Annotated in this window: 54 protein-coding genes (2 of these 54 only partly in view); 37 read left to right on the top strand and 17 right to left on the bottom strand. The window is 61.9% G+C overall.

The features are described 5' to 3' along the window. The 3 genes from ABVQ20_RS19695 to ABVQ20_RS19685 form a co-directional block, all read left to right on the top strand. Positions 1-612: the 3' portion of a LacI family DNA-binding transcriptional regulator gene (locus ABVQ20_RS19695; RefSeq protein ID WP_354461167.1), read on the top strand. It extends 423 nt beyond the left edge of the window; 612 of the gene's 1,035 nt are visible here — the last part of the coding sequence; its start codon lies off the left edge, out of view; the stop codon is at positions 610-612. Between the two features lie 101 nt (positions 613-713). Next, complete coding sequence (locus ABVQ20_RS19690; RefSeq protein WP_354461166.1) at positions 714-2,117, top strand: APC family permease; 1,404 nt, start codon at positions 714-716, stop codon at positions 2,115-2,117. A 30-nt stretch (positions 2,118-2,147) separates the two neighbouring features. Then, positions 2,148-2,933 carry an N-acyl homoserine lactonase family protein gene (locus ABVQ20_RS19685; RefSeq protein WP_354461165.1) on the top strand — a complete coding sequence of 262 codons (786 nt, stop codon included), beginning with the start codon at positions 2,148-2,150 and terminating at the stop codon, positions 2,931-2,933. A 102-nt stretch (positions 2,934-3,035) separates the two neighbouring features. Here the strand turns inward: ABVQ20_RS19685 and ABVQ20_RS40505 are convergent, their stop codons facing one another. Beyond that, positions 3,036-3,494, bottom strand: coding sequence for a hypothetical protein (locus tag ABVQ20_RS40505; protein WP_435528391.1), 459 nt, complete (start codon positions 3,492-3,494; stop codon positions 3,036-3,038). Between the two features lie 429 nt (positions 3,495-3,923). Beyond that, positions 3,924-4,511, bottom strand: coding sequence for an amino acid synthesis family protein (locus tag ABVQ20_RS19670; protein ID WP_354462221.1), 588 nt, complete (start codon positions 4,509-4,511; stop codon positions 3,924-3,926). 181 nt (positions 4,512-4,692) lie between these two features. Between ABVQ20_RS19670 and ABVQ20_RS19665 the strand changes: the two genes are divergently transcribed. The 9 genes from ABVQ20_RS19665 (at position 4,693) to ABVQ20_RS19625 (ending at position 14,282) form a co-directional block, all read left to right on the top strand. Next, positions 4,693-6,492, top strand: a complete 1,800-nt coding sequence (locus tag ABVQ20_RS19665) for a helix-turn-helix domain-containing protein (RefSeq protein WP_354461162.1) — start codon at positions 4,693-4,695, stop codon at positions 6,490-6,492. A 199-nt stretch (positions 6,493-6,691) separates the two neighbouring features. After that, the gene (locus tag ABVQ20_RS19660) at positions 6,692-7,684 is read left to right on the top strand and encodes a flavin reductase (RefSeq protein WP_354461161.1); all 993 of its coding nucleotides are present in this window, start codon (positions 6,692-6,694) and stop codon (positions 7,682-7,684) included. Continuing rightward, positions 7,681-9,192 (top strand): aldehyde dehydrogenase, encoded by a 1,512-nt coding sequence (locus ABVQ20_RS19655; RefSeq protein WP_354461160.1) that lies wholly within the window; start codon positions 7,681-7,683, stop codon positions 9,190-9,192. Before ABVQ20_RS19660 ends, ABVQ20_RS19655 begins: the two co-directional genes overlap by 4 nt. 37 nt (positions 9,193-9,229) lie before the next feature. Then, positions 9,230-10,303, top strand: coding sequence for an LLM class flavin-dependent oxidoreductase (locus tag ABVQ20_RS19650; protein ID WP_354461159.1), 1,074 nt, complete (start codon positions 9,230-9,232; stop codon positions 10,301-10,303). Positions 10,304-10,308: 5 nt separating this feature from the next. Next, positions 10,309-11,133: an alpha/beta fold hydrolase gene (locus ABVQ20_RS19645; RefSeq protein WP_354461158.1), complete on the top strand. Its 825-nt coding sequence runs from the start codon at positions 10,309-10,311 to the stop codon at positions 11,131-11,133. Next, positions 11,126-11,512: a carboxymuconolactone decarboxylase family protein gene (locus ABVQ20_RS19640; protein WP_354461157.1), complete on the top strand. Its 387-nt coding sequence runs from the start codon at positions 11,126-11,128 to the stop codon at positions 11,510-11,512. The genes ABVQ20_RS19645 and ABVQ20_RS19640 overlap by 8 nt, the downstream gene beginning before the upstream one ends. A gap of 161 nt (positions 11,513-11,673) precedes the next feature. Beyond that, positions 11,674-12,507 (top strand): transporter substrate-binding domain-containing protein, encoded by an 834-nt coding sequence (locus tag ABVQ20_RS19635; RefSeq protein ID WP_354461156.1) that lies wholly within the window; start codon positions 11,674-11,676, stop codon positions 12,505-12,507. A 60-nt stretch (positions 12,508-12,567) separates the two neighbouring features. Further along, positions 12,568-13,542: an amino acid ABC transporter permease gene (locus ABVQ20_RS19630; RefSeq protein WP_354461155.1), complete on the top strand. Its 975-nt coding sequence runs from the start codon at positions 12,568-12,570 to the stop codon at positions 13,540-13,542. Continuing rightward, positions 13,539-14,282: an amino acid ABC transporter ATP-binding protein gene (locus ABVQ20_RS19625; RefSeq protein ID WP_354461154.1), complete on the top strand. Its 744-nt coding sequence runs from the start codon at positions 13,539-13,541 to the stop codon at positions 14,280-14,282. Before ABVQ20_RS19630 ends, ABVQ20_RS19625 begins: the two co-directional genes overlap by 4 nt. Positions 14,283-14,724: 442 nt before the next feature. Here ABVQ20_RS19625 and tnpC read toward each other — a convergent pair whose 3' ends face one another. The 3 genes from tnpC to tnpA all read right to left on the bottom strand — a co-directional run bounded on the left by tnpC (position 14,725) and on the right by tnpA (position 17,358). Beyond that, positions 14,725-16,269 (bottom strand): IS66 family transposase, encoded by a 1,545-nt coding sequence (gene tnpC / locus ABVQ20_RS19620; RefSeq protein WP_435528390.1) that lies wholly within the window; start codon positions 16,267-16,269, stop codon positions 14,725-14,727. 76 nt (positions 16,270-16,345) lie between these two features. Next, positions 16,346-16,699, bottom strand: coding sequence for an IS66 family insertion sequence element accessory protein TnpB (tnpB, locus tag ABVQ20_RS19615; protein ID WP_354461153.1), 354 nt, complete (start codon positions 16,697-16,699; stop codon positions 16,346-16,348). Continuing rightward, the gene (tnpA, locus tag ABVQ20_RS19610; protein WP_354461152.1) at positions 16,696-17,358 is read right to left on the bottom strand and encodes an IS66-like element accessory protein TnpA; all 663 of its coding nucleotides are present in this window, start codon (positions 17,356-17,358) and stop codon (positions 16,696-16,698) included. The genes tnpB and tnpA overlap by 4 nt, the downstream gene beginning before the upstream one ends. Before the next feature lie 1,302 nt (positions 17,359-18,660). Here tnpA and ABVQ20_RS19605 point away from each other — a divergent pair. Both ABVQ20_RS19605 and ABVQ20_RS19600 read left to right on the top strand, forming a co-directional pair. Beyond that, positions 18,661-19,116: a hypothetical protein gene (locus ABVQ20_RS19605; RefSeq protein ID WP_354461151.1), complete on the top strand. Its 456-nt coding sequence runs from the start codon at positions 18,661-18,663 to the stop codon at positions 19,114-19,116. Between the two features lie 264 nt (positions 19,117-19,380). Then, a complete protein-coding gene (locus ABVQ20_RS19600) occupies positions 19,381-19,647 on the top strand; it encodes a Y4oE-related protein (RefSeq protein ID WP_354461150.1) in 267 nt (88 codons plus the stop codon). A gap of 23 nt (positions 19,648-19,670) precedes the next feature. Here ABVQ20_RS19600 and ABVQ20_RS19595 read toward each other — a convergent pair whose 3' ends face one another. Beyond that, positions 19,671-20,114: a Ros/MucR family transcriptional regulator gene (locus ABVQ20_RS19595; protein ID WP_354461149.1), complete on the bottom strand. Its 444-nt coding sequence runs from the start codon at positions 20,112-20,114 to the stop codon at positions 19,671-19,673. Positions 20,115-20,549: 435 nt separating this feature from the next. Between ABVQ20_RS19595 and ABVQ20_RS19590 the strand changes: the two genes are divergently transcribed. From ABVQ20_RS19590 to ABVQ20_RS19580, 3 genes are all read left to right on the top strand, one after another. Further along, the gene (locus ABVQ20_RS19590; protein WP_354461148.1) at positions 20,550-21,203 is read left to right on the top strand and encodes a hypothetical protein; all 654 of its coding nucleotides are present in this window, start codon (positions 20,550-20,552) and stop codon (positions 21,201-21,203) included. A 670-nt stretch (positions 21,204-21,873) separates the two neighbouring features. Beyond that, a complete protein-coding gene (locus ABVQ20_RS19585; RefSeq protein WP_354461147.1) occupies positions 21,874-23,643 on the top strand; it encodes an adenylate/guanylate cyclase domain-containing protein in 1,770 nt (589 codons plus the stop codon). Positions 23,644-23,761: 118 nt separating this feature from the next. Continuing rightward, positions 23,762-27,988 carry a cytochrome P450 gene (locus tag ABVQ20_RS19580; protein ID WP_354461146.1) on the top strand — a complete coding sequence of 1,409 codons (4,227 nt, stop codon included), beginning with the start codon at positions 23,762-23,764 and terminating at the stop codon, positions 27,986-27,988. A 30-nt stretch (positions 27,989-28,018) separates the two neighbouring features. On the opposite strand, the gene ABVQ20_RS19575 is transcribed toward ABVQ20_RS19580, so the two are convergent. From ABVQ20_RS19575 to ABVQ20_RS19555, 5 genes are all read right to left on the bottom strand, one after another. Continuing rightward, on the bottom strand, positions 28,019-28,699 hold the full coding sequence (locus tag ABVQ20_RS19575) for a Crp/Fnr family transcriptional regulator (protein ID WP_354461145.1): 681 nt from the start codon (positions 28,697-28,699) through the stop codon (positions 28,019-28,021). Positions 28,700-29,387: 688 nt separating this feature from the next. Beyond that, the gene (locus ABVQ20_RS19570) at positions 29,388-30,230 is read right to left on the bottom strand and encodes a transporter substrate-binding domain-containing protein (RefSeq protein ID WP_354461144.1); all 843 of its coding nucleotides are present in this window, start codon (positions 30,228-30,230) and stop codon (positions 29,388-29,390) included. Between the two features lie 158 nt (positions 30,231-30,388). Next, positions 30,389-31,294: a polysaccharide deacetylase family protein gene (locus ABVQ20_RS19565; protein WP_435528389.1), complete on the bottom strand. Its 906-nt coding sequence runs from the start codon at positions 31,292-31,294 to the stop codon at positions 30,389-30,391. After that, positions 31,291-32,064 carry an SDR family NAD(P)-dependent oxidoreductase gene (locus ABVQ20_RS19560; RefSeq protein WP_354461143.1) on the bottom strand — a complete coding sequence of 258 codons (774 nt, stop codon included), beginning with the start codon at positions 32,062-32,064 and terminating at the stop codon, positions 31,291-31,293. Before ABVQ20_RS19560 ends, ABVQ20_RS19565 begins: the two co-directional genes overlap by 4 nt. A gap of 1 nt (position 32,065) precedes the next feature. After that, entirely contained in the window at positions 32,066-32,854 is a 789-nt protein-coding gene (locus ABVQ20_RS19555) for an IclR family transcriptional regulator (protein ID WP_354461142.1), read from the bottom strand. Positions 32,855-32,936: 82 nt separating this feature from the next. Between ABVQ20_RS19555 and ABVQ20_RS19550 the strand changes: the two genes are divergently transcribed. From ABVQ20_RS19550 to ABVQ20_RS19530, 5 genes are read left to right on the top strand one after another with little or no spacing between them, the layout of a single operon-like run. Further along, positions 32,937-33,686, top strand: coding sequence for an SDR family NAD(P)-dependent oxidoreductase (locus ABVQ20_RS19550; RefSeq protein WP_354461141.1), 750 nt, complete (start codon positions 32,937-32,939; stop codon positions 33,684-33,686). 41 nt (positions 33,687-33,727) lie between these two features. Further along, positions 33,728-34,444: an ABC transporter permease gene (locus tag ABVQ20_RS19545; protein ID WP_354461140.1), complete on the top strand. Its 717-nt coding sequence runs from the start codon at positions 33,728-33,730 to the stop codon at positions 34,442-34,444. Beyond that, positions 34,444-35,169, top strand: a complete 726-nt coding sequence (locus ABVQ20_RS19540) for an ABC transporter permease (protein WP_354461139.1) — start codon at positions 34,444-34,446, stop codon at positions 35,167-35,169. The genes ABVQ20_RS19545 and ABVQ20_RS19540 overlap by 1 nt, the downstream gene beginning before the upstream one ends. Beyond that, positions 35,162-35,938, top strand: a complete 777-nt coding sequence (locus ABVQ20_RS19535; RefSeq protein WP_354461138.1) for an ABC transporter ATP-binding protein — start codon at positions 35,162-35,164, stop codon at positions 35,936-35,938. The genes ABVQ20_RS19540 and ABVQ20_RS19535 overlap by 8 nt, the downstream gene beginning before the upstream one ends. A 59-nt stretch (positions 35,939-35,997) precedes the next feature. Next, entirely contained in the window at positions 35,998-37,161 is a 1,164-nt protein-coding gene (locus tag ABVQ20_RS19530; RefSeq protein WP_354461137.1) for a M20 family metallopeptidase, read from the top strand. 68 nt (positions 37,162-37,229) lie between these two features. Here the strand turns inward: ABVQ20_RS19530 and ABVQ20_RS19525 are convergent, their stop codons facing one another. After that, entirely contained in the window at positions 37,230-37,667 is a 438-nt protein-coding gene (locus tag ABVQ20_RS19525) for an Lrp/AsnC family transcriptional regulator (protein ID WP_354461136.1), read from the bottom strand. 131 nt (positions 37,668-37,798) lie between these two features. Between ABVQ20_RS19525 and rocF the strand changes: the two genes are divergently transcribed. Together rocF and ocd are read left to right on the top strand one after the other, a co-directional pair. Beyond that, a complete protein-coding gene (gene rocF / locus ABVQ20_RS19520; RefSeq protein WP_354461135.1) occupies positions 37,799-38,719 on the top strand; it encodes an arginase in 921 nt (306 codons plus the stop codon). 3 nt (positions 38,720-38,722) lie between these two features. Then, positions 38,723-39,769 (top strand): ornithine cyclodeaminase, encoded by a 1,047-nt coding sequence (gene ocd / locus ABVQ20_RS19515; protein ID WP_354461134.1) that lies wholly within the window; start codon positions 38,723-38,725, stop codon positions 39,767-39,769. 97 nt (positions 39,770-39,866) lie between these two features. On the opposite strand, the gene ABVQ20_RS19510 is transcribed toward ocd, so the two are convergent. Further along, positions 39,867-40,196 carry an L-rhamnose mutarotase gene (locus ABVQ20_RS19510; RefSeq protein ID WP_354461133.1) on the bottom strand — a complete coding sequence of 110 codons (330 nt, stop codon included), beginning with the start codon at positions 40,194-40,196 and terminating at the stop codon, positions 39,867-39,869. 154 nt (positions 40,197-40,350) lie between these two features. Here ABVQ20_RS19510 and ABVQ20_RS19505 point away from each other — a divergent pair, with 154 nt between their 5' ends. Then, positions 40,351-41,862, top strand: a complete 1,512-nt coding sequence (locus ABVQ20_RS19505; RefSeq protein ID WP_354461132.1) for a UxaA family hydrolase — start codon at positions 40,351-40,353, stop codon at positions 41,860-41,862. 16 nt (positions 41,863-41,878) lie between these two features. Here the strand turns inward: ABVQ20_RS19505 and ABVQ20_RS19500 are convergent, their stop codons facing one another. Beyond that, positions 41,879-42,637 (bottom strand): GntR family transcriptional regulator, encoded by a 759-nt coding sequence (locus ABVQ20_RS19500; protein ID WP_354461131.1) that lies wholly within the window; start codon positions 42,635-42,637, stop codon positions 41,879-41,881. Between the two features lie 255 nt (positions 42,638-42,892). On the opposite strand from ABVQ20_RS19500, the gene ABVQ20_RS19495 reads away from it, so the two are divergent. The 8 genes from ABVQ20_RS19495 to ABVQ20_RS19460 all read left to right on the top strand — a co-directional run bounded on the left by ABVQ20_RS19495 (position 42,893) and on the right by ABVQ20_RS19460 (position 50,406). Beyond that, a complete protein-coding gene (locus ABVQ20_RS19495) occupies positions 42,893-43,642 on the top strand; it encodes an SDR family NAD(P)-dependent oxidoreductase (protein ID WP_354461130.1) in 750 nt (249 codons plus the stop codon). Between the two features lie 16 nt (positions 43,643-43,658). Beyond that, positions 43,659-44,504: a fumarylacetoacetate hydrolase family protein gene (locus tag ABVQ20_RS19490; RefSeq protein WP_354461129.1), complete on the top strand. Its 846-nt coding sequence runs from the start codon at positions 43,659-43,661 to the stop codon at positions 44,502-44,504. 20 nt (positions 44,505-44,524) lie between these two features. Continuing rightward, complete coding sequence (locus ABVQ20_RS19485; protein ID WP_354461128.1) at positions 44,525-45,373, top strand: amidohydrolase family protein; 849 nt, start codon at positions 44,525-44,527, stop codon at positions 45,371-45,373. Between the two features lie 151 nt (positions 45,374-45,524). Further along, positions 45,525-46,997, top strand: coding sequence for a sugar ABC transporter ATP-binding protein (locus tag ABVQ20_RS19480; protein WP_354461127.1), 1,473 nt, complete (start codon positions 45,525-45,527; stop codon positions 46,995-46,997). Next, positions 46,994-47,989, top strand: coding sequence for an ABC transporter permease (locus tag ABVQ20_RS19475; protein ID WP_354461126.1), 996 nt, complete (start codon positions 46,994-46,996; stop codon positions 47,987-47,989). Before ABVQ20_RS19480 ends, ABVQ20_RS19475 begins: the two co-directional genes overlap by 4 nt. Then, positions 47,989-48,951, top strand: a complete 963-nt coding sequence (locus tag ABVQ20_RS19470; RefSeq protein ID WP_354461125.1) for an ABC transporter permease — start codon at positions 47,989-47,991, stop codon at positions 48,949-48,951. The genes ABVQ20_RS19475 and ABVQ20_RS19470 overlap by 1 nt, the downstream gene beginning before the upstream one ends. Positions 48,952-48,978: 27 nt before the next feature. Further along, positions 48,979-49,914, top strand: a complete 936-nt coding sequence (locus ABVQ20_RS19465; protein WP_354461124.1) for a sugar ABC transporter substrate-binding protein — start codon at positions 48,979-48,981, stop codon at positions 49,912-49,914. A 207-nt stretch (positions 49,915-50,121) separates the two neighbouring features. After that, complete coding sequence (locus ABVQ20_RS19460) at positions 50,122-50,406, top strand: hypothetical protein (RefSeq protein WP_354461123.1); 285 nt, start codon at positions 50,122-50,124, stop codon at positions 50,404-50,406. 244 nt (positions 50,407-50,650) lie between these two features. Here the strand turns inward: ABVQ20_RS19460 and ABVQ20_RS19455 are convergent, their stop codons facing one another. Beyond that, complete coding sequence (locus ABVQ20_RS19455) at positions 50,651-50,782, bottom strand: hypothetical protein (RefSeq protein WP_354461122.1); 132 nt, start codon at positions 50,780-50,782, stop codon at positions 50,651-50,653. Here ABVQ20_RS19455 and ABVQ20_RS19450 point away from each other — a divergent pair. Beyond that, positions 50,781-50,921, top strand: coding sequence for a hypothetical protein (locus ABVQ20_RS19450; RefSeq protein WP_354461121.1), 141 nt, complete (start codon positions 50,781-50,783; stop codon positions 50,919-50,921). The genes ABVQ20_RS19455 and ABVQ20_RS19450 overlap by 2 nt on opposite strands. Positions 50,922-50,959: 38 nt before the next feature. Here ABVQ20_RS19450 and ABVQ20_RS19445 read toward each other — a convergent pair whose 3' ends face one another. Then, the gene (locus ABVQ20_RS19445) at positions 50,960-51,991 is read right to left on the bottom strand and encodes a hydroxyacid dehydrogenase (RefSeq protein ID WP_354461120.1); all 1,032 of its coding nucleotides are present in this window, start codon (positions 51,989-51,991) and stop codon (positions 50,960-50,962) included. Positions 51,992-52,067: 76 nt separating this feature from the next. Continuing rightward, the gene (locus tag ABVQ20_RS19440) at positions 52,068-53,027 is read right to left on the bottom strand and encodes a glycosyltransferase family 2 protein (protein WP_354461119.1); all 960 of its coding nucleotides are present in this window, start codon (positions 53,025-53,027) and stop codon (positions 52,068-52,070) included. Positions 53,028-53,487: 460 nt separating this feature from the next. Between ABVQ20_RS19440 and ABVQ20_RS19435 the strand changes: the two genes are divergently transcribed. From ABVQ20_RS19435 to ABVQ20_RS19425, 3 genes are all read left to right on the top strand, one after another. Further along, positions 53,488-54,549 (top strand): LacI family DNA-binding transcriptional regulator, encoded by a 1,062-nt coding sequence (locus ABVQ20_RS19435; protein ID WP_354461118.1) that lies wholly within the window; start codon positions 53,488-53,490, stop codon positions 54,547-54,549. Between the two features lie 78 nt (positions 54,550-54,627). Then, positions 54,628-55,617: a sugar ABC transporter substrate-binding protein gene (locus ABVQ20_RS19430; protein WP_354461117.1), complete on the top strand. Its 990-nt coding sequence runs from the start codon at positions 54,628-54,630 to the stop codon at positions 55,615-55,617. Between the two features lie 153 nt (positions 55,618-55,770). Then, positions 55,771-56,398, top strand: the 5' portion of a protein-coding gene (locus ABVQ20_RS19425; RefSeq protein WP_354461116.1) for an ABC transporter permease. It continues 344 nt past the right edge of the window; 628 of the gene's 972 nt are visible here — the first part of the coding sequence; it begins with the start codon at positions 55,771-55,773; its stop codon lies beyond the right edge, outside the window.

The following is a 56,398-nucleotide window of genomic DNA, read 5'->3' as shown; positions in this document are numbered from 1 at the left end:
GCGGCAGAAATGTGCGAATCGATGAACGTGCCAGTTGTGCTCCTGAGCCGACATTCCCAACGGTCTGAATCTTTTGTGGTCAGGTGCGACAACCAGCTCGGTGCCACCCAGGCAGCACAACTCATGATCAGTGGTGGTTGTAAGCGCCTCGCGTACATTGGGGGCAGGCCGAATTCATCTACGAACACGGATCGCAGGGTCGGCTTCGTTTCGGCGGTGGAAAAGGCCGGCCTGGCACCGGTTACCGTCATCGAAGAAATATTCGACTATCGGTGGGGTATGGACGCGACCGCCGCGTTGTTCGCCGACGTCCCGGATATCGATGGCGTGTTCTGTGGCGACGACGTTATTGCGTTTGGCGCGCTCGACTGTCTGCGCTTCAAGCTGGGCAAGCGTGTTCCACAGGACGTTTCGGTGGTTGGATTTGACGATGTACCGAGTGCAGCCTGGTCTGCCTACGATTTGACGACGATACGTCAGCCCCTCGAGCTCATGGTTGAGAAAACGTTGGAGTTCATCACTTCAACCGATCCAAGGGCACCCAGAGTCCATACCATCCCCGGCGAGCTGATCCGTAGAAGTACTGTCCGAGAACCCCTATTGAAGGCTTAAAATCCTCCAAACTTGCAAGTTGACTAATTGATTCGCGGGTATATGAATACGTAGTCACATGAATGCGAAACAAGCTTTGGTTGACGAAAAGGAGGGGTCCTATGAGCAATCCAGATTATGCTGAAAACGCGGTTTCACGCCCGGTCGGGTTTTGGGAAGCCGTCGCGCAGTCGGCAGCATTGGTAAGTCCGGCTGTCGGTGTGACAGCGGGTAATATTTACGTTGCGCAGTACGCCGGTTTTGCGTCGCCGCTGGCGTTTGTGAGCGCGTTCATCATTTGCGTGGCGATCGCGATCGTGATCCGCGGGTATGCATCCCGAATAACTACCGCCGGATCCTTTTACATCTACCTCACCCAGACGTTCGGTCCCGTCGCAGGCTTCATCAGTGGCGCGATGCAGTTGGGTGCATATCTTATCCTTCTGATTTTTCAGCCACTGTTCTTTGCCATTTTCATGACTGGAACGTTTCCGGCCCTGGGAGGGCATTGGGGACTGTGGGCATGCGCCATCTGCGCGTTTAGTGTCGCACTAACAGTCTCCGGCGTGAAACCTTCACTTCGGGCTGGACTCGTTCTGCTGGCAATTGAAGTCACCGCCTTCATGGTGTTGGCCGTGGCAATCCTTGTGAAGTCAGGAGCAAATGGATTGAGCATCGCGCCTTTCCTCCCTTCCTCGAGCGTGCAGGGTCTCTCCGGATTGTTGCTTGGCAACGTCTTCACCATCTTCGCATTTGTCGGCTTTGAATCAGCCACGACGCTGAGCGGCGAAGTTCGAAATCCTGCGAGAACCATCCCTTTCGCAGTGATGGCCACCACCATCGCACTAGGGGCCTTCTTCGTCCTGGTTACCTATTGCGAAGTCATCGGCTTTGGGATGACAGATGCAGGCCTGAAGGAGCTCACCACGAACCCGAGCCCGTTCGCTGAATTGGCGCTACGGTTTGGCGGCCCGTGGCTGCAGGTGCTTATCGTGTCGGCAACCGGCTTCAGCCTGCTGGCCTTGAATCTGGTGACCTTCAGCGCGGCGTCACGGTTGATTTCGGCGCTTGGACGGGACGGGTATGCACCCCGGTGGCTCGCTCAGCTCAACAAGGCCGAAGCTCCTGGCAATGCTGCGGTGTCGCTTGGGGTGGCGGCGGCCATCATCTGCTTCCTGCTGGGAGCAGCCTACTCCCCCGAAAATGTTGCAGGCTGGACGTCGTTTTTGGCCACGCTGTTTTTCATCATCTGCTACGCGATGCTGATTTTCGGCTTGCCGATCTTTATTAGGCGCCGCTACCCCCGCGATTTCCGCATAGTCGAACATGGTGTCGTCCCCGCAGTCGCGATGGCCGGCGTGTTGCTGGTTGCCTACGGCAACGTCTATCCGTTTCCTCCGGCGCCTCTCGGCTATTTTGTATATGTGGCAATTTTGGCCGTCGTCCTGGCTTGGGCGTTTGCGAGGACAATTCAGGCGCGCAATCCAGACCGCCTTGGCAAGATCGCCAAGACACTCGCCGATTGATCTTCCGATACCGAGAACGCGGAGCCACACATGTTCAAGAAGCTACATGCCTTCCACTGCGGGTTTGAACGATTCCCCAACGCGATTTTCGATCCGTTTTCTTCCAACCCAGCCGGAACGAGGGAAACTCCCTATTTCTTCTATCTCGTCGAGCACAGCAGCGGCTTGGTGCTTTTTGATACAGGGGCCAACCCTGGGTTAATCGAAGACATCAAGGCCTATCTCGGGCCAGAAGCGGAAAACTGGGGTATCGACGTCCGCCCCGCCGATGACGCTCGAGCGCTTCTCAGGACAGTTGGGGTTCAGCCAGAGGACGTCCATCATGTTGTGTTGTCGCACCTGCATTACGATCATGCTGGTGCGATGACGTCCTTTCCCAATGCTCGGTACTGGATTCAGTCGGCAGAATGGGAGTTCGCCAGAAACCCGCCTGTTTACCAGGAGAGCATCTACATTCAAAGTGAGTTCGACGTGCCTGTCGAACGCATTCGGTTCGTGAACGGCCACGAAGACATGTTTGGAGACGGTTCGATCCATCTGGTTCTTACGCCAGGGCACACAAAGGGACATCAATCGATGCTGGTGAAAGGCGCCAGTCGATCGTACCTGTTGGTGGCAGATGCCGCCTATGAGCCCGATCTCGAAGACATTACTCGTCTACCTGCCGCAGCTCTAACATGGTCTCCAGATGCGATGATTGAGAGCCGGCTGTCTCTGCGGCGAATTAGGGATGAAAATGGTGCGCTAGTCATCTGCACGCATGACACGGCATTCCGCACTAGTGTGAAGCTTGCGCCTGGTGCCTACTATGACTGATGCCCCAAGGCCTGTAATGCATTTCGTCTACCGATCATGCGCGCAGTAGATCACGACAGGTGGCTCCTTCTGGGTGAGAAGTCCGCGCAACAAACGGCATCGTCATTCCGACTTGGCCAGACCGACGAGCCAGTTGAACGTGACCTCTGCATGCGCAACCATTTCCTGGCGGGCGAGTTCGCCATTGCGACTTGTGATGGCCGCGACGATCGGTTCATGACTCTTGCCCAGAAGCTTCTCAATGGTTTTTAGCAGCCGTTTTGACAAAATGAGCCTGTTCATTTCCATCTGGATTTCCCTCTCTTTGTATGAGGCGCGTTGACCTCGAAGCCTCGGCGATCCGTCGATGAAAGCGCGCATCAGCCATGCGCAAGTTCGGCAGGCTGTGCACACAGTTGTCGAAATCCAGCGCCAATTGAGCGATCTGCCTGAAGTCGTCTTCGGCGCCGCGCTCGGCGGCCAGATAACTGCCTCGCCAGAAATCGCTCTCCTCCAGTCTGTAAGGTCACGAATCTCGTTGCGCGTCAGCCGAGTGCTTTTGGCGGCCTCCACCAGAAGCACGCCGACATCCTCGGCAACAAAATTGCCACCGTTGCACCCTCGCACCGTCCGGATGAAGCCGCCCTCGCGAAGGGCCGACAGGGCTGCACAGTTGCACCGAGGTCAAACTTACAGCGCCTCCAATCGGGGCATGCCTCTTTTCCTCTGCGGCAAAAGAGATAGGGACCCTTACGCTGCTAACAAGTGTGCATTCCCGAACGCTACAAAGCTGCCCTGTTAAGTCGTCAGCGTCCAATTCTGACACGTGGTCAGATTCTCATTGGGATCATGTCCACGTTGAGCGAGCCAAAAACAAGGATCACCCCGCAGCCGATCAGTTCAGGGTCCCCGAACATATAGCCCGCGATCTCGTGCCGGCCTCTTGAGATCGAACTCGACTTAACTTCTTGGAGCCTGGCAGAACAATCTGAGCTCTGCCCGAACAACCACTTATTGTGTGGACCCATTCTCTGCTTCGATCTCCGCGATGTCCTGAAAGCGATCGGCGATTCGGGCGTGCACCCGCCCGCCATTGGCCCCGCCGATGGCAACCATCACTTCGTCGGGAGCGGGAGCGTCCGCGATTTGGAAGTTCGCAGTCAGGAAGTGCGAGCGCCTGCCGTTTTCGCTCTTGTGCATCATAGGCAGCGACAGTAATGCGCCAGGCGCGTTGCGCGTGTTGCAGAACTCAAGATAGGTCGTGCCGCCAACCGCATCGCGAAACAGATTGCCGAAGCGCAGCGTGTGGATCAGCGCCGAGGCATGCTCGATCTCGCCGTTCACGCCTACCGATGCGGCCTTACCGTAGGATTCAATCTCGGTCGACGGCATCAGGGCGATCAACCGCCTCGTGAGCTCGGCGCCGACCTTGGGGGCGATGTCCAGGATATCGGGCCGAAGGTTCTCGACGAAGCCTCGACCTGCCCATGGGTTCTTCAACACCGCCGCAACAACGATTGTGGTGACTGGCTTGCCGGCCACCTTTCCGCCTTCGACAAGAACCTCCTCAATGAAGGTGCAGATTTTCCTGATTTCCATTCGTTCCAACGGCCTTTCCTGCGCAGAATTCGGCGATCAGGCTAGGGGAGGGGTTGGTCACGCGTCTTCCTCTGCTTCGGAGGAAAATCCGGATGTCTCGCGCTCGGAAGACGTGTAGCTTCGGAAGGTCCCGAATTGCTTATATTCGGCTCTCAACGTCCTGGCAGGAACAAATCGGAACGTGAACCAACCGTCGCAAATCCTCTCCTTGCGGGATGCAGCCAGCCTGATCAACTCGGGAGGCGACCTTGGCACGGTGCTGCGCGATCTTGTGTTGGCCGCCTGCCGGCACGCCAAATGGACGATGGGCTCGATCATGAGCATCGACGCGTCACACGGCCATGCCTACGTCATCGTCCGGCATGACCCGACCTTGATCCAGCGTCCATTGCCCGATCGTTGGGAACTCGCCACCAGCCCGTCGATCATCGCCCTGAAACGGAACGAGCCGGTCTACATCCGCGACGCCCGGGTTTCAGAGGAGTTCTCCGGCTATCGCAAGGAGGCGTTCGAACGCGATTACCGCAGCGTCCTGGTCATGCCGATGAATTGCGTCGACGAGGCGGGACGGCCGATGGTGCTCAGCGTCGTCTCCCGCGAGATCATGGACGTTACGGCAGACGATATCGCTTTCATCGGCATGATCGTCCATCTCGGTGAGATCGCGGTCGAGAAACAGCACAAGCTGCGCGACGAAAAGCGCGCGGCGGAACGGCTGCAGAAAGCCTTGCAGGCGCATACGTCGCTTCTGCAGCAGGCCCTGGCGGAAAGCTCGGTGCCTTCGCTTGCCGAAAAGATCAGCGCGCTGGTTCCCAACCCTGTGGTGGTTGTCGATTTCACCGCCAACCTGATCGTCGCCAGCCGCACGCCAAGCGAAAAGCATTTCGACGACGCGGCCTGGCAGCTTGCTGCAAACACGACCTTGCACCGGCAGATCATGAAGGTCGCGCGATCGGCTGTGGATCGACCGCAAAACGAGGCTCACACGTTCTTCCTAGACGACGGTACGCGCCGGCTTCGCGTCAGCGCGAAGATCGAACCTTTGAGCGTGGACGCGGAAGCCGTTGGCGCCTTGGTCGTCTTCGCCATGCAAGAACCGTTCAGCCAGTTGGACCTGCTCTTGCTGGACAGCGCCAAATTCGCGCTCAGCGTCCAGATGATGCGCAGCTTCATCCGCTTCCGGTTCGAAACGCGCACGCTGACGGACCTGTTCATGGAGGTCGTCGAGAACCGCTGGCATGATGCCACCGATGTGATGCAGCGAGCTCAGCGGCTTGGTATCGGGCTGGCGTCACCACGCCAGATGATCGTCGTCGACCTGCCTGAAGCAGCGCAGGGCAGCGCCGGACGTTCTGTCGATCCGCATCACGCCGTGATCCGGCTGCTGCAGCAGAATTCGGTCGCGGCCGGCATCATCGTTGTCGACAACGGCCTCGTCTGTCTGATCCCGCCCGAACTGGGCGACGACAAGGAGCGTATCGCCAAACTGCTGCGCAAGATCGCCGAGGAACTGGGACGCTATTTCGGCCAGGAGCCGTTCGTCGTTCTTTCGGGTCTCTGTACGAAGCTTTCAGACTATCCGGCGGCGTGGGATCGCTGCCGGCGGATGATCCGCATTGGCCGCTCGTTTGGCCGCACCGGCGTGTTTGCCAGCCAGGATTTCGGTCCGTTGCCGATGCTGGTCGCGGCCGCCGATGTCGAGGATGTGCGCGGCTTCGTGCAAGACAGTGTCGGCGCGATCGCCGACCATGATCGCCAGCACGGCACGCCGTACATGGAAACGCTGTTTTCCTATCTGCGCGAAGGTTGCCGCAGCCAGGCCTGCGCCGACGCGATGGGCCTGCACGTGACCACATTGCGATACCGGCTGGCGCGCATCCAGGAACTGTTCGGCGTCGATCTCGATACGCCCGAACGGCGCTTTGCTTTTGAACTCGCCATCCGCTTGCGCGAGGTCATCGACAACCGCGGCTCCCCATAAAAACAACTCCGTCCAGTCTCGGCTGAGCAGACAGTTTCCGGCTTTGGGAACACGACCGTCGCTGACCAGTTCGCGCTTTGCCTTCTTGCTCACAAACACAGCAGCGATCGCCGGACCTGTTCCTATCAACAGGAGGAAGAACGGCGGCAGGTCAGCGGCTAACGTCTCGTGCAATCCGAAGAAGGGAACACGAGGCCAGATGCTGACGACCCCGCAGCCGACGATCGATCCGATTGCGCTGAGAAGGGCATTCGGAACCTTCGTAACCGGCGTCACGGTCATCACCACCCGCGACGCCGATGGCACGCCGCGCGGCATGACGGCGAACTCCTTCACCTCGGTCTCGCTCGATCCGCCGCTTCTCCTGGTTTGCGTCGGCAAGGCGGCTGCCAGCTATGCGGCGTTCAACGCCTCCGATTCCTTCGCGGTCAACCTGCTGCATGAGGGGCAGACCGATGTCTCGGCGGTCTTCGCCTCGAAGGCTCATGACAAATTCGGATCGGTCAGCCATGACCGCGTCCACACCGGCGCGCCAATCCTCAACGAGTGCCTGACCTGGTTCGACTGCACCGTGCACAACCGCGTCGATGCCGGTGATCATGTCGTATTGATCGGAGCGGTGCAGGCCTTCGGCACCAGTCCTTCGGCGCCGCTCGGCTTTTGCCGAGGTCGCTATGCCTCGGTGAAGGATCCGCTGCCGCCGGGCTGGCTTGCCTCGCACTCGATGATCGTCGGCTACCTGATCGAGGCGGACGGAAACATCCTTTTGCGCGCCGACGGCAAGGGCGGCTGGGTACTTCCCAGCGCCAAGAGCCGGAAGGCGGAAAACGAACTCAAGCTCGAAGGTGGCGATGCGCTGACACTGCTGCCGGACGAGACGTTCCTCTATTCCGTCTTCGATGTCGCCGACAGCGATCCCGGCTTCCTTATCTACCGCGCCCGTCTTTCGGGCGCATCGGCCGCGTTCACCGTGCCCGCTGGGTTCAAGTTTTTTCCTCTGGCGGACCTTCCCTATGAGGACATTCCGGCGCGTGAGATTCGCGCGCTGCTGCGCCGCTACAGCCACGAGCGGCACGACGAGCGCTTCAGCATCTACATGGATTCTGGCGATGGCGGGCGTCTCGCCCGCATCGATGGCGGCTCGCAGCCATGGACACAAGGCCCCCAGGACGCCGAACAGGAAAAGCCATGAAGACTTCAGTCAAATCGCTCGAGAATTCTCGCCAGCAGCTTTTCATCGGCGGCGGCTTTGTCGCCCCGAAAGGTGGCCTGTATATTCCCAGCTATGATCCGACGACAGCCAAGCCGTGGTATGAGCTGGCCGAGGCGGACGCCTCCGATGTCGACGCCGCCGTGGCATCCGCGCGGACGGCCTTCGCCGATCCCGCATGGCGCCGGATGACCCAGACCGACCGCGGCAAACTCGTCTATCGCCTGGCGCAACTCGTGCTGGAACATGCCGATGAACTGGCGCTGATCGAGACCCGCGACAATGGCAAGCTCCTCAAGGAGATGCGGGCGCAAATGCGCGCCATGCCGGATTCCTACACCTATTTCGCTGGGATGGCCGACAAGCTTCTGGGCGACACCATCCCCGTCAACAAGCTCGACATGCTCAACTTCAACATGCGCGAGCCGCTTGGCGTCGTCGGCATGATCACGCCATGGAATTCGCCGCTGATGCTGCTCACCGGCACCCTAGCGCCCTGCCTTGCGATCGGCAACACCGTCGTCATCAAGCCATCCGAGCACGCCACCGCCTCGACGCTGGCGCTCGCCGAACTGGTCATGGAAGCCGGGTTCCCGGCCGGCGTCGTCAATGTCGTGACCGGCACCGGCGCCAGTGCGGGCGACGCGCTGACCCGTCATCCCGGTATCGCCAAGATCGTCTTCACCGGCAGCACGGCCACTGGCCGGCGCATCGCCACCAATGCGGCCGCCAACCTGGTTTCGTGCCAGATGGAGCTCGGCGGAAAATCGCCCCATGTCGTCTTTGCCGACGTCGACATGGACCATGCCGTCAATGGCGTGGTCTCCGGCATATTTGCCGCCGCGGGTCAGAGCTGCGTTGCCGGATCACGCTGTTTCGTCGAGGCCAGTGTCTATACCCGGTTCGTCGACGCCCTGGTCGAGCGGACCAAACGAATCAGGGTCGGCCATCCCTTGAACGACGATACCGATATGGGCCCGCTGGCGCTTTCGGCGCAGCTTGCCAAGGTCGAAAGCTACGTAGCCTCCGGTGTCCATCAGGGGGCAAGGATCGCGGCCGGTGGCCGCAGGCCGCAATCCGCCGAGCTCGCGGATGGCTGGTATTTCGAGCCGACCGTCATGGTCGATGCCAGCAACGACATGGACTTCATGCAGGAGGAGATCTTTGGACCCGTCGTCGGCGTCATACCTTTCTCTTCGGAAGAGGAGATGACCGCGCTCGCCAATGACACGCGCTACGGCCTGTCGTCCGGCATCTGGACCAAGGACATCGACTGCGCGCTGCGCTTTGCCCGCAATGTCGATGCCGGAACGGTCTGGATCAACACCTATCGCGCCTCCTCCTTCATGTCGGCCAATGGCGGCTTCAAGGAAAGCGGCTATGGCCGCCGCGGTGGGCTCGACGTGATGGAGGAGTTCTCGCGCCTGAAGAACATCATGATCGATTATTCCGGGGCCATGCAGGACCCGTTCGTCATTCGCCTGCGCTGACACCATCCAGGCCGACCAAACAGTACGGGACAAGACAATGAAATTTGCAGTGTCGCTGACTATGGAGCGCTTCTCGCCCGACATGCCGATGTCGAAGGTGAAGAGCAATCTGCTCGAACTGGCTCAAATGGCTGACGAGGGTGGCTTCGAGACGCTGTGGACCGCCGAGCATCACACGATCGAATGCACCATCTCGCCCAATCCGCTGATGACTCTGACCTGGCTGGCGCAGCACACCCAGCAGATCCGGCTCGGCACCTCGACACTGGTAGCGCCTTACTGGAGCCCGATCCGGTTGGCCGGCGAGGCGGCGCTTTGCGACCATCTGACCGGCGGCCGGTTGGAGTTCGGCATTGCCCGCGGCTCCTACCAGTACGAGTTCGACCGCATGGCCGGCGGCATGCAGCAGCAGGAGGGCGTTGCCTATCTGAAGGAGTTGGTGCCGGCGGTGAAAAAACTGTGGGCCGAGGACTATGCGCATGACGGCCACTACTGGAAATTTCCGCTCGCTGCCGGCGTACCCAAGCCCTTGCAGACGCCGCATCCGCCGATCTGGGTCGCGGCTCGTGACCCCGGCACATTCGACTGGGCCGTCGGCATCGGCGCGAACATTCTGTCGACACCGCTTTCAGCACCGGCCGCCGAGATTGCCGTGCTCGGCGAAAAATTCCGCAAGGCGGCCGCCGATCACCCGGAAGTGCCGCGCCCACGCCTGATGATGCAGCGCCGCACCTGCATCTACGACAGGCCGGATGAATGGGAAGTCGCGGTCCGGCACGCCATCGACTATGGGCGCGCCTTCGAGAACTTGTTCCAGAACATAGGCACGGTGGAGAACGGTTTCCCCGAAGCTGTCCCTTACGAAAGCGTCAAGGGCAAAGACAACTACAACCCAGAGAGCATCCGCAAGAACCTGATGTTCGGCACGCCCGACGAGATCATCGAGAAGCTTGAGGACTACGAGGCGGCGGGCGTCGATCAATACTGCCTTGGGCTCACTTTCAATCTGCCGTTCGAGCTGCAGAAAAAGACGATCAAACTGTTCGTTGACGAGGTCATGCCGCACTTCGCCGAGCGGGATCGCGCCAAGGCTGTCGCGGTGGGGCGTTGAGGGCGATGGCGGCCGGTTCCTTCGTCAACGGCGACGTCACGCTCAACTATCGTGTCGACGGGAACGGGCCACAGCAGCTGTTCTGTATTCACGGTGTCGGTTCTTATCTGGAAGCGTGGAACGGGGTCGTGGCTCGCTTGCCGGGGCAATTCACGGTGCTGACATTCGATCTTCGTGGTCACGGCCGGTCGGCGCGTATCAAGGGTCGTTACGAAATCGACGATTTCGTCAATGACACGCTGGCCTTGGCCGACCATGTCGGCTTCGCAAGCTTTCACTTGGCCGGCTTCTCGCTGGGTGGCCTGATCGCCCAGCGCCTAGCGCTTACCCATCCCGATCGGCTCCGCCGGCTCGTGCTGCTGGCGACCGTTGCCGGACGTTCATCGGAGGAACGCCAGGCGGTTCTCGGCCGTCTTGCCGCCCTGACCGCCAGCCAGCCGAGCGCCCATCATGCCGCATCGCTGTCGCGCTGGCTGACGGAGGATTTTCAGGAGCGCAATCCGGATGTGATTGCCGAGCTGCGCCGCCGCGACGCCGAAAACGATCCGGCATGCTACGCCGCCGCGTATCGGGTGCTGGCCGAGACCGATTTCGGCGGCGTTCTAGACCAGATCAGGGCGCCGACGCTTGTTATCACCGGCGAGGACGACCAGGGATCCAACCCGCGCATGGCGCGCCACATGCACCATCAGATCCGTGGTTCGCGGCTGGAGATCCTGCCGAGATTGCGGCATTCGATCCTTGTCGAGGCGCCCGAATGGGTTGCCGGCCTCATGGCGGACTTTCTGATCGAACACGCGCAACGGGTGGAGGCGACCAGCCATGGATAACGAGCTGCAGAAAGCCGGCGAAGCAGTTCGGCGTGCTGTTCTCGGCGACGATTATGTCGATCGCGCAATCGGCAACGCCGACGACTTCTCACGGCCCTTCCAGGATATCCTCAACGAGTATTGCTGGGGCACATGCTGGACGGACGAGGCGCTCGACCTCAAGCAGCGCAGCCTGCTCAATCTCGGCATGCTGGCGGCTTTGGGGCGGATGCATGAATTCGGCGTGCATTTCCGCGGTGCGATGCGCAACGGTCTGAGCGACGAGGAGCTCCGTGCCGCGTTGATCCAGATCGCCGTCTATTGCGGCATTCCGGCCGGCGTCGAGAGCTTTCGTATCGCGCGCGCGGTTCGCGACGAGATGAAGGCCGAACCGGGATGACGAGTAGGTCGCATCGCTGGCCACGACGGCATGGGTCTCCGCTACGTGCACTTAGCATTCTTCCGAGCAACCGGTGCGACAAACCTCCTCTGCCTCGCGGGAAGACGGCGGTAGGTGGCTCATCTCTAATTTAGCAAATAACAACAAAGGGAACGGAACATATGAAAACATCAGCTAAACTGACTACGCTGGCGGCTTCGCTGGCTTTTGCCTTGGCGACGCTTCCGGCCTACGCCGGAGCCGTGCTCGACCGCGTCGTGGCGGCCGGCACGCTGAAGGTCGCCACCGACGCCAATTGGGCGCCGCAGTCCTTCCTCAATGCGAACAATGAACTGGACGGCTTCGATGTCGACGTGGCCAAGGAGATTGGCAAGCGCATCGGGGTCAAGGTTGAATTCCTGACGCCGGGCTGGGACATCATCACCGCCGGCAACTGGGTCGGCCGCTGGGACATGCATGTCGGCTCGATGACACCCACCAAGAAGCGGGCCGAGATTTTCGATTTTCCTGCCGTTTACTACTACACTCCAGCCGCCGTTGCCGTTCACAAGGACAGCAAGGCCACGTCGTTGAGTGATCTGGATGGCAAGGTTGTCGGCGCGACGACGACATCGACCTTCGAAGCCTATGCCAAGAAGGATCTGACGCTCGACGCGGCCGGCGCTCCGCCATTTGAGTACAAGCTCAATCCGAAAACCGTGCATTCCTACGAGAACTCCACCACGGCATTCGACGACCTGCGGATCGGGGATGGCGTTCGGCTCGACGCCGTCGTTTCGTCCCTGCCCAGCATCCTTGATGCCGTGAAGGCCGGCTATCCGATCAAGCAGATTGGCGAACCGGTGTTTTATGAACCGCTGGCCGTCGCCATCGAACACGGCGATCCTGAATTCTCGGCCAAGATCGCCGATGCGGTGAAGGCCATGAAAGGAGACGGCACGCTCAGCACGTTGTCCAAGAAATGGTACGGGGTGGACTATTCGGTCGTGAAATAGTCTCAACTTTCGTTGGTGGTCCGCTGAAGCGGGCCGCCGAACCATCCGAGGGGACAGACGATGCTTTACCCGGATACCGTCGAAGCAGACATTCTCGTGCACAAGCCATGGTTTGTCGCGACGATGTTCAGCGTCGTCTTCGCGATCTTCCTTGCCTTCAACCTGGCCTCGACGGGCTTTGGCGAATTGATGCGCCCGGTTATCGGCGAACCATCCCAGAGCGGTCTCTATGGCAGGTTTGCCATTGCGTTCGTCATCGCACTTCTGTTCGTCTTCAATGTCGTCCTGATCGGCTTCGCCTCGCTGCGCATCCAGATCGCCATCGTCTGGTTCGAACTCCTGCTGCTCTTCCTGGCCTTCTTCGAGACCTTTCATCTCAGCCTGCCCTTCATCTGGGAAAAGCTGCCGTTTCTGATTTCCCAGGGCGTCGTGACCACCCTTTACGTCTCGGCGATCTCCATCATCATCGCCTCCCTGATCGCCATACTGGGTGCCGTCGCCAAACTGTCCACCAACGGCTTCGCCTATGCCATCGCCAGCTTCTACACATCGTTCTTTCGCGGGCTGCCGCTCCTGATGCAGGTCTATCTGATCTATCTTGGCTTGCCCCAGTTGGGCTTCGTCGTCGGCGCCGTCCCGGCCGGCATCCTGGCGCTGTCGCTGTGCTACGGAGCCTACATGACCGAGATTTTCCGATCAGGAATCCAGAGCATCGACCGTGGTCAATGGGAGGCGTCGCGCTCCATGGGCTTTGGCTTTTCGCTGACCATGCGCAGGATCATCCTGCCGCAGGCGCTTCCCGTGATCATTCCGCCGACAGGTAACCAGTTCATCTCAATGCTCAAGGACAGTTCGCTGGTATCGGTCATCGGCGTCTGGGAATTGATGTTCCTTGCCCGCACGCTCGGTCAGAAAACCTTCCAGCACATGGAAATGCTTATTTCGGCTTCGGTCATCTACTGGATGCTGTCGATCTGCCTCGAGCTGATCCAGTCTCGCATCGAACGGCACTATGCCAGGAGCAAGGTGCGATGAGCGCGCAACCGATCATTGAAGCCAAGGCCGTTTCCAAATGGTACGGTCAATTCCATGCGCTGAAGGACATCAACCTGACGGTCCACAAGGGCGAACGCATCGTCATCTGCGGGCCGTCCGGTTCGGGCAAGTCCACCCTGATCCGCTGCTTCAATCGCCTCGAAGCGCATCAGGCTGGCGACATCCGCGTAAACGGCATCCATCTCCATCCAAGGATGAAGAACGTCGCCGAAGTGCGCAGCAATGTCGGCATGGTCTTCCAGCACTTTAACCTGTTTCCGCATATGACTGTGCTGATGAACTGCATGGCCGGTCCGATGTGGGTCAAAGGCGTCTCGGCGGCGGAAGCACGCAAGACCGCCCTCCAGTTCCTGGAGCGCGTGCGCATCCCCGAACAGGCCAACAAATTCCCGGTGCAACTGTCCGGCGGCCAGCAGCAGCGCGTCGCGATTGCACGGAGCCTGTGCATGAAGCCGGCGGTGATGCTCTTCGACGAGCCGACGTCGGCACTCGATCCCGAAATGGTGTCGGAAGTGCTGGACACTATGACCGGCCTCGCGCGCGACGGCATGACCATGGTTTGCGTTACTCATGAAATGGGTTTTGCCCGCGCGGTTGCCGACCGCGTGATCTTCATGGATGCAGGCCAGATCGTCGAGGAAGGCAAGCCGGACAGCTTCTTCGGGAGCCCTCAGCACGCCCGGACCAGGCTGTTTCTCAGCCAGATTTTGAAACACTGACCTAGCTAGCCGCTCCCAGGATTTTATGGGGTTGAGCTCTTATCGACCTTCTTGTGGTGTTTACTACTATGGTCCCCACGAGACGGTCTTCCGATTGGCCAGTGCCACCAGGATTCCTACGGTTATGGCCTACCTATAAATCGGCGGGCAAGGTCGCATTCTTGGCGTTTGCATTCTACAGCCTTGCCGCTAAGGCGTGCCCTTCGCTGTTTGCGTGCCCTGAGCGAGACGGCGAAGGTGGGTGCGTGCCAAACGAAGGGGCGGCGGCTGGCGCTCGATTTGGCCGAAAAGGCAGTGACGTTCTGCTCGTGCCGCAACTGCGGCGCGATGCCCTTGACAGGGCCGCGCCAGACATTGTTGCCGAGGTCGATAGGAGACGGTTACTGATAAGTCGCTGACCCTGATAGGTGATAAGTCGTAAGCGTTCAATTCTGACACCAAATCAGAATCGAGCGTTTGGATCTTTCCAATTCCAGGGCAGAAGATCGTCGAGACGGCTCATTGGATGGCCGTTGGACATGCGCTCGAGCACGTCCCTGAGATAGCTGAAAGGCTCGACCTCATTCAGCTTGGCGGTGGTGAGAAGCGATGCGACGATGGCCCACCGGTCGGCACCGCCATCAGAGCCCGCGAATAGATGGTTCTTGCGACCGAGTGCGACTGGACGGATCGCTCGCTCTACCGTGTTGTTGTCGAGTTCGATCCTGCCATCGTCGAGGAAGCGGCATAGCGCGGGCCAGCGAGCAAGCGTGTACCGGATTGCCTCGGCGAGAGCGCTGCGCGTTGGGACACGGATGAGCTGGCTTTCCAGCCATGGCTTCATGGCGTCAACCAGTGTGCGAGACCGGGCTAGGCGGATACGCTGTCGGTCGCCAGCAGGTTGCCCGCGAGCGTCCTGCTCAATTGCGTAGAGTTCGCCGATGCGGCGCAGGACCTCCTCGGCAATCGGCGATGCGATTGCCTGATGGACGTCGTAGAACTTCCTGCGTGCATGAGCCCAGCAGGCCGCCAGCACAATATCGCCGCGCGCCGTCAGCTGTTCAAAACCGGCATAGCCGTCGACCTGCAAGATACCTCGGAAGCGAGCCAGATGAACGGCTGGCCGCTCGGCTCGGCGGTCCTGGCTGTAGAAGTAGATTGCCGCCGGCGGATCTGATCCGCCCCACGGTCGATCATCCCGGGCATAGACCCATAGCCGTCCGGTTCGTGTCCGACCTCGACCGGGATCGAGGACCGGGATCGGTGTGTCGTCCGCAAACAGCTTGGAAGACGCCAAGACCTGTTCGGCAAGCCGTGCTCGCAGTGGCTCGAGCCACCATGCGGCGCCACCGACCCAGTTCGCGAGCGTCGAGCGGTTGAGTTCGACCCCATGACGGGCAAAGATCTGGGACTGACGATAGAGCGGAAGATGGTCGCAGTATTTGCTGACCAGCACATGGGCAAGAAGGCCTGCGCTTGCCAATCCCTTTGCAATTGGGCGCTCGGGTGCCGGTGCTTGATGGATCTTTCCGCAGGCGCGACAACCATATTTGGGGCGCCGTATGCGCAGCACGCGCAAGCGCGCCGGCACATAGTCCAGCATCTCGCTAACACTCTCGCCGATCTCATGGATCGGTCCGCCACAGCCAGGGCAGACCTGGCTGTCGATGTCGAGATGCCTGTCCTCACGTTCCAGATGATCAGGTAGGCTCAGACGCTCGGCTGGTCGTGCAGGTGCCACTTTCTTGTCCGGCCTCTCCGGCAGCCCTGTCTCTGCCCGAGCGACGTCGGCATCGAGATCCTCAAGGCCAAGCTGCAATTGGTCATTGTCGAGACGCTCGGAGCGCCGTCCGAACTGAATACGTTGCAGTGCCTTTACGATGTTCCGCAGCCGATCGATCTCGGCTTGCGCCTCGGTGCGATCATGGTCGCGTGCCGTTACCAGGTCGCTGATCATTCGATGCAGCGTATCGATGTCATCCGGCAGGGCCGCGAGATCGATGGTCATGCACTGGATTTTACGCCTGTCTGCGTCCGGAACCGAAGGCTTTTTGAGCTGTGAGTCAATCCGTCGCAGCCGCGGATTACCCCGCCACGGCCGGTTTCCACCGGCGTTCGGGCGCACGCCAGTCGATGCCCTCAATGAGCATCGACAACTGCGTCGAGGTCAGGCTCACAGTGCCTCCTGCGTGTCCTGCGGCGGGCCAGTCAAAGTGGCCATGCTCCAGCCGTTTCGTGAACAGGCACAGACCAGTGCCATCCCAGAACAGGATTTTGATGAGGTTCGCCTTGCGGCCGCGGAAGGCAAACAGATGGCCCGAGAACGGGTCCTGCTTCAGGACACCCTGGACGAGCATGGCCAGGCCGTCGATGCCCTTGCGCATATCCGTGACGCCGAGCGCGATGTGAACCTTTACGCCTGAGGAAGCCAACATCATCGCGCGTCTCCCTCAAGAACGGCAACCAATCGCCGAACCGTCTCGGGGTCGACATCGCGCTCGAAGCGAACCCGCCGCCCGCCGATCAGCTCAACCTCGATTCCTGAGGCGCGCTCGACGATGATCGGTGCAGGCATCGGCATGGTAGGCTCTGAGCAAGACGCAAGCGTTGATTGCTCTGGTGCATCGCTGATCACGACGGGAACGATGGTCGACCCGACTGGCGGGACTAACTCCTTCCGCCAGCGGAATAAGACTCTAGCTGCAATCCCGTATTTTTTGGCGATGCTGGATACTGAGACTTCTTCACGACAGGCTTCCTCGACGATCCGCCGCTTGTCAGCCTCACTAAAGTTGCGTCTCGAGCCAGCACCGCTCGATCGGGCCGATGGGATGTAGCTCGACGGCGCAGCGGAAATTTCCTTAGTCCTAGGACTAGTCATAGGACTAAGCCCTCCATTGCGCCGATAGAGCACCTTGCGGGGGAGGGCGCGATCCTCGTGTTTGAACTTGGCACGCCAGTTCCCGAACCGCTTTAACGGCAGCCCATGGGCCTCGCAGTATTCTCTTTGATTCAAATCGCTTGCGCGCCAGCTGGCCAAATGCGCTCGCCAGAAAGCCTCCAGTTCCGCGGCTTTGGTGGCCTTCAATCGGGGCATGCCTCTTCTCCTTTGCGGCAAAATTCGCCGTGCAAAAGAGATCGGGACCCTTACGCTGCTAACAAGTGTGCATTCCCTGGACGCTTACGATAAGTCCCATCGAGCACCAGATAAATGGCGGCTAATTCCCTGTTATTTCAAATAGGGAATTTAGTCGCAAACCACGGAAATTTCAGAGACATTCCGATCGACTCGAATCTGAATTCCCTGCAAATGACGAAAATACCCTGTATTTAGCCTGGTATCAGGGAATATTGAGGCAGAGACTAGTTCGCTCCTGACTGCCACCACCACCAAGTTTCTCTTAATATTTCCAAGACCTTAGAGGCCGGCTTTTTGGGCTCCGTCTCTCTGGTCGGCTCGGCGCATTGCCGGGGCACCCCCGGAGCGAATGTCGGCTCTGAAAGTTTATTTTGCCGACCCGCTATGACCTCACCGAAGCCTTCAGGCTTAGGGCGACTGGGTCTCGCTTTTATAGGTGTCCGGGAATGCCTGAAATACGCACCGGGTGGACGCGGCGGATTACAAAACGAAGATTCTGACTATGACGGACGCTGTCAACAGAACGACCGATCTAATGTCCATGAAAGGCTTTTGGACTGCGGCAAGCGATTTGACGGTCGCTCGCAATAGGCTGAATAGCAAACTGCAGAAAGCCATATCGTTTCACCCTACCCGAAGGTGGCGGACCTTTTTTGGGTGGGTTCGCAGGCTTGCTTTACACAATGAAATTTCCGCCCCACGGAGGGAAGCCACAACGGGGGAAGTTTTTCATGAAGAAGTATGTGAAGCCAACACTCGAAAAGCGTGAGACGCTTTCGGCGGTGACCGCGAGTAAATGCATCAGCAACTGCAAGCCGGTCTGATCTCTCGACATAGCGATTTGTTCGCCCGCCTCGGTTCACGCCGGGGCGGGCTTTTTCTGTGAGCTCATGCGGAGATGCCACCCCGGAGCCAAGATCGATTCAAACATGCTGCTTGGATACTCGCTGGCCGAGCTGACGGTGCAGGCATTGCGAAACGACCCCTGATCGAGGCGACGGCGCACGCCGGCGAGAATCAAATACTCCCGAAAATGGACGGGCAGACCAATTGCCGGCGCCACAGGTATGGATAAGAATAGCAGCCGCCGTCAGATCGACGAATCGTCGGGGATTGGGGCCCTCGGCATGCAACGCACCCCGGGGGACAATCATGGCACCTTATTACAGGCCCAATTCGGGCATGAAACGCGGTTTGATGAAACCGGGGGACATACTCGTCAACACAAGCACATTCAAACCGGCCCATTGCGGAATAGTCGTGAAGGGGCTCGATGTCATTCATGCCACGGGCAAAGGAATCAAGGTCGACGACATCGACCTCTGGGGCAATGAGGCGGACATATTCAGGCCGACGGTCGACCTCACCGGTGACGAGGTCGACAGAGTCGACTCGATCGCCAACGAAATCAAGAATTCCGCCGTCTACGGAATAGGTCGCGCCGTCTTCAAGAGCACGTTCAGCACGCATACTGCGGGTGCCGGCCTGCAGAAGCGGCTCGACAAGTACCGCGAGCGGCTGAAGAACCATCAAGGCGTCGTCAAGCACGTCTATTGCTCGGAACTGGTCATCCTCTGCTACCAGCTGGCATGGGAGAACGACCGCCACCGCCTGTTCATCGACCTGGACGGAAAGCATACTTGGCCGAGCACCCTGCGGCGCCACCTGAAGAATACCATTCACTGGCAGCATCTGGGCGAGTTCGCGCCGCAGTAGCAGCGGCGGATGGCCGCCGGTTCAACGCGCCAATTCGGCGTCCCGGTCAGCGCGCCGGACGCCAGGCGCTCGCGTTTCGCGACCAGGCGGGAGCGCCGCGGGTCCGGCAAGGCTGGGTGCGGCCACCGGGAATACCAGCCAATTGAGCGCATCCCAGCCCCATTCGTGGTACAAATCACCCAGGAGAACCTGATACTTCCGCAACAACCACGCTACGTGGGAACGCCTACGCGCTTACGACGCGCGACCCGGCGAGGTCATTACATGTCAGAAACTCGCATCGACGGTTTAGACGATGTTTCGGTCTGGGATGGAGCCGATCCGGATCTCGTTGCCCAAAAGGCCATTGAACTCTACGGCGCCGATGCGCTGACGGCCGCCGCTCATTGCGGTCTGAGCGCGAATTTTGACGGTCGGGAGCGTGATTTCCGCTTCTGGGTCAAGGTGTTCCGGTTGCTGGGGAGCGGGCAGCCGGCGCTACGACCGCCCCAGCAAACATACTTGGCAGCCATCGCAGAGCCCCTTTTCTGACTGGTTGCGCAGATTATTGCCCTCTAGGCTTTTGACTTTCGCTTGGAAGGTGCTTTCACGGGCGCCGCTTTTCTACCGAGGCCCGCCGCCTTTGCGAGAGCGGACCGCTGAGCTGCATAATCGGCCGAAACGATGGGATAATCAGGCGGCAGATTCCATTTCTGGCGGTACTCGTCGGGCGTCATCCCAAGCAGGCTGAGATGGCGCTTCATTGACTTGAACTTGCGACCGTCCTCCAGCGACACGATGTAGTCGGGAAACACCGACCGCTTCGGGTTGACGGCAGGCGTCTGCACGGGCCGTTCGACGATTGCAGGCGGACCAAGATTTGAAATCGAGAGATAAACCGAAGCAATCAGATCCGGCAGGTTAGCCGAGGGTATGGAATTATTTTGCACATATGCGGCGACAATTTCTGTTGTCAGTCCGATTAGTTCTGCCGAGCGACGGTCGGTCTCTTCTGTCATCTCGCGGTCCTTGTAACATCGATTTCAGGATTTCTATTGAGGCAGCGGCGGGGATGCAACGCCATCATCGGACATATTCGGCCCTTCGATCGTATCCGTTGATCCATGGTTAAGATGGCCGGCGCCGCTTGGGAGTTCGCGATGGCGCCGGCCAGGCGGGTATCAGGTCCGCCGCGCGACAAGACTAGTTGAGTCGCTGAGATGCGGCATGGCGTGATCGCGGAAGTTCAACGCGGCATCTGGTGCCCGAGGGAATTGCCTCGCGCCTTGTTCGTTGGATCGCAAGGGGATCATGCGGGCCTGGCTGGCGAGGCAGTGGGCGTTTCGCACTGCTTGCCGAACCCCTTTTTGACGAGATTCGACCCGCACCGGGCTTCTGAACCAGTACCGAGTGCCTTTAACGCAGCGTTAGCCCCACTTGTTCAAGGTGGCCGGATGAACGTCGACAATCAGCAGGGCGTCGCTTTCGGCCGAAGAGGCCGCGAGAGTCGCGCCCAGCCTGTGCTCGCCGGCCGCATGGTGAAACCGGCGCGCCCTGTCGGCCATATCCTGCGCCTGGTTGGTTTGACGAGCCTTGTGCTGGTTGTGGCCGTTGCTGTCTTCTGGGCCCTGCCGGCGATTCAAAAGCTGAATGCCGAAACCGCGCGGGCGGAGCAGCGGGTAATCCAGATCGTGAACCAGCCGGTCACGCATATGCCTCGCTCTGGGCAGTGGATGGAGTATTCACCAGGCTGGTTTCACCCAGGCGCCATAAAACCGGACTTCAGCAATGTCGATATCCGCGCCACGCAGGAGTTCCCGTATACCAGCAGCGATCATGTCACGTCGGATCTGAACCCCACTGAAATGTTCATCGGGGATGAACTCGAGTTCAATGCGATGACCAAATATTTCTATACCGACCGAGCGTTGCCCAAAAAGCGGCTGTCAAATGCCGAAATGATCGAGATCAACAATCTTTATCGCATCGTCGGCCACGACGAACAGGCGATTTTCATGCGGTGGCTGATGATAGCCGGGCTCGTGGCGGTTGGGTTTTGCCTGGGATCGCTTCTGCTCCTCCATCGAGGCTTCCGCCCGGCTGACTGATTGCCGCCGGTCTTGGTCAAGAACTGGGTGCGTTCACCATCGATGGCGAGCGCGTCGCCCCGGCTTGTCGGATAGAGGTCCCGGGCGCCCTCGAACCCGCATGAGCACCCCCAGTGAACAATTTCAAGCCAAGCATTCATGCAGGACCTTCCGCGATCACGGAATTACCGCTCGCGGGAGACGTGCTACGTTCTGCCCGCGGCGCTTTAATCCCGCCTGGCCGGTGCCAAAGGTAACCCCAAGCCCCCCCGCCCCCTTCGGCGCCGGCCGTGGGCGGGCTTCATTGAACGAACGGATCGTCCGTCGCACGGTCAGACAGACTGGCCAGAGATTGTTTCCCTGGATGGCGAAGCCGCGATCGATCCGCCACACCGCCCGTTCATATGGAGCGGGAGAATCCGCTGAAGGCGGAGCAGAAGGTGTCTTGGATACCTTTCAATAACCATGAGTCGATTTCAGTTTCTGCCCTGACCTGCACCCTTCGCCTCGGGGATGCGGATCATGGTGGAGCTTTTGCGAGGACCCTGCTACACCTCGAAGCCTGACAGGAGGGCAACGGCGGGCCAATCCTGCAGAGGTTGGTGATCTTCCGGTGGAAGCGGCGGACTGCGTTCCGCTGCGGGGCTTGCTTGCGATGGACGAGAGCCAGAAGGGGCGACTAGGCTCAGGCATGGCTGAGCGGCATTACACGCGTCAGTTGGCGACGATCGTTTCGATCGACGCGGTGGAATTCTCGCGCCTGATGGGCATAGACGATGAATCCGCCGTTGCCGCATTCGAGGCCAGGCGTGACATCATCGTCGATCGCTGCGGCGCATTCGGCGGGCGCACCTTCGGCGAAGCCGGCGACAGCATCATGGCCGAGTTCGGCAATCCGATCGAGGCCCTGCGCGCGGCTTTCGATTTCCAGGAGCGCATCGGCACGCTCAATGCATCCGTCGACAAACACATGCGCATGCCCTTTCGCGCCGGTATCAACACCGGCGATGTCATCGTCCGTGAGGGGCGGCTCTATGGCGACGACGTCAATATCGCCGCCAGAATCCAGGAATTCGCACCGCATGACGGCCTCGCCGTTTCGGAGACGACCTGGCACCATGTGAAGGACAAGACCGCGGCCGAGTTCACCGATCTCGGCGAATTCACGCTGAAGAACATCGTGCTGCCGGTGCGCGTCCTGATCGCCGGCCGCAACGGAAACGGCGCGTCTCCCATCGTCCCAGCCGTTCCCCAGAATAACCAGCAGAGGTTCTCCAAAGGCCCGCCGGCCATAGCCGTCCTGCCCTTCAGGGGCGAGGGCGGCGAGCGCGACATCGGCTACATGGCCGATGGTATTGCCGAGGACATCATCTACGGCCTTTCCAACACCAGATGGCTCTCGGTCATCGCCAAGAGTTCCAGCTTCCAGTTTCGCGACGATACGCTGGGCACGCGGGTGATCGGCAACGCGCTGGGCGCGCGCTACGTCGTCAGCGGCACGTTGATACGCAACAACGGGAAGATCCGTCTGGACACGTCGCTTGCCGATGCATCGAACGGCCGACTGGTCTGGTCACAACGGTTCGACCGCGATCTGGTCGATATCTTCAAGTTGCGCGACCAGATTGGCAGCGAGATCGTCTCGATACTGGACAAGGAAGTCGACCGCGCCGAGCAGGTGCGGACGTTCCAGGTGCCTTGGGAAAGCCTGGAGAGTTGGCAATTGGTGCGGCGCGGTCGCTGGCACATGAACCGGCGCACGCGCGGCGATACGGAAATGGCGCTGGAATTCTTCGAGAAGGCCTATCAGGAGGATCCGAATTCGAGCACCGTCCTGAATGAACTGGCATGGTGGTATTTCTGGCGGGCGTGGCTGCATTTCGGCGACAGCGACGATCTGGACAAGGTCGAGCGATACGCCCGCAAGGCCTTGCTGATGGATAGCCAGGATCCGCGCCCGCACGCCCACCTTGGCGTCATCGAGATCATGAGGGGAAAGCCCGGGGCCGCGATCGACCACCTGGAGGAGGCGATCCGCATCAATCCGAGCTTTGCCTTCGCGCGTTCGGCAATGGGCAGCGCGCGTCTGCTGGAGGGCGACGCCGCGGGTGCGATACCGTTCTTTCTCGATGCCGAGCGATTGAGCCCCTTCGACCTCTATCGGTTCCACAATCTTGGCGAACTGGCCTCAGCCTACAATTTCGTCGAAGACTGGCCATCCGCGATCGCCACCGCCGACCGCTCGCTCAATCTGTCGCCCGGCTATTTCTATGCCAGGTTCGTCAAGGTCGGGGCCTTGGCGAGAAGCGGCCGTAACGACGATGCCAAGCGGGAACTGGCCATCTTCATGGCACGGCATCCCGATTTCTCCGAGCAGCGGGTTCGCTGGATACCATTCGCGGACAAGGCCGCAAACGAGTTTCTCATCGCCAATGTCGAACTGGCCAAATCAACCGCATGATCGAGATGGCGGAGTCCGGGGAACTGTGAGAAATTTCACATACGCGGAACCGTTGCAAACCTAGGCCTTGGGGAGCCGGCATCGCAATGACGTGGATAGCCGGGGGGCTTGAACGCGCATGATCAGGATCAAATACTTCGACGCCATTCGCGCGGCCCAGAAAAGCCAGCGTCCGCTGTCGCAAATGCCGCCCTTCGACATCGAACGGCTCCGTTCAAAGGGTTTTGCGGCGCGCCTCGCCGGCTTCCTGTTCAGCGATCCTCGCTGGCTCCTGGCGCTTTTGCGCAGGTTCTGGCCCAACCTTGCCATAGGCAATTTCCTGCTCGTCACCAGAAATGCCGACGTTCGCGACATATTGGAGCGCGGCGACGAATTCGAGACGCCTTACGGGCCGGAGATGACCGAGCTCGCGCGGGGATCGAACTTCATCCTCGGCATGCAGGATGGCGCCGCCTACCGGCGAATGAAATCATCGGTGCTGAGCGCCTTTCCGCCGTCGGAGGTCGAAGCCGTTGTCAGGCCGATCGCCGCGCAGCAGTCGCGCGAAATCATGACTGGCGCCACGCCCGGTTTCGATGCGGTCGCCGATCTGATGAAGATCGTCCCGGTGCGCATCTGCCGCGATTACTTCGGCCTCGAGATTGACGACGAGACCGAGTTCGCGAACTGGTCCCTGGGCTTGAGTGCGTTGTTCTTCTCCGATCCGACCGCGAACCCGACCGTGCGCCAGCTTGCCGTGGTGGCCGGAGATCGGCTGATCAAGGTCATCGACCGCTCTATCGCGGCGATCAGGGACAAGGGTGCGAAGGACGAGAAGCCTCTGCCCCGGCTGGTCGCCTTGCTCGATCAGGGGCGCCTGTCATTGCCCGATCTTCATTCGATCATGCTGGGCATGATCACCGGCTTCGTTCCGACCAACCTGCTTGCCGGCAGCAATTGCCTCGACGTCATCCTGTCGCGGCCGGACGCCCGACAGGCCATCGATGCGGCACTGGCCGACGAAGACACCGACAGGCTGGACAAGGCCATTCGGGAAGCCATGCGGTTCAAGCCGATCTGGGTTGGTCCGTGGCGCTACACCAGCCGCGATACGACCATCGCCAGGGGAACGCGCCGCGAGCGCGTGGTGAAGGCGGGAACGGTGGTCATGCCGGCAACGCTGTCGGCGATGTTCGATCCCGATGCCGTGCAGAACCCGAATGTCTTCGATATCACGCGTCCGGATCGCGATTACATGGTCTTTGGACATGGCATCCATCTGTGCATAGGCGCCGAAATCGCCAGGATCCAGATCGGCGAAAGTCTGCGTGCCCTGTTCCAGAAGCCTAACCTGCGCCGGTCCCCCGGCAAGGTCGGACGAATGACGAATGTCGGCGCCTATCCGGACAGCCTCGCGGTCGATTTCGACCGGCCGGCCCTTTGCCGGACGGTCGACCAGTCGATGGTGACGGTGGTCTGCCCGATCGCTCGAAGTGCATCGCTGGATGACGTCAACCGCCGGGTCGGCCAGCTCGGCAACCCGGCCGACGACGAGATCCGCGCCGAGTTGAACGCAGCCGGCATCATTCATTTCACCAGCCTGGCTGTGGTCCCCGCTGACGAGGCGGACGATGGGTCGGGCCGTCAGGCAGGGGCGCTTGTTCTCGAAATCTCCGGCGACGGCAGCATCGATGACGTCATCAATGCCGTGACGCAGGCCATCGGACATCGGCTACGGCCGGTTTTCAAGGACGCCTGCGACCTGGGAGATGGCGCGCCGCTGCACGACTTCCTGCGCAAGCACAATGTCGATATCTCGCCTTCGTTCGGCAGCAATGCCGGTCTGGTGTTTTCGGGGACGCCGGGGCATTCGGTCCAGCGTATCCTGGCTGAAGCCGAACTCGCCGACTCCATTCGCGCCCTTGTCGAGAAACCTCGGCCCGCCAGCGTCAGTGCCGCCGCAGTGCTTGAGGAAGCCCGGCGTCATGTGCGGTCATCGGGAAAATTCGCATGGGCGTTCGAGCCGGCCGAGAGCCTGCTCGAAGACCCGCCAGGAAAGTGGTGGCAAGCCATAACCACGACGCTGCTGGCGCCGCCAATGCTGGCCGCCGTCTTCGTGACCGTGCTCGTCTTTACATGGGCGATCTATGTGCACGTGTTCGGTGATCCGGCCGGTGTCACTTTGGCCACCGTCATCATTGCCGGCGTTGCGCTGCTGTTGGCCGCGCTCGGGCTTCTGGCTTTGACGGGGCTATTCCTCGGTGCCTGTTTCCTTGCCCTGAGGCGGCTCGAAAACAGCGACCGTCCTGACAACACCGCGATCGACCTCATCGCCCTGAACAAGATCCTCGCCCACGAGGATCACTTCGCCCAGAACCATTTGACGGCGATCTCGACGATGAAGCCTGGAACCTTGCGGTGGCTGGCGCTCAGGCTTTCGTTCTACCTTATCTCCATCTCGGCCAAGAAAGTCTTCAAGCCGGGCTTCCTCGCCAACATCAACACCATTCACTTCGCCCGCTGGGTGCTGGTGCCTGGCACCAACAAGCTTGTGTTCTTTTCCAACTACGGCGGCAGCTGGGAGAGCTATCTCGAGGATTTCATCGCCAAGGCGGCTGCCGGCCTGACCGGCGTATGGAGCAACACTCAAGGATATCCGCGTACCCGCTGGCTGTTTCTCGACGGCGCGCGCGATGCTGATCGCTTCAAGCGCTGGGCGCGGCGGCAGCAGGTGCCGACCCTGTTCTGGTATTCGGCCTATCACGATCTCAATACGGTCGGTATCCGCGTCAATTCCCAGATAAGGCGAGGCATCGCCGGGGCGACCGGCAGCGAAGCGCGTGACTGGCTGAGCCTGTTCGGATCCTTGCCGCGTCCGAGCACGCAGCAAACCGGGGCGGCGATCAGCCTCCTCACGCCTGCTCCGCCAGCCGTGGAGCAATTGGAAACCGGTGAAATCCAGTCCATTTTCTTTGGTCCGTTCGGCTCGCTGGGCCATGCCCACATGCTGGGCATCGCTGTTCCCGACAATCTCTCCAGCGTCAGCCGAAAAGCGTGGCTGGAGTTTGTCGTCGAGCGAACGAGCTTCGGCGATGGCGTCCCGTCGGCGCGCGCCATGACAGTGGCGCTCGGTCCCAATGGCCTCAAGCATTTGGGGCTGGATGGCGGCGTCGGTGCCGATCCCCTGGATTCATTTCCGGCAGCGTTCCGCCATGGCATGGGCAACCCCCAGCGCAGCCGCATTCTCAATGATCTCGGCGACAGCGCGCCAGACAAATGGGAATGGGGCTCGCACAGAAACCCTGTGGACCTGGCGGTCGTTTGCTATGCCGAAAGCCAGGAGATGCTGCAGGCCGAGATCGCTGCCATCAAGCAAAGGGTCGTGAATGCGGGCATGACCGTGGTCGCGCAACTGCCTTTGATGGTAATACGCGACGGCAAGAAGTCGCTCGAGCATTTTGGCTTTGTCGACGGCGTTTCGCAGCCGATCGTCATCGGAACCACGCGCGCCAAGGCCAGTACCGCGCCGATGCACCTGGTGGCGCCGGGCGAGTTTCTGTTCGGCTATCGCGATGAACATGGCTTCTATCCGGCATCGCCTTGGGTCCAGGCGTCGCAAGATCGCGACGGCATCCTGCCGGCGGTGCGCCACAACCGCATCATCCCCGGCCAGCCGCCATCGCCACATGATTTCGGTCGCAACGGCACTTTCATCGTGCTGCGCCAGCTCGAGCAGCACGTCGAAGCCTTCCATGACTATTGCAAGACCGCGGCCACGCAGGTGGCAAGTGATACCGGCAACCCGGCTGTTACCCCGCGCTGGGTTGCCGCCAAGATGCTTGGCCGCTGGCCCGACGGCAGCTCGCTGGTGCGCAATCCCGACGGTCGCCCGGGTCGCAGCGTCGACAATGACTACGCCTTTGGCGTCGAGGATCCACAAGGGCATCGCTGTCCGCTGGGTGCCCATGTCCGTCGGTCGAATCCGCGCGATTCACTGGGCGAAGACCATGAGACGCAGATCCAGATCGGCAAGCGCCACCGGATCATCCGGGCGGGCCGCAGCTATGAGAAGCAGGACGAGAAGGGCGCGGTCGAAAAGGGCCTGCTCTTCATGTGCATGAACGCCGACATCGAGCGCCAGTACGAATTCATCCAGCAGACCTGGGTGTCGTCGTCTTCGTTCCAGGGCCTCGTCGACGAAAGGGACCCGATGATCGGCAAGCATCGCGGCGGCAGTTTCACCATCCCGTCATGGGAAAAGGCCACCGTGCTGAAAGGCATTCCGAAATTCATCACCACGCGGGGTGGCGGATATTTCTTCATGCCGAGCCGGTCCGCGCTGCGCTATCTGATATCGCGGCTCTGAGCGGCCAACATTTCCATGAGCGGTCCTTCGTCAGTCGTCGTCGCGCGACTCGGCCAGGTGGCGAAGAGCACTGGCATCGACCATGCGCAACCCGCCGCGTTTGATGTCGATGATCTGCCTTGTGCGCCAGTCATTGAGCGTCTTGTTGACGGACTCGCGGGTTGCTCCGAGGAATTCGCCGAGTTCCGACTGCGAGATCGGTATCCAGCCGCCGGCATCCGCCATCACGCCGGCAAGGAAGATCAGCCGTTTCGCCAGCCTGGCCTCGATGCCGAAAAAGGCCTGGTCTCCGAGTTCGCCGCTGACCCAGCGCAATCTCGTGCACAACAATTCGATCATGGCGCGCGCCAATGGCGGATTCTTCTCGATGCGATCGAAGAGCTGTGTCCGGCTGAGCGAGACCAGCCCGCAAGCGGTCAGGCAGATCGCGGTCGCCGTGCGCGGGCGCCCGTCGAGCGCGCCGATCTCTCCGACCAGGCTGCGCGACAGTTCGATGTTGGCCACCAGTTTCTGGCCGCCTGGCGAGTATATCGAAATCTCCACCGTGCCGCTCATCACGCCATAGATGCGGTCGGCGACGTCTTCCTGGACGAAGAGATGCTGGCCCGCTGCATAACGTTCGATCTTGCAGCCGCTGAACAGCAGATCAAACAGGCTCGGATCGATCCGGGCTAGGCGCGGCAGGTCATCGCTGTCGTTTGCGCTGGGCATGATCAGGTTCCGTTGATCCAAGGGACGTGACTGCTCTCTGGAATGTTACCGGTATCGAAGGTCAATTTCGTGCTAATATAGCAGCACGAATTGGGAGGGTCGTCCACATACGCATGGCTTTGGGGCGCTGGCGAGCCGGTTTTCGCGTCGGGCAATTGTTCGGAAATCGGGTTACCGCCTGTGAACCACATCACAGATCGAAGCGACAAACAGAGCGATTGTTCGCATCGACCGAAGCACCATACCGCAATCGGGGGATGTTGTTTCGGACGGAAGTGAAAGGGTTGGGCATCACCGTCGATCTCGACGGTGCGGGTAAAAGGGGTAGGGCGAGTGGCTAATCAAAAGTTCAATCTCAGGAAGGAACAGGACGGGACGTGGACTGTATTCGACACCTCCACGGGCGAGCCTGCGTCAACGAAGAGCGCAATCGGCCTCACTGTCTGGCAGGCCGGAGATCTGGCGGTTCTCCTGAATCTTCTGGATGCAAGGCGAGGCGATATTCCGATGCCGCCGTATGCCTATCCTCACGGAGATTCCGCGGTTCGATCCCAAAAGGCGGACTGATCGGACGGTCTTGCAGGGAGGTTGCCCGTCCTTCCGGACGGCGATTTCTCCCTTGGGTGGGTGACATGCACTCATAAATTGGGCGCGGTGCGACGTAGGCACGTGCACCGCGCCCCCAGTCTTATTTCTGCGGGCTCAAATCCATCGCGAACCACTTTTCGGAGATTTTGGCCAAGCTGCCGTCGGCGCGCATGCCCTCGATAGCCTTGTCGAGGATTGCCTTGAGCTCAGGCTCTTCCTTGCGGATGCCCAGGCAGACGTTGGTGGCCATGATGCCACCCGTCAGCAACGGGCCGCTGGCCTTCAGCGCGCCATTGCTGCCCTTGGCGCGATCATTGACGAACACAACATTGTCGAACTGCGCATCGATGCGGCCGCCTTCGAGATCGAGATGGCTTTGTTCGGCTGATTTGTAGGTCCGGACTTCGACAGCGCCGGCAAAATTCTCCTCGACGAACTGCAACTGGCTCGTGGACAGCGAGGCGCCAAGCGTCTTGCCCGTCAGTGCTTCCTTGAGATCGGCCACGGCCTTCTGGCCTTCCGGCGTATCGGTCGACAATCTTTCCCCTGTGTGGGGCAGGTTGGCGAGCGGGCCATCGGCGGGCACGAGGAACGTGTTTGGGGTGATGACGTAGGGATTGGAGAAGTCGATGACCTTGCGGCGCTCTGGGTTGGGACCCATGGTCAGGACCACGTCGAACTTGCCGGCCAGCAGCGACGGGATCTGGCTATCCCAATCCTGCACCACGATCTTGCAATCGAGCGCGGCGCGTTTGCAGACTTCCTTCATGACGTCGAGATCGAGCCCTTCGACCTCGCCGCTGGCGTTCACGGAGTTGAAGGGCGGGAAGGCGCCTTCGACGCCAACGGTAACCGATTTCCAGTCCTTTGCGGTGGCGACACCGCCCAGCAGAGGCAATGCAATGATGGCAAGCGCGGCTGCCAGCGATGATCTTGAGGCCATTGTTTTCTCGTTTTCGTTCCCAGGTTGAAGTCGGACCCCGGTCGCCTGGAAAGGAACACCGGGAAGCTCAACGCCAACCTTGATATGGCTTTCAGTGTCTGAAAAGCAGAATCATGTTCACATACATGAACCTGGTTCAGCGTTCCGTATTTCGTCCGTCAGGCGCAGTCTGCTTTGACATGGCGAACCACATCCGCGTGGGTGGCGAACCAGACCTTGCCGCGGCTGCGTATGTGGGCGACCAGCGCCTCGACGATCCAGATCCGCGAGCGATGGCCGATGATGTCGGGATGCATGGTCAGCTGGAAAATGCCGCCCTCGTCATAGGCGGCGTCGAACTCGGCGATGAAGATCTTCAGGATGTCGTGCGGCGCGATCTGCGGCCGCAGCCCACCCCAGCGATCCATCACCAGATAGGCGGCATCGTCGCGTATCCATTCCACCGGCAGTTCGATGACGCCGCTGGGCTTGCCGTCGAGCAGAAGCTCGTAGCAATCGACGTCGGCCATCAGGGACGAGTCGTAGAGCAGCCCCATGTCGGCGGTGATGCGCAACGTGTTGTCGCTGAAATCCCAAGAGGGGGTACGAATGCCCACAGGGCGCACGCCGGTGATCTGTTCCAGCGTGTCGGCGGCGCGCATCTGCAGGTCGCGTTCGGTCTGTGCATCCAGCAAGGTGTTGCGCTCGTGGATCCAGCCATGCAGCCCGATCTCGTGACCGCTGGCGATCAGCTCCCGCTGCTCATCGGGATAGTGGATTGCCGAAACAGCGGGAACGAAGAAGGTCGCCGGAATGCCTTCGCGCGCCAGCAAGCGGCGGATACGCGGAATGCCTTGCCGGGGACCGAACTGGCCCTGCGACAGGGCCGAGATCGAGCGCCCGCCATCGCGCAGCTCGAACGTGTCGTGGTCGCTATCGAACGACAGCGCCACGGCGCAGGCGCCGCCTTGCGGCCAGCTTGCGGGTTTCAGGCTCCGCCCGGCACGGGCGCGGTTCATGATCGTCTGCAACCGTTCTTCGGGCCATGTCCAGGTCGGGACCGGGGTTTCGTTCGCGCTGCTCACAGGGTTGGTCCTCCACTGACGGACAAGGTCTGGCCGGCAATCCAGCTGGCCAGGGGCGAAGCCAGGAACAGCACGGCGTTGGAAATATCCTCGGGCAATCCGATCCGCCGCAGCGGGATGGAGTTGATCATCGCCTGCTGCCCGTCCTCGCCATAGGACGCCCATTGCCGCTCATAGTCGGGGCTGGTGCGCAGGAAGCCGGGGGCAACCGCATTGACGTTGATCCCGAACGGGCCGAGTTCATGGGCCAGCTGCCGTGTCAGGCTGATGAGGGCTGCCTTGGCGCTGGCATAGGCCTGGATCCCGGTCAGGCTGACGCCCAGGCCCGCACCGCTCGATATGTGGACGATCTTGCCGCTGCGCTTGCTTTTCATGGCCGGAACCACTGCCTTCGCGACGAGAAAGGCGCCCCGGACATTGACGTCGTAGATGCGATCCCAGTCACGTGCCGGCACGTCTTCGACGGGCTTGCGGGCCTGGCCGAGGACACCGCCGGCGACATGCACGAAGATGTCGAAGCCGCTGTCGCCCGCGTGTCGGGCCACGACCGCCGCGATGTCGGTTTCGTCGGTGACATCCATCCGTTCGCCGGCTAACGAGCCGCCGCGCGCGGGCCTTGCCTCGCTGAGCAAAGGCTTGAGCGCGTCTTCATCGATGTCGGTGGCAATCACGGCCGCGCCATTGGCGGCAAAGCTCTCGCAGATCGAACGCCCGATACCGCGCGCGGCACCGGTCACCAGCACGCGCTGGCCCTCGAAATGAATATCCATATTATTGATCTTTCGTCGTTTCCTTGTAGCCAAGCCTGTGGCTGAGCTCGGCCGCGTTCCTGATCACCGCCGCGATCATGCGATCGCGGCAGGCATCGAAGCGAGGCGATATGGTCGCGATGTTGAGGGCCGCGACCACTTCGCCGGTGGCGTCGCGGACGGGTGCCGCCACGCCCGATCCGCCGGTGATGGCCTCCTGGTCGCTGATGGCATAGCCATTGTCGCGGGCGGCTTCGATGATCCTGCGGATCTGCACGCGGTCGATCACGGTATGGTCGGTGATCTGCACGATGCGCTCGCGCGCCAGGTAGGCCGCCACCTTGTCGGGCCGCCAATGCGACAGAAGCACCCGCCCCATCGCCGTGCAAAAGGCAGGGTCGGAGCCGGTCAGGTCGGAATCAAAGCGGATCGCTCGATGGCTGGCGCTCTTGGCCAGCAGCTTGACGCGGCCATCCTTGCGGCGCGCGCCGAGAAAGACGGTCTCGCCCTCGGCGTCGCGCAACGCGTCCATCAGCGGCTGGGCGGTGGCGATCAGCTGCGCTTCGTCGCCGCTCGACCAGCCCGGCCCGTTTCGGAAGGCATCGTGGATCCGGTAGGCGTCCGCCTCGTCGCGCAGGACATAGGCGCGCGACACCAGCGTGGCCAGGAGATTGAACGTGCTGCTCTTGGGGTAGCCAAGCTCGGCGACGATCGTCTTCAGCGACAACGCCTTCGGGGAGCGGGCCAGAAGCTCCAGGATTTCCAGAACCCGCACAGCGGATTTGACGTCAGAGTCACCAGGTTTGTTCATGTATGTGAACCATATTCCTATTGAAGAATATCGGCGGAGCCATACCATGCTGAGAAGACGTTGAAAAGGAGCAGTTTCGAGAATGCAGTCACAACACAAGACGGCCATTGTCACCGGCGCGGCGCGCGGGATCGGCAAGGCCTGCGCGCTGGATCTGGCTCGCTCTGGCTACAACATTGCCCTCGTCGACCTGCTCGAAAGCGAGCTGGTGGCGACGGCCGGCGAGATCGCGGCACTTGGCGTCAAGGCCGAGACTTTCGTCGCCGACGTGGCCAGCCACCAGCGGGCCGGCGAGGTCGTCAGCGAGGTGATTGCCCGTTTCGGACGCGTCGATTTCCTGCTGAACAATGCCGGCCGGTCCGCGCCACAGGGCATCCTGGACATCACCGAGGATGAGTTCGACCGGGCAATCGCCATCAATCTCAAAAGCTGCTTCAACTATATCCAGCACACGGCGCCGCACATGCTGAAGCAGGGCGGCGGCCGCATCGTGTCGATGTCTTCGCTCAACGCGCTTTCGGGCGGCGTCACGGCAGCGGTCAGCCGCTTTGCCTATGCTGCTGCCAAGGCCGGCATTCTCGGCATGACCCGGGCGCTCGCCAAGGAACTGGGCCCCAACATCGCCATCAACGCGATCTGCCCCGGGGTCATTCGCACCGAGATCGATACGAATGTGACGGAGCGCGCCGACGAGGTCATCAAGGGCATTGCGCTTGGGCGGCTTGGATGCGCCGACGACGTGGCGCGCCTGGTGACGTTCCTGGCGACGTCGGAGCCCTGCTTCATGACCGGGCAGACGCTGACGGTTGACGGTTTCCAGTTCAACGTATGAGGTCAGGCCGGTCACGGGCCGGGATGACGGGATAACGGTATATGGAATTTCTGGATCTGGTTGGCTTCGGGCCTGAAGGGTGGGGCAAGTCCCTGCTCCTGGCCGCGCTGGTGACGATCATGGTGGCGATGGCGGGCTTCGCGCTCGGCATCGTCATCGGTGGCCTTGTCGCATGGGCAAAGCTTGCCGGCGGCACGGCCACACGCATCTTCGCCGATACCTATACGACAGTGCTGCGCGGCGTTCCCGATCTCCTGGTCATCTATCTCTTCTATTTCGGCGGAAGCCTGCTTTTGTCGGCGATTTTCCGGCTTTGGAGCGATGGCGGCTTTGTCGGCATCCCGCCGTTCATCGCCGGCGCCACGGCCATCGGCGTCGTTTCCGGCGCCTATCAGGCCGAAGTGTTTCGCGGCGCCTTTCGCAGCCTTTCGACAGGCGAGATCGAAGCCGGCAAGGCGGTTGGCATGCATCGCCTGCTCTTGTTTCGCCGCATCATCGCACCGCAGGTCGCGCGCCATGCCATACCCGGCATCGGCAATGTCTGGCAGATGACCTTGAAGGAATCGGCGCTGGTGTCGGTGACCGGACTGGTCGAGATCCTTCGTCAGGCGCAGATCGCCGCCGGTTCCACGCGCAAGCCGTTCGAATTCTACCTCATCGCCGCCGCCCTGTTCCTGGTCATCACCTGGCTTTCGCAACGCATCTTCGACTGGCTCGAAAAACGGGCCTCGCGAAGCATGGTGCGGGAGGCGGCGTAATGGACTTGCTCTTCATCCGCGACAGTTTCGTCGGACTGCTGGCCGGTGTGCCGCTGACGCTGCAACTGACCCTCATCGCCTTTTCGATCGGCGTGGTCATTGCCATCATCCTGGCCCTGATGCGCATGTCCGGCATCCGGAGCCTGGACTGGGTGGCGCGTACCTATGTCTTCCTGTTTCGCGGCACGCCGCTGCTGGTGCAGATCTTCCTGATCTACTACGGCCTTGGGCAATTTCGCCCGACATTGCAAAGCCTTGGCCTGTGGCAATTCTTCCGCGAGCCTTACTGGTGCGCGATCCTGGCACTGTCGCTCAACACCGCTGCCTATGGCAGTGAGATCCTGCGCGGCGCCCTGCGATCGGTCCCGCCGCGTGAGGTCGAGGCGGCGCGCGCCTGCGGCATGTCCGGGCTGCTGCTCTACCGGCGCATCATTCTGCCGATTGCCCTGCGCCAAGCGTTGCCCGCCTATGGCAACGAACTGATCCTGATGGTCAAGGCGACCTCACTGGCTTCGATCATCACGATGATGGACGTGACCGGCATCGCCGCGCGCCTGATCTCCTCCAGCTATCGTCCGGTGGAGGTATTCATCGCCGCCGGCGCGATCTATCTCATCATCAATTTTCTCCTGACGCGGCTGGTCGGCCTGCTCGACTGGTGGCTGACACCGCATTTGCGCGCGCCGCCGGCGTCATCGAACACAATGGAGAAGGTCAATGTCTGACCAGACAGCCCTTTCAGTGCGCAACCTGCGCAAGCGTTTTGGCCCGCTCGAAGTGCTGAAGGATATCTCCTTTGATGCCAAAAAGGGCGAGGTGATCGCGATCCTTGGATCATCGGGCTCCGGCAAGAGCACGCTGCTGCGCTGCATCAACCTGCTGGAGATGCCAAGCGCCGGCGAAATCGTCGTTGGCGACGAGGTTGTGAAGCTCAAGCCGCAGCGCGACGGGCTTGCCGTCGTCGATCGCCGCCAGATCGATGCGCTGCGGGCGCGCGTCGCCATGGTTTTCCAGAGCTTCAATCTCTGGTCGCACATGACCATCCTGGAAAATCTGATCGAAGGCCCGGTCCATGTCCAGGGGCGGCCGCGCCGCGAGTGCATCGCCGAGGCGGAGGCGCTGCTGGCAAAGGTCGGTATCGCCGACAAGCGCGACGCCTATCCCGCGCATCTGTCGGGCGGCCAGCAGCAGCGCGCGGCAATCGCACGCGCGCTGGCGATGAAGCCCGAACTCATGCTGTTCGACGAGCCGACATCCGCGCTCGACCCCGAGCGGGTGGGGGAAGTCCTCAAGGTGATGCGCGCTTTGGCGGACGAGGGCCGCACCATGGTGATCGTCACCCACGAGATGGCGTTCGCGCGCGATGTCGCAAGCCGGGTGATCTTCCTGCACGAGGGCATGATCGAAGAGGATGGCTCGGCGAGGCAGGTGTTCGAGAATCCGAAATCGGCCCGGTTCCAGAAGTTCATCTCCACCAACCGCGACGATGTCTGAACCGCTGGGAATACGGGATCACGCCTGACTCACGTCGACACGAAGAGAAGACCGCTGCCATGACCACCGACAAGGCCGAAGCCATTTCCGCTTGGCTCGATGAGCAGGCGCCCGCGATGCTGGTCCTGCTTGGCGAACTGGTCGATATCGATTCCGGTTCCCATGACAAGGCCGGCGTCGATCGTGTCGGAGCACGGCTTGTCCGGTTTTACGCAGAGCATTCAATCGACGTCACGACGATTCCCATTGCCGGTTTCGGCGACATCCTGCGCGCCGAAGCCGGCCCTGCGAGCCGCGGCCGCGGTCGTCGCAATTATCTTCTGATGGGCCATCGCGACACGGTGTTCGGCAAGGGTGAGGCGGTGCGCCGACCATTCAGCACCAGAGACGGTCGCGCCTATGGACCGGGCGTCGCCGACATGAAGGGTGGCCTTGTCATGAATGCCTTCGTCATGGCCGCGCTGAAGCGGTTTGCCCCCGAAATTCCCGTGGTTTCCTTGATGACCGGCGATGAGGAGATCGGCTCGGCGACGGCGCGCCCCTCTATCGAGGCGGAAGCGAAATGCGCGGTCGCCGTCTTCAACTCCGAGCCCGGCCGCGTCAGCGGCAACATCGTCACCGGCCGCAAGGGCGGTTTCGGTTATCGCTTCGACATCACCGGCAAGGCTGCGCATTCCGGTGTCAATTTCACCGAAGGCGCGTCGGCCATTGCCGAGCTTGCCCACAAGATCAACGCCTTGCACGCGCTGACTGATGTCGAGGAAGGCATGACGCTGAATGTCGGCCTTGTCGGCGGCGGCGTGTCGGTCAACACCGTCGCGCCGACAGCCAGTGGCGAAGTGGATGTGCGGTTCGTCACCAACGCCCAGCGCGACGCCTTGATCGAGGCGATCGATGCCATCATGGCAACCTCGTTCGTATCGGGGACAAGCACGAAAGCGGTTCGCGACAGCGACTTCTTCCCGCTCGTCCCGACACCTCGGAGCGAGGAATTGACCAGGCGTTATCTCGAGATCGCAAGGACCATAGGCCTCGACATAGAAGGTGAGTTCACCGGTGGCTGTGCCGATTCCGGTTTTGCGGCAAGTGCCGGTGCGCCGACGATCTGCGGTGTCGGCCCGGTCGGCGGCAAGGCGCATACGGAAGAAGAGTACATCGAAACCGCTACCCTTGCGCAGCGCGCGCGGGTGGCGGCGCTTACCATTTTCGCCATGGCGCAATAGCCAGGCCCGTCTCGGTTGAGGCAGGACCGAGACCGCTAGCGCGCCGTCTCAATCCATTGCGCATGCCCTCAAAGGCGGGCTTTCGTGCTGCGTGGCGTGGCCAGCAGCAGGTTGGTCTCGCTGCCGGTGATGCCGGGCACGAGTCTGATCCGCCGCAGCACCGCGTCCAGCTCGGTCAGGGTTGCCGTGTTCAGTTCCACCACCAGGTCCCAGCGGCCATTGGTGGTGTGGATCGTGGCAACCTCGGGAAAGCCACCGAGCGCGCGGATCACGCGATCGGCGGCATGCCCTTCGATCTCGATCATCATGATGCCCCTGACAGCGGGGCCGATGGATTCCGCACGCAAGATCACCGTGTAGCCGATGATCTCCCCGGATTGTTCCAGGCGCTCCATTCGTGCGCGTGCCGTCGCCCGCGACACGCCAAGGTCCGCCGCCAGGTCGGAGACGCTTCGCCGCGCGCTATGGCGCAGAAGCGTGATGAGCTTTTCGTCCAGGGAATCCATGTTTATCCAATATGGCAGCCTGATATCTCAAAATGATAAATACTTCTGCGACTTTTGCCAATCGGTACTATTCATTCCGCCGGGCAGATGCGGTTCAACCCTACTCGACATTGCAGACGGAGAGTGGCGGAATGAATTGCAATATCCTGGGCGCCCCGGTGCAGGACGGCACTGGTCGGATGGGCTGTGAAATGGGGCCGAGTGCGTTGCGCACGGCGGGGCTGGTCAGCGCGCTGAGGGATCTCGGCCATGCGGTGGCTGATCTCGGCACCATCGCGCCGGCGCCGGTGCGTCCGCTCACCCATGGCAATCTGGCGCTGAAGGCGCTGCCGGAGATCTCAGCCTGGACGGCGGGGATCGCCGACGCCGCCTATGCCGCCAGCGCCGACGCCATGCCGATCTTTCTCGGCGGCGATCACTCCATTTCGGCCGGGACCCTTTCGGGGATTGCCCGTCGCGCGGCCCAGGTTGGCCGGCCGCTGTTCGTGCTGTGGCTCGATGCGCACCCGGATTTCCACACGCTCGACACCACGGCCAGCGGCAACCTGCATGGTGTGCCGCTTGCATACGCCAGCGGCCAGCCGGGCTTCCGGGGCTATTTTCCCGACCTGCCGGAACGCGTCGACCCGGCCCGCATCTGTGCCTTGGGTATCCGCAGCGTCGACCCGGCCGAACGACAGGCGCTACGCGCCGCGGGCGTCACCGTGCACGACATGCGCGTCGTCGATGAACACGGCATCGCGCCGCTTCTGCGGGCTTTCCTGGAACGGGTGACGGCCGAAAACGGTCTGCTGCATGTCAGCCTCGATGTCGACTTCCTCGATCCGTCGATCGCGCCGGCGGTCGGCACGACCGTGCCGGGTGGCGCGACGTTCCGCGAGGCGCATCTGGTCATGGAAATGCTGTCGGACAGCGGCCTGGTCAGCAGTCTCGACCTCGTCGAACTCAATCCCTTTCTCGACGAGCGCGGCCGTACCGCCACGCTGATGGTCGACCTGACGGCAAGCCTGATGGGCCGCCGCATCATGGACCGTCCGACCAGGAGCTTTTGACCGATGACCGCCAGACTGAACATCGTCCCCTTCGTCAGCGTCGACCACATGATGAAGCTGGTGCTTGCCATCGGCGTAGACCGCTTCCTCACCGATCTCGCTGGCTACATCGAGGAGGATTTTCGCCGCTGGGCGCTGTTCGACAAGACGCCGCGCGTCGCCTCGCACAGCGTCGACGGCGTCATCGAACTGATGCCGACAAGCGACGGCCGCCTCTACGGCTTCAAATACGTCAACGGCCATCCCAAGAACACGCGTGACGGTCGCCAGACGGTCACCGCCTTCGGCGTTCTCGCCGATGTCGGCAACGGCTATCCGATGCTGCTTTCGGAGATGACCATCCTGACTGCCTTGCGCACCGCTGCTACGTCGGCGGTCGCCGCCAAGTACCTGGCGCCCAAGGGCGCGGACTGCATGGCCATCATCGGCAACGGCGCCCAGTCAGAGTTCCAGGCGCTGGCCTTCAAGGCGCTGCTCGGCGTCAACAAGCTGCGCCTCTACGACATCGACCCGGCGGCCACGCGCAAATGCGCCGACAATCTGGCGGGGCTGGGGTTCGAGATCACCTCCTGTGCGTCGGCGCATGCCGCCGTGGAGGGAGCGCAGATCATCACCACGGTGACCGCCGACAAGCAGTATGCGACCATCCTCACCGACAACATGGTGGGCAGCGGCGTCCACATCAACGCGGTCGGCGGCGACTGCCCCGGCAAGACCGAACTCCACCGCGACATCCTGCTGCGCTCGCAGATTTTCGTCGAATACACGCCGCAGACTCGCATCGAAGGCGAGATCCAGCAGCTCGATGCCGATCATGCCGTCGTCGAATTGTGGGAGGTGATGGCGGGGACGGCCGAGGGGCGCGCAAACAACCAGGCGGTGACGCTGTTCGATTCCGTCGGCTTCGCCACCGAGGATTTCTCGGCGCTGCGCTACGTTCGCGACCAGCTCGCGCGTACCGGGCTCTACGAGGAGCTTGACCTGCTCGCCGATCCCGATGAGCCGCGTGACCTCTTTGGCATGCTGCTGCGCGCCGCGAACCAGGGCTGAGGTCTACGCTTAGCCGGCTTCTGAAGTTCCGCCGAGATGACACTTGGGCGGTACTGGATAACTGTCCCGGCTTTGCTGTCGCGTAGCGTCGAATCGCTCAGGCGTGGAAGAACACCGGCTCCATCCGTGCCCACCATTCCCCGGGCGCGCGTGTCTCGAGCGGCTGCTGCAGGGGATCGCAGATCTTCCACCATTCCTGCATGGCAGGGTTCAGCTTCATCAGTTCCATGTCCGTGTCGAAGTCCTCGCCCACATATTCCCAGTAGGCGAACAGCAGGTTCTCGGGCTCTCTGAGAAAGATCGAATAATTGCGGATGTTGGCCTGCGTGATCGCAGCCAGAACCTCCGGCCAGACAGCGGCGTGAAGCGCCTTGTAGCGCACGATCACCTCGGGCTTCAATCCGATGCACAGGCCCATGCGGGTCATTCTCAACCTCCCTCAATCAAATGCGCGCCAGGCTAAAGCGGCCCGAAACGCAGCCGTTCCGCCTTGACCGTCTCTATCTGTTATATTAGTATTCTTCCATAACGCGCGTTGGCAAGAGGTCCGGTCGCGCCTTCTCTCACACCCCGACGGTACCATGGCGCGCACTATTCGACTGACGGACGCCGACAACATTGTCCTGGCGATCGACTCCCTGTCCCCCGGCGACGAGGTGAGTGCCGTCACCGCCACGCAGCGTGTCCCGCGCGGGCACAAGATGGCGCTCCAGCCGATCGCCAAGGACGGAGCAATCGTCAAATACGGCCAGGTCATCGGCTTCGCGAGGGAGGACATCGCGCCGGGCACCTGGGTGCACGAGCACAATGTCTATCTCCATGCTTTCGACCGCGACTATCAGTTCGGCGTCGACGCCAGGCCGACACGTTATGTCGAGCCCGAACGGCGCCGCACCTTCCAGGGCTTCAAGCGCGCCAGCGGCAAATACGGCACGCGCAATTACATCGCGGTGCTGACCTCGGTGAATTGCTCGGCGACCGCGTCACGGTTCATCGCCGACCAGGTCAATCGTTCTGGCATTCTCGATGATTATCCGAACATCGACGGCGTCATCTCGCTGGTGCATGGCACCGGCTGCGGCCTCGACACGCATGGCGAGGCCTATGAACTCTTGAAGCGCACGCAATGGGGCTTTGCCACCAACCCCAACATTGGCGGCGTGCTGATGGTCGGGCTGGGCTGCGAAGCCTTCCAGATCCCGCGCTGGATGCAGTCCTATGGCATCAGCGAGGACACGACCTTCCGCACGCTGACGATCCAGGAGGTCGGCGGCACCCGCAAGACAGTCGAAGCAGGCGTCAAGGCGATCCACGACATGCTCGCGGTCGTCAACCAGGCCGAGCGGACACAGGCACCGGCCTCGGAACTGATGCTGGCGCTGCAATGCGGTGGTTCCGACGGTTATTCGGGCATCACCGCCAATCCGGCGCTGGGCGTCGCGGTCGACCTTCTGGTCGCCGAGGGCGGCACGGCGATCCTTTCGGAGACACCGGAAATCTATGGCGCCGAGCATCTGCTGATGCGCCGCGCCGAGAATGCCGCGATCGGCGAGAAACTGGCCGAGCGCATTCGCTGGTGGGAGGATTACACCGCGCGGCACAATATGGAGATGAACAACAACCCTTCGCCGGGCAACAAGGCCGGCGGCCTGACGACCATCCTGGAAAAGTCGCTTGGCGCGGCGGCCAAGGGCGGCTCGACCAACCTCACCGGCGTCTTCAATTATGCCGAACCGGTCACGACCAATGGCCTCGTCTTCATGGACACGCCCGGCTACGATCCGGTCTCGGCGACAGGCCAGGTCGCCGGCGGTGCGAACATGCTTTGCTTCACCACCGGCCGTGGCTCCGCCTTCGGCTGCAAGCCGACGCCGTCGATCAAGCTCGCGTCCAATTCGCTGATCTACGACAAGATGATCGAGGACATGGACATCAATTGCGGCGATGTCCTTGATGGCGCTTCCCTGACCGACAAGGGCGAGGAGATATTGCGGAAGATCCTCGCCGTCGCCTCTGGCGAGCGTACGAAATCGGAACTGCTGGGCTACGGCGACAGCGAATTCGTGCCGTGGTCGGTCGGCGCCACCATGTGACGCCCAACTGCCCGGTTCAGGTGATCAGGAGCGAAGCGGGCTCGGCGTCGAGCAGCGAGATCGTGTTGCGCAGCGACGTTTCGAGATGCGTCTGCAGCGCCTTCATGGAGCCGGCCTGGTCGCGTTTGGCGAGCGCTTCGAGGATGGCGCGGTGCTGGGCGATCGTTTCCTGGCCGGCGCCAGGAGAGGGCAGCGACAGAAGCCGGCAGCGATCCATCTGCGCCTTCGAGACGTCGACGACCTTCCACAGCATGGCGAGGCCGTTCACCTCGGCGATGTAGCGATGAAAGTCGTCATCCCTGGCGATCGCTTCGTCGAAACGCCCGCGCTTAACCGCGGTCTCATGGGCGTTGATGATGTCTTCCAGGTCCTGGATATGATGGGTCTCGATGACCACCGCTGCCCGCTTGATGCTCTCGAGTTCGAGCGCTATGCGGATGATATAGGCCTCCTCGACCTGCTTGCGGCTGATGCCAGCGACGAAAGTGCCGTTCTGGGCGAAGACCTCGATCAGCCCTTCGTCGCTGACCTTCTTGACCGCCTCGCGCACTGGCGTGCGCGAAATGCCGAGCTTGTTGGCGATCTCGATCTCGTTGATCGGCGCGCCCGGCGCGAGCTTGCCGGTGACGATCGCCTTGCGCACCAGCGCATAGATCTGGTCCCGAAGCGGGATGGCGCGGTTCAGCGACGCGCCTTGCAGGAACTCGGTCAGCCGGTCTTCGCCTCCCTGTGCCGCCTGCGGTCTGCCCGTCGTATCCGATGGTCTCGAAGCCATGACGCTTGCCCTTGCCGCTTTCTGTCGCCTTGCGTGCGGCGTCCGCATAGCATTGGGCGCCAGGCTGGTACAATTCAATCCGCCTGGCGCGCCAACGCACGATTCAAGGCTTGCATTATACTAGTGTAATGTGCAAGAGCAATCGTGCTGGCGGCTGATGATCGGGAGCGAGAAACGCCGCCGCGAGAGGACATGGTCCGGTCCGGACCCCATCATTCTCCAAGGCCCAATCAATATTCAAGGGAAGGCTTGCCGATGAACAGGATTGATCTCGACGGTCAGGTGGCTGTCGTGACGGGTGGTGCGCAGGGCTTGGGTCTTGCCTTCGCAAAGCGCATCCTGGGCTCCGGCGCCAAGGTATGCCTGTGGGACGTCAATGGCGACCGCTTGCAGGCCGCCAAGGCGGAACTGGGCGACGGCGCGGTCGAGACGGTCGTGGTCGACATCGTCGATCCCGACGCCGTCGTGGCGGCGCACGCTCGCACCGAGTCCGTGCTCGGTTCCGTGTCGATCCTGGTCAACTCGGCGGGCATCGCCGGTCCCAACCATACGCTGGAAGCCTATCCGGTCGCCGACTGGAAGCGCGTCATCGACATCAACCTGCATGGCACGTTCCACGTCAACCGCGCCGTGGTGCCGTCGATGAAGGCGAAAGGCTACGGCCGCATCGTCAACGTCGCCTCGATCGCAGGCAAGGAAGGCAACCCCAACGCATCCGCCTATTCGGCGTCGAAGGCCGCGGTCATCGGCATGACCAAGTCACTGGGCAAGGAACTGGCCGGGCTCGACATCGCCGTCAACTGCATCACGCCGGCCGCCGCGCGCACGCCGATCTTCGACCAGATGAAGCAGGAGCACATCGACTACATGCTGTCGAAGATCCCGCGCGCCCGTTTCCTCGAGGTCGACGAGGCCGCCAACATGGTGGCTTGGCTGGTCTCGAAGGAGAACAGTTTCACCACCGGCGCCGTGTTCGACCTGTCCGGCGGCCGCGCCACCTATTGACCCTCGGAGAGATCAGATGAAACTGCTGCGCTACGGCCCTTCCGGCGCCGAAGAACCCGGCCTCTTGGATGCCGACGGGAACATTCGCGACCTCAGCGGAACGATTGCCGATATCGGCGGAAGCGACATCTCGCCCGAAGGCCTCGCGCGGCTGGCGGCCATCGATCCGGCATCGCTGCCGAAGGTCGAGGGCAATCCGCGGTTAGGCGCCTGCGTCGCCAACACCGGCAAGTTCATCTGCATCGGCCTGAACTACGCCGATCACGCGGCGGAGTCGGGCATGGCCGTGCCGTCCGAGCCGGTCATCTTCATGAAGGCGACCTCGGCGATCGTCGGCCCGAATGATGACGTGCTGATCCCGCGCGGCTCGCAGAAGACCGACTGGGAGGTTGAACTCGGCATCATCATCGGCAAAACAGCGAAATACGTCACCGAAGCCGAGGCACTCGATTATGTAGCCGGCTATTGCGTGGCGCATGACGTCTCCGAGCGGGCGTTCCAGACCGAGCGCCAGGGCCAGTGGACCAAGGGCAAGAGCTGCGACACGTTCGGCCCGACCGGCCCATGGCTGGTCACAAAGGACGAGGTCGCCGATCCGCAGAACTTGGGCATGTGGCTCACCGTCAATGGCGAGACCATGCAGAACGGCTCGACGAAAACCATGGTCTACGGCGTCACCCACCTCGTCTCCTACCTGTCGCAGTTCATGTCGCTGCATCCGGGCGACATCATCTCCACCGGCACGCCGCCGGGCGTCGGCATGGGCATGAAGCCGCAGCGCTGGCTGAAGCCCGGCGATGTCGTCGAGCTCGGCGTTGACGGGCTCGGATCGCAGAAACAGCACGTCCGCGCCGACGGCTGAGCCGGCGAGAGGAGACCGCCATGGCCAGCCCCATCGTCGACGCGCATCACCATTTCTGGCGGGTCGACCGTGGCGACTATCATTGGATGTCGCCCGGCATGGGAGCGCCGCTCTACCGGGATTATCTGCCGCGGGACCTGGCGCCGCTTCTGCGCAAGGCCGGCGTCGACAAGACCGTCGTCGTCCAGGCCGCGCAGACGGAGGACGAAACGGCCTTCCTGCTGGCGCTTGCCGGCGAGACCGATTTTGTCGCCGGCGTGGTCGGGTGGCTCGACATGGAAGACCCGGCCTTCGCCGTCAAGCTCGACGCGCTCATGGCCAATCCCAAATTCGTCGGCCTGCGGCCCATGCTGCAGGATCTCGCGGATGATGCCTACATCCTGCGGCCTTCTGTCATCTCCAGCCTGCGGGTCATTGCTGAACGCGGTGTCGCCTTCGATGTCCTGACCTATCCCCGCCACCTCAGAAACGTCGCCAAGGCCCTCGACGCCGTGCCCGGCTTGCGGGCGGTGATCGATCACATCTCGAAGCCTTCCATCGCGTCGGGTGCATTCAATGGCTGGGCCAGCGACCTGCAGCGTGTCGCCGCATTTCCCAATGTCTTCTGCAAGCTCTCCGGCATGATCACCGAAGCGGATCACGACAGCTGGCGCCCGCGCGATCTGAAACCTTATGTCGACCAGGCGCTGCTGTCTTTCGGGGCTGACCGCCTGATGTTCGGCAGCGACTGGCCCGTATGCCTGCTGGCGGGCAGTTATGCCGAGGCGCTCAACGCGCTGCGCACCGTTCTCGACCCCCAGCTTTTGAAGGATCAGCAGGCGGCCGTCTACGGCCTGAATGCCGTCCGCTTCTACCAGCTGTCGATCTGATGCAGGGCTGCCCAAAAACCATGCGGGACAATCCTTGCACCGTGTGTTATATTAGTGTTATAGAACAACGAAGGCTGCAGGACGGCCGCCACGCATCTGAAATCGGAAACGGGTGAGGGACGGGATGTCGGCCGCGACGAGCGCTCTTCGCATGCAAGGGATCAGCAAGATCTTCCCAGGCGTGAAGGCGCTTTCCGATGTCAATTTCTCTGTCGATTTCGGCCGCGTCCACGCCATCGTCGGCGAAAACGGCGCCGGCAAATCCACGTTGATGAAGGTGCTCAGCGGCACCTATCTTCCAACCACCGGCACCACCGAGGTGGGCGGTGTGGAAGTGCGCATGCGCAAGCCGGCCGATGCGCAGAAACTTGGCATCCGCATGGTGCATCAGGAATTGAACCTGGTGCCCGACCTGACCGTCGCCGAGAACGTCCATCTCGGCCGCATGCCGCGCAAATGGCTGCTGGTCGACAAGGCCGCGATGGTCGGTAACGCGGCCGCCGTCCTGAAGGAATTGGGCGCCGACATCGATCCCAAGGCGCGGCTCGGCGATCTTTCGATCAGCCAGCAGCAGCTGGTGGAAATCGCCAAGGCCTATGCCGCCAACCCGCGTATCATCGTGCTGGACGAGCCGACATCGAGCCTGAGCGAGCACGAGACGGCGGCGCTGTTCCGCATCCTGCGCAAGATGAAGGCGCAGGGCATCGCCATCGTCTACATCAGCCATCGGCTGAAGGAGGTGCTGGAGATCGCTGACGATGTCACCATCCTGCGCGACGGCAGCATGATCGAATCGCGTCCGGCCGACGGCATCACCGCCGCGCAGATGATCAAGCTGATGGTCGGCCGCGAGGTCACCAACGTGTTCCCGAAGACGCCCTCGACGATCGGCGCTCCGGTGCTGAAGGTCAGAGGCCTCGGCGACGGCGTCACTTTTTCCAATGTCAGCTTTGATGTCCGGGCTGGCGAGATACTCGGCCTGACCGGCCTCGTCGGTGCCGGCCGCACCGAAGTCGCCAAGGCGATCTTCGGCCTGTCCACGCTGACCGCCGGCAGCATCGAGACCCATGGCAAGCCCGTCACCATCCGCTCGCCGTCACAGGCGATGAGGGCCGGCATCGCCTATGTGCCGGAAGACCGCAAGGGAGACGGCATCATCCCGTCCATGACGGTGCGCGAGAACATCAGCCTGCCGGTCTTGCGCCGGCTTTCCCGCTTCAGCCGCGTCAGCCTGAGCGCCGACCGCAAGCTCGCGGCGAAATACGCTGCGGACTTTTCCATTGTCCCGCCTGATCCCGAGCGCCGCATCAACCTTCTGTCGGGTGGAAACCAGCAGAAGGCCGTCATCTCCAAATGGCTGTCGGCCAAGCCGTCCGTGCTCATTCTCGATGAGCCGACGCGCGGCGTCGATGTCGGCGCCAAGGCCGAAATCCACCGCATCATCGGTGAACTCGTCGCGAAGGGAATGGCTGTGGTGATGATCTCGTCCGAACTCCCCGAAGTGCTCGGCGTCTGCGACCGGGTCGTCGTCATGCGTGACGGCCGTGCCTCGCCGGCGATCGAGCGCAAGGACCTGTCGGAAGAACGCATCATGGCGCTCGCCACGGGCGAAGAAACGGCATGACGGACATCGCCCTCTCCATGCAGGATCGTACCAACCCACGTTTCAACCGTGGCAGCCGGCTCGTTGACACCGTCTCTCGTGCCGGCCTGCTCATCGCCATCCTGGCGGTGGTGCTCTACGGGGCGCTCGCCAGCCCGGTCTTCTTCACCACAGGCAATCTGGTCAATGTCCTGACCTCGATGGCCATCGTCGGCATCGTTGTGGTTGGCATGACCTTCGTGCTCGTCGTCGGCGGCCTTGCCGACCTTTCGGTGCCGGCGACCATCGCCTGCGGCGCCATCCTGTCGCTTGCCCTGCAGCCGATGATCGGCCCGGTTCCCGCCTTCGTCCTGGCGGTCGCGCTGGCCGGCGCCTGCGGCCTCGTCAACGGATTGTTGGTCGGCTATGTCGGCATCAACCCGATCATCGCCACGCTGGGCGTCGGCACCATCGTGCTCGGCATTGTCCAGGCGGCGGTCGGCGGCGTCATCGTCTACGGTACCGACCCGGCCACGGCGGCACTGGTCAAGAGCCGGGTTCTGGGTATTCCCACCATCGCCCTGATCTTCCTGGCCATCGCCCTCATCGGAAACTTCGTCCTGTCGCGCTCCTTCTGGGGCCGGTGGACCATCGCCACGGGCGGTAATTACAGTGCCGCTGAAGCCAGCGCTGTGCCGGTTCGTGCCGTCAAGGCCGGAGCCTTCATCATCACCGCACTGTGCTCGGGCCTGAGCGGTGCGTTGCTCGGATTGACCCTGCAGAGCGCCCGACCGCTTGTCGGCACAGGCTATGAGTTCAGCGCCATCACTGCCGTGGTGGTCGGTGGCGTCTCGATCATGGGCGGTTTCGGCTCGGTGCCGCGCGCCATCGCCGGGCTGGTCTTCGTCCAGTTGCTCACCAACGTCATGGTGCTGCAGGGCGTGCGCACGCCCGTCCAGGGCTTTATCCTCGGCCTGCTGATCGCCATTGCGGTCGCCCTCGATGTCGCCCTTCGCAAGCGGGGTGTTGCGTGATGGCTCTCCTCTCGCAAATCGCCCGCTACCGGGTCGCGCTCATCCTCGGCCTCACGCTCATCGTCGCCTCGCTGCTGGTGCCGGGCTTCCTCAGCCTGACCACGCTCGGCCTTGGCCTCGACCGCAGCTCGACCATCGGCATCATCGCCATCGGCCTGACGGTCCTGCTGATCGCTGGCCAGATCGATCTGTCAGGCGGCGCGGTGTTTGCATTGGCGGGCATCGTCTCGATCCAGCTGCAGCCGAGCCTGGGGCTTTGGCCGGCAGCATGCGTCGGCGTTCTGACCGGAGCGGCCGCCGGTGCACTGAACGGCATCCTGTCCGTCGGCTTCAAGGTCAATTCGCTGGTAGCGACGCTGGCCACCATGCTGATCTTCCGGTCTATCGCGCACTGGATCACCGCCAGCCAGCCAGTGTCGGGCACCGACATCATGTTCTCGCTGGCGCTGGCCAAGATCTATTTCGACATCTTCACCGTGCGCAGCGCGCTGTTCCTGGCCGCCATCCTGCTCCTGCATTTCTGGCTGACCCGCACCGTGTCCGGCCGCAATCTGTTCGCCGTCGGCTCGAATGCGATCGCCGCCGAGGCCAGCGGCATCTCGTCTGGCAAGATGGTGTTTCTCGGCTTCGTCTTCGCCAGCACGCTGGCGGGGGTCGCGGGCGTGCTGCAGAGCCTTGCCACCAACACAGGCTCGCCGATGTTCGGTTCGGAACTGACCGTCTCGGTGATCGCGGCGGTGGTCGTCGGCGGCACGCGCCTCGAGGGCGGCCGGGGCTCGGCGCTGGGCACGCTCGGCGGCGTGCTCACCATCGCCTCGCTGACCACCGCGATGGAGTTCCAGTCCGTCCCCGCCTACGTCCAGCAGGTCGTCGCCGGCCTCATTCTCATTCTGCTCGTCGTTCTCGACCGCACGGTCAGGACGACCGCGCGGGCCAACACACGGGCAGCCGTCTCTGCCTGAAAAAATAGCATTCAAAAGGAGGAAACCATGACTACCAGGAAAACCGCATTGCTTATCAGCGCCATGGCGCTATTGGCTTCAGCCGGCTGGGCCGAGGCCAAGACGGTCTGCTACGTAACGGCCGCCGACTCGCATGCCTATGCGACGCCGGCAAACAAGGCGCTCGAAGCGCGCGCCAAGGAACTCGGAATCGAGGTGCTCGGCCTCAGCCAGAATTTCGATGTCCAGACCGGCACCGAGCAGCTCAACACCTGCATCGCCCGCAAGGCCGACGGCATCATCCTGTGGCCGCTCGACCCGCAGGCCTATATCCCCGCGCTGGCGCGCGCGCAGCAGGCCAACATACCGGCCATCCTCATCAACTCGCCGATGAGCGACCAGGCCAAGCCGTTCATCAAGTCGTTCACCGGTCCCGACGTCTACGAGGAAGGCAAGATGGCGGCCGATTCGCTGAACACGGCGCTGAAGGGCGAGGGCGCGGTGATCGTCATCGCCGGCCAGGCCGGCAACGGCACCACGATCGGGCGCGTCGGCGGCTTCGTCGATCACCTCAAGAAACTCGGCAGCAAGATCGAGGTGCTCGACACCGTCAACGCCGACTTCGATCAGCAGAAGGCGCTGGTCGCCAGCCGCGACCTGATCACCCGCTTCGGCGACAAGATCAACGGCGTCTACGCCAATGACGACACCATGGCGCGGGGTTTCATCGACGCCTGGAAGGAAGCCAACCCCGGCAAGCCGACGCCGCCGATCGTCGGCATCAACGGCCAGAAGGACGCCTTCGAGTCGATCAAGTCCGGCGAGATGTATTCGACCATCGTCCAGTCGCCCGACGAGGACGGCAAGCTCGCCATCAACACCATGGCCGAGATCCTCGACGGCAAGGATGTCAAGGATCGCATCCCGATCCCGCTGACCGTCGTCACCAAGGAGAACGTCGAGACCACCAAGCCCGCTTTCTGATTTGCGGAGCTGTCTCTTGACAACCTACGGTTTGGCCCGGCTTTGCCGGGCCATTTCGTTATGGCCCTTGGTCAACGGCCTGCGGGCCGCTTCGGAACGGCATCAGGGCAGGTAGCATTGAGGAGAAAGTCTGCAGATAAATACCCGTCATGGTTGCAATTCCCGGTCCGAACAGGTACTCTCTGAATTGGGATAGGGGGAGAGACAATGATTTCACCGGGGTTCATAGCAGAGCTTTTGGGCGTGGCCTTTTTCATGGCGCTGACAGGGGCGTTGGTGGCGTGGCTGTTGAGGAAGGTCATGGGCATCGGACTTGTTACATCCTACGCGCTGGGCATCACGGCCATGACGTTTGCCGGCGCCGCCCTGTATATATCCAGCCAAGACGGAGCCGTCGACTATCTCACTGCCTGGATCAAATACGCCATCGGTGGCGTAGTCGGCTTCGCCATCCTCTATGCGACATCGCGTCGGTCGGCGAACAAGGCGTAGGGCTTGCGAGAAGCGCACCCCTGGCTGTTCCGGCATCGGCGTGTCCGACAAGGGTGATCGGATTCAGCCTTGGATTGGTTTTGTTCTCCGACAGTCGGCGTGTCGCAGCCAGATACAAAAAACCCCGCCAGCAGGGAGCTTGGCGGGGTATTGATTGGAGGAGTTCAGGATCGAATGGGAGACGATCCGGGTGGGAAACTCAGGTGCCGTGCAAAGGTTCCACATTCGCTTGGTTTTCCGTCTCCTACATCAATCCCTTGGCGGCGGTGCGCAGGATGATTGCACGCGCATCGCAGCCTTCAGGCGTCGGCAGTCCCAGATAATTGTGCGGCTTCGAAGCCCACAGCGATGAGCTGCGCATAGCTGACCTCGGCATGGCGGTCTTCGTGTCGGTGACATCGATAGAGGCGCTGGCCTACACCGCGGTTCTGAACGCCCCCGAAAAGCTCTCGAAGCAAGCAATCGAAGCGCTCGTCGAGGAGGCCATCCGTCTCGTGGTCGGGTATCTGCGGTAGGGCATGAGCGAGGCGCAGGCAGCCTCAGGGCGCTCGTCTCAATTCTTGTCCACCGGCTTGGAACGCATCCGCGACACCGTCTCGCGCTCGGCGCGTTTGGAGCGCAGCGGCGGCAGGCCGCGGTCGATCAGGTCCATGTCCTCCAGCACCATATCGCCCATGCGCTTGAAGGCGATGTCGAGCGCGCCGGCGCGATGGGCCGAGCGCAGGAAGCCGGGCAGGTCGCGCACTGGATGGTCCTGCGCTAGCGGTTCTTCCGGAAAGACGTCGCTGGCGGCGACGATGTGGCCGCTCTTCACCGCCGCCATCAGGGCGGGGAAGTCGACGACGCCGGCGCGGCTGAGCAGGATGAAGGCGGCGCCCTTGCGCATGCTGGCAAAGGCATCGGCGCCGAGAAACCCTTGGTTCTCTGATGTCACCGAGGCGACGACGAAAACGAAATCGCTCTGCGACAGCACCTCGTCCAGCGAAGCCGGCGCGACGCCATTGTCGATCAGGATCGACGGCGGCAGCCAAGGGTCGAAGACTTTCGTGCGGGTGCGGAAGCCGGACAGCAGCCGGTTCAGCGCGCGGCCGAGATCGCCGAAGCCGATGATGCCAACGTCGGCGCCGGACAAAAGCTGCGCCGTCTGGTTGCCGTCACCGCCCCAAAGCTCCTTGCCCTGCCGGAAAGCGAGATCGGCATCGACGATGTTGCGGGCGAGGTTGAGCGCCATGGCAAGGCCAAGCTCGGCCACCGGCTCGGCGAATACCAGCCCGGTGGTGACGACATGGATGCCGCGCGCAAAAAGCGTCTCATAGGGCATGTTGTTGAGCAAATTGGTCTCGACATTGAAGACGCAGCGCAGCGCCTTCATTGTCTCCAGCGTTTCCGGCGTGATCGGCGGCTGGCCGACGATGTAGCGGGCCTCCGCCAGCACATCGGCCGGCAGTTTCGCCACGCCATCGGCCGTCGTCTCGACAATGCGGTAGTTGGCCCGCAGGCGTGCCAGTTGCGGTGGCGTGAAGATGAGGTCGAGCGTGCGTGGTTCCGGCGCGCTGATCACCAGCGGCAAGGCGCTGTTGGACATGACAAATTCCTCCCGGCGCGATCACTGTCGCGCCCCTCAGACAGAATGTTTGGTTCGGATCGAGCGACTGGCCGCACTATCGGCCCCTGACCTTCGAATGGCATGGCCACCACGCCGATGGTTCGGCCGGCAGGCGGAACATCTGAACCGGATAGTGAAGCAGCATGTAACGCCAGGCCTGCCGCAGAGCCAGGCCCAGGCGACAATCCTCGATCAGCATGACTCTCGCACCTGGAAGATCGAGAAAGCCGTCTTTGCTGGCGCTGTTTGACGCCCAGACGACAGCCTGCTTGCCGGCTTTGGCGGCCTCGCGAAAGAAACGTGCCTGCCAGTTATGCCCGGGCTCGCGCCCTACCAATGTTCTTTCAGCTAGAGCCACTCGCAAATCGATGGCGGCGGCGGCCCGCAAAGGCAGGTGAAACACTTCCAGGCTGTCTGCAAGCGTTGGCCAGGAGTTGCCCAGAAGCTGGTGCTGACCCCAGTCTATATGGACTGGCCCGTCGGCTCTGAAGCCAATCTTGGGCATACTCGAACAAACGAACGATCGTTCGTAGCGTTCTACCGTTGCGGGCGATGTGTCGGCAAACACTGGAGCCCGATATCGTACATTGAGCAAGCCCCGCCGGCTGAACCCGGTTTGGCCACGATCCTGAACGAAATGCAGCCAGCGACCGACGAAGACGCCTGGCCCTTTCGCCGCGATGCGGATCTGTACTGCATCAATGTTCCAGAACTCATCCGAGTCGAAGGGGAAGACGATCGGATAGCCGTCGGCGACCGCCGTATTCGCAGCTTCATTCATCACTTGCTTCTGCCGGTAGACCGGGTCGCCAGTTTTCTCGACAACAATCTTGTTGCAGGCACGGCTGATCGATTGAAGCGCCTCGTAGGTTCCGTCAGTCGACCCATCGTCGATGAACACCAGCCGATCGAAACCAATCCGCAGATAATGCCCACATAGGAAAGGCACGAGATCGACCGCATCCTTGATCATACAGACACCGCAAATCAACAGATTGGACATATTGCGGTTCACCACACGATCTCTGTTCCCAAATTTGGCCGGATAACTCGCCCCGCCAACCTTTCGTCTGGCGGGATTTGTTCGTGGAGATGCTTTCCCCGTGTGAAAGCCAACCAACCAGACATTGGCCTGTCAATGAAAGTTTTTCCCTCGCTCGGCGCGGACGACCATGGCTGCCGCCGGGTTGAACGCAGGGGCCGGGTGAGCAGGCTTTTTGATAGGTTGCCGGCGTGCCTTCGCCAGCCACCGCCCGGCGAGGCGCACCGATACGCAGGGTCTTGATGCGGATCATCAAAGCAAAGAACATTGCCCCAAGCCGGTTCTCTCCTCAGGTCAAGCCCGATGGTATGTTTCTGGGCGACGCGAACCGCAGACTACGCCTCGGATTAACCGATTTACAACTGCGAAAAATCGATTTATCCATTACATCAGTGGGGCATGATGCAAGGTCCCGCCCTCGGGAGGAGGACAAATGGCGCATCGCGAAGCCCGGCAGCGGCGTCCGTCGATCCACGACGTGGCAAGCCGCGCCGGCGTGTCCGCCGCCACCGTCTCCAAGGTCATGGCCGGCGTCACCACGGTGAAGCCGGAAAACGCGCAGCGCGTCTTCGATGCCATCGAGCAATTGGGCTACCGCGTCGATCCGCTGGCGTCCGACATGCGCCGGGCCAAGCGCCGCATCATCGGCGCCATCATGCCGGAATTCGAAAGCGAGTTTTTCGGCCAGATGGTCACGCAACTCGAAAGCCTCGCAGAACAGCGCGGCTACACGCTGGTGGCGGCATCGAGCCGCGAATCCGAAGAGCGCGAAAAGGAAATCCTCGCCCGCATGCATGACTGGCGGGTAGCCGGCGTGGTGCTAGCGCCGGTGCGCAACGAGCATGGTCCGGCGGCCGCCTTCATGAAAGCCAACGGCATGACCGGCGTGCTGATCGACCGCGTGCTGTCCGACGATGCCTTCGACACGGTGTCCGCCGACAGCGCGGCGGCCAGCGCCGAAGTGGCAAGGATGCTGGTCGGCAAGGGCCATCGCCATGTGCTGGTCATTGGTCTGGCCGAACAGGCGGCGACGGTGCGCGCCCGCCTCGACGGCTTCCGCAGCCAGGCGCTGGCGCTCGACCCGTCGATCCGCATCGACGTCATCCTGTCGGAGGTCAGCGTCGAGCCGCTGCGGGCATCCTTGCGCGACTATTTCGGGCGGGGCGAGCGGCCGACAGCTGTCTATTCGCTGCTGCTCAAGGGCACGCTGGTTGCGCTTTCCGAATTCCGCCGGCGCGGCTGGCATTGCCCCAACGACATCTCGCTGGTCGGCTTCGACGACGCCGAATGGATGCAGGTGACCTGGCCGGCCATCGCCGCCGTCGTGCAGCCGGTGCGGCAGATCGCCATCGAGGCGATGAACCTTTTGTTTCGCAGGATAGAGGGCGAGGAGGGCCAGCCTACCGCACGGCTCGAACCCTGCCAGGTTTTGATGCGGGAATCCGTTGGCTCGCCAGGCAACGGCCCGCATTCCGGGGGAGGAGACCGACAATAGCCCCCATTGTCGAAGACGGAAGGCAGGCGCCGGACCTGGCTTTGGCTCGCGGCGCGTGACATCAACAGGAGGAAGGCAATGACATCGTTCGTTCTGAAGATAAATCGATTTACTCTGGCTCTGGGCGTCGCGATGGCGTTCTCGGCCATCTCCGCAGCCAAGGCCGACGACGCCGAGTACGGCGTGCTGATGAAGACACTGGCCAATCCGTTCTGGGGCGCGATGGCCCAGGGCGTCGAAGCCGGCGCCAAGGAAGCCGGCGTGAAGATCTTCCAGCAGGCAGCTGAGAGCGACCAGGCGGCCGAGCCGCAGCTCAATTTGTGCAACACCATGCTGGAGCGCAAGCCGGCGGCGATGATCACGGCGGCGATCAACTCGACCAATCTGCTGCCGTGCCTGAAGACGGCGCAGGAGGCCGGCATCAAGATCGTCGATCTCGACAACAATCTCGATCAGGCGGTGCTCGACAAGGAAGGCATCAAGGTCACCTTCCACATCGGCTCCGACAACAATGCAGCTGGCGCGCAAGGGGCCGAATATCTCGTCTCCAAGCTCGGCAAGGACGCCAAGGGGCCGGTGCTGGTGATCGAGGGCCTTTCCGGCAACATCACCGGCGAGAAGCGCGCCAAGGGCTTTGCCGACAAGCTGAAAGAATTGGCGCCTGGATTGCAGATCGTCGCCTCGCTGCCGGGCGACTGGGATCGTGGCAAGGCCGCCTCGATCGCCACCGACACGCTGACGGCGCATCCCGACCTCGTCGCCATCTTCTGCGCCAATGACGGCATGGCGCTGGGTGCTGTCGAATCCGTCTACGCCGCCGGCAAGGGCCCGCAGGTGACGATCATCGGCGTCGACGGCAATTCCGACGCGGTCAAGTCGATCAAGGAAGGTCGCCTCAATGCCTCGGTGGCGCAGCTGCCCTACCTCGTCGGCAAGCAGGCGGTCGAGAACGTCAAGAAGGCGCTGGCTGGCGACAAGGTCGAGGATAGCATCGCCGTGCCGACCCTGGTGCTGACCAAGGACGTGATCGACGCCGGCAAGGAGCCGATGCTGGAGTATGTGAAGTAGGAAGGGGATAGGCAGTAGGCAGTAGGCAGTAGGCAGTAGGCAGTAGGCAGTAGGCAGTAGGGAAACAGGCATGTTCCGCCCTCAGAGCTGATCACTTACTGCCCTACTGCCCAATCCCTACTGCCTACTGCCCTCTCTCAAAGGTGCAACCAAATGTCATTCTGGTCCCGGGTGCAGCGCGCATCCGTCGAACGGCTCCACATTCGCCTGGAATCGCTGCTGGTGCTCCTGGCGCTCAGCGCCGTCATGGCGGTGCTGTCGCCCTATTTCCTGTCGCTCAGCAATGTCCTCAACATCCTGCTCGCGACCTCGACGATCGGCGTGCTGGCCATCGCCGCCACCTTCGTCATCGGTTCGGGCGGGCTAGACCTGTCGCTGGGCTCGGTCATGGGCTTGTCCGGCGTCGCCGGCGCCTTCGTTGCGGTGAACCTCGGCTGGTGGTCGCCGCTGGCGGTTGCCGCCTGCATCATCGCCGGCGGCATTGCCGGCTACATAAACGGCCAACTGGTCACCCGCGCCTTCGTGCCGGCCTTCATCGTCACGCTCGGCATGCTCGGCCTGGCGCGCGGGCTGGCGCTGGTCATCTCGCAGGGCAGGGCGATCTACGGCCTGCCGCCCGAAATCGTATACATCGGCCAAGGCCGTCCGTTCGGCATTCCGATGCCGGTCATCCTCCTGGTGCTGGCGGCGATCGTCGCGCATTGCCTGCTCGCCTACACGCGCTTTGGCCGCCACACGCTGGCGCTCGGCGACAGCGAGGGTGCGGCGCGCGCCGCCGGCA

Origin of the sequence: Mesorhizobium shangrilense, assembly GCF_040537815.1 — a bacterium.
In the GTDB taxonomy this organism is placed as follows: domain Bacteria; phylum Pseudomonadota; class Alphaproteobacteria; order Rhizobiales; family Rhizobiaceae; genus Mesorhizobium; species Mesorhizobium shangrilense.
The sequence above is the reverse complement of the archived record's forward strand: the minus strand, read 5'-3'. Positions and strand labels throughout refer to the sequence as shown.

Excerpts from the sequence above, each read along its gene's own strand:
- ABVQ20_RS19690 (WP_354461166.1), top strand. The coding sequence starts at position 714 with ATGAGCAATCCAGATTATGCTGAAAACGCGGTTTCACGCCCGGTCGGG.
- ABVQ20_RS19685 (WP_354461165.1), top strand. The coding sequence starts at position 2,148 with ATGTTCAAGAAGCTACATGCCTTCCACTGCGGGTTTGAACGATTCCCC.
- ABVQ20_RS19670 (WP_354462221.1), bottom strand. The coding sequence starts at position 4,511 with ATGGAAATCAGGAAAATCTGCACCTTCATTGAGGAGGTTCTTGTCGAA.
- ABVQ20_RS19660 (WP_354461161.1), top strand. The coding sequence starts at position 6,692 with ATGCTGACGACCCCGCAGCCGACGATCGATCCGATTGCGCTGAGAAGG.
- ABVQ20_RS19655 (WP_354461160.1), top strand. The coding sequence starts at position 7,681 with ATGAAGACTTCAGTCAAATCGCTCGAGAATTCTCGCCAGCAGCTTTTC.
- ABVQ20_RS19650 (WP_354461159.1), top strand. The coding sequence starts at position 9,230 with ATGAAATTTGCAGTGTCGCTGACTATGGAGCGCTTCTCGCCCGACATG.
- ABVQ20_RS19645 (WP_354461158.1), top strand. The coding sequence starts at position 10,309 with ATGGCGGCCGGTTCCTTCGTCAACGGCGACGTCACGCTCAACTATCGT.
- ABVQ20_RS19640 (WP_354461157.1), top strand. The coding sequence starts at position 11,126 with ATGGATAACGAGCTGCAGAAAGCCGGCGAAGCAGTTCGGCGTGCTGTT.
- ABVQ20_RS19635 (WP_354461156.1), top strand. The coding sequence starts at position 11,674 with ATGAAAACATCAGCTAAACTGACTACGCTGGCGGCTTCGCTGGCTTTT.
- ABVQ20_RS19630 (WP_354461155.1), top strand. The coding sequence starts at position 12,568 with ATGCTTTACCCGGATACCGTCGAAGCAGACATTCTCGTGCACAAGCCA.
- ABVQ20_RS19625 (WP_354461154.1), top strand. The coding sequence starts at position 13,539 with ATGAGCGCGCAACCGATCATTGAAGCCAAGGCCGTTTCCAAATGGTAC.
- tnpC (WP_435528390.1), bottom strand. The coding sequence starts at position 16,269 with ATGACCATCGATCTCGCGGCCCTGCCGGATGACATCGATACGCTGCAT.
- tnpB (WP_354461153.1), bottom strand. The coding sequence starts at position 16,699 with ATGATGTTGGCTTCCTCAGGCGTAAAGGTTCACATCGCGCTCGGCGTC.
- tnpA (WP_354461152.1), bottom strand. The coding sequence starts at position 17,358 with ATGCCCCGATTGAAGGCCACCAAAGCCGCGGAACTGGAGGCTTTCTGG.
- ABVQ20_RS19600 (WP_354461150.1), top strand. The coding sequence starts at position 19,381 with ATGTCAGAAACTCGCATCGACGGTTTAGACGATGTTTCGGTCTGGGAT.
- ABVQ20_RS19595 (WP_354461149.1), bottom strand. The coding sequence starts at position 20,114 with ATGACAGAAGAGACCGACCGTCGCTCGGCAGAACTAATCGGACTGACA.
- ABVQ20_RS19590 (WP_354461148.1), top strand. The coding sequence starts at position 20,550 with ATGAACGTCGACAATCAGCAGGGCGTCGCTTTCGGCCGAAGAGGCCGC.
- ABVQ20_RS19585 (WP_354461147.1), top strand. The coding sequence starts at position 21,874 with ATGGCTGAGCGGCATTACACGCGTCAGTTGGCGACGATCGTTTCGATC.
- ABVQ20_RS19580 (WP_354461146.1), top strand. The coding sequence starts at position 23,762 with ATGATCAGGATCAAATACTTCGACGCCATTCGCGCGGCCCAGAAAAGC.
- ABVQ20_RS19575 (WP_354461145.1), bottom strand. The coding sequence starts at position 28,699 with ATGCCCAGCGCAAACGACAGCGATGACCTGCCGCGCCTAGCCCGGATC.
- ABVQ20_RS19570 (WP_354461144.1), bottom strand. The coding sequence starts at position 30,230 with ATGGCCTCAAGATCATCGCTGGCAGCCGCGCTTGCCATCATTGCATTG.
- ABVQ20_RS19560 (WP_354461143.1), bottom strand. The coding sequence starts at position 32,064 with ATGGATATTCATTTCGAGGGCCAGCGCGTGCTGGTGACCGGTGCCGCG.
- ABVQ20_RS19555 (WP_354461142.1), bottom strand. The coding sequence starts at position 32,854 with ATGAACAAACCTGGTGACTCTGACGTCAAATCCGCTGTGCGGGTTCTG.
- ABVQ20_RS19550 (WP_354461141.1), top strand. The coding sequence starts at position 32,937 with ATGCAGTCACAACACAAGACGGCCATTGTCACCGGCGCGGCGCGCGGG.
- ABVQ20_RS19545 (WP_354461140.1), top strand. The coding sequence starts at position 33,728 with ATGGAATTTCTGGATCTGGTTGGCTTCGGGCCTGAAGGGTGGGGCAAG.
- ABVQ20_RS19540 (WP_354461139.1), top strand. The coding sequence starts at position 34,444 with ATGGACTTGCTCTTCATCCGCGACAGTTTCGTCGGACTGCTGGCCGGT.
- ABVQ20_RS19535 (WP_354461138.1), top strand. The coding sequence starts at position 35,162 with ATGTCTGACCAGACAGCCCTTTCAGTGCGCAACCTGCGCAAGCGTTTT.
- ABVQ20_RS19530 (WP_354461137.1), top strand. The coding sequence starts at position 35,998 with ATGACCACCGACAAGGCCGAAGCCATTTCCGCTTGGCTCGATGAGCAG.
- ABVQ20_RS19525 (WP_354461136.1), bottom strand. The coding sequence starts at position 37,667 with ATGGATTCCCTGGACGAAAAGCTCATCACGCTTCTGCGCCATAGCGCG.
- rocF (WP_354461135.1), top strand. The coding sequence starts at position 37,799 with ATGAATTGCAATATCCTGGGCGCCCCGGTGCAGGACGGCACTGGTCGG.
- ocd (WP_354461134.1), top strand. The coding sequence starts at position 38,723 with ATGACCGCCAGACTGAACATCGTCCCCTTCGTCAGCGTCGACCACATG.
- ABVQ20_RS19510 (WP_354461133.1), bottom strand. The coding sequence starts at position 40,196 with ATGACCCGCATGGGCCTGTGCATCGGATTGAAGCCCGAGGTGATCGTG.
- ABVQ20_RS19505 (WP_354461132.1), top strand. The coding sequence starts at position 40,351 with ATGGCGCGCACTATTCGACTGACGGACGCCGACAACATTGTCCTGGCG.
- ABVQ20_RS19500 (WP_354461131.1), bottom strand. The coding sequence starts at position 42,637 with ATGGCTTCGAGACCATCGGATACGACGGGCAGACCGCAGGCGGCACAG.
- ABVQ20_RS19495 (WP_354461130.1), top strand. The coding sequence starts at position 42,893 with ATGAACAGGATTGATCTCGACGGTCAGGTGGCTGTCGTGACGGGTGGT.
- ABVQ20_RS19490 (WP_354461129.1), top strand. The coding sequence starts at position 43,659 with ATGAAACTGCTGCGCTACGGCCCTTCCGGCGCCGAAGAACCCGGCCTC.
- ABVQ20_RS19485 (WP_354461128.1), top strand. The coding sequence starts at position 44,525 with ATGGCCAGCCCCATCGTCGACGCGCATCACCATTTCTGGCGGGTCGAC.
- ABVQ20_RS19480 (WP_354461127.1), top strand. The coding sequence starts at position 45,525 with ATGCAAGGGATCAGCAAGATCTTCCCAGGCGTGAAGGCGCTTTCCGAT.
- ABVQ20_RS19475 (WP_354461126.1), top strand. The coding sequence starts at position 46,994 with ATGACGGACATCGCCCTCTCCATGCAGGATCGTACCAACCCACGTTTC.
- ABVQ20_RS19470 (WP_354461125.1), top strand. The coding sequence starts at position 47,989 with ATGGCTCTCCTCTCGCAAATCGCCCGCTACCGGGTCGCGCTCATCCTC.
- ABVQ20_RS19465 (WP_354461124.1), top strand. The coding sequence starts at position 48,979 with ATGACTACCAGGAAAACCGCATTGCTTATCAGCGCCATGGCGCTATTG.
- ABVQ20_RS19460 (WP_354461123.1), top strand. The coding sequence starts at position 50,122 with ATGATTTCACCGGGGTTCATAGCAGAGCTTTTGGGCGTGGCCTTTTTC.
- ABVQ20_RS19450 (WP_354461121.1), top strand. The coding sequence starts at position 50,781 with ATGGCGGTCTTCGTGTCGGTGACATCGATAGAGGCGCTGGCCTACACC.
- ABVQ20_RS19455 (WP_354461122.1), bottom strand. The coding sequence starts at position 50,782 with ATGCCGAGGTCAGCTATGCGCAGCTCATCGCTGTGGGCTTCGAAGCCG.
- ABVQ20_RS19445 (WP_354461120.1), bottom strand. The coding sequence starts at position 51,991 with ATGTCCAACAGCGCCTTGCCGCTGGTGATCAGCGCGCCGGAACCACGC.
- ABVQ20_RS19435 (WP_354461118.1), top strand. The coding sequence starts at position 53,488 with ATGGCGCATCGCGAAGCCCGGCAGCGGCGTCCGTCGATCCACGACGTG.
- ABVQ20_RS19430 (WP_354461117.1), top strand. The coding sequence starts at position 54,628 with ATGACATCGTTCGTTCTGAAGATAAATCGATTTACTCTGGCTCTGGGC.